Source organism: Agromyces luteolus (genome assembly GCF_009729855.1).
GTDB lineage: Bacteria > Actinomycetota > Actinomycetes > Actinomycetales > Microbacteriaceae > Agromyces > Agromyces luteolus.
In genome coordinates this window covers 1-55,484 of sequence record NZ_WODA01000023.1, presented here as the reverse complement: position 1 = coordinate 55,484, position 55,484 = coordinate 1, and the positions used below count along the sequence as shown (strand labels likewise).

The window sequence follows — 55,484 nt, the reverse complement described above, 5'->3', positions numbered from 1 at the left end:
GCGCTACAGCTCGCTGCTCCTGCACGACGTGATCGAGCCCATCGCGGAGCACGAGCAGGACGGCATCCGGCATCCGATCGTGTGGGCCCGTGAAATCGGACCGTCGCGACTCGTCTACGACGCGCTCGGCCACGACGTGCGATCGTACGACTCGCCCGAGCACCGCGCGCTCATCGCGAACGCCATCGACTGGCTGCGCCACGTGCCGGCGCCCACGGCGGCACGGCCTCCGGCGACGGGCGCCGCGTGAGCCGCCGCATCGTCGTCGCCCCGGACTCGTTCAAGGGCACGGCGACCGCCGTCGAGGCCGCCGACGCGCTCGCGCGCGGCTGGCGTTCGGTCGCCCCCGACGACGAGCTCGTGCTGAGGCCCATGGCCGACGGCGGCGAGGGCACGCTCGACGCGTTCGCGGCCTCGGTCGCGGGAGCCGAGCGCGTGCCCGTCACCGTGCGGGGTCCCGACGACGAGCCGGTGGATGCCGCGTGGCTGCGGCTGCCCGACGGCGGCGCGCTCGTCGAGCTCGCCCTCACGAGCGGCATCACGCTGTGCGACCCGCTCCGCCCGCTCGACGCGCACACGATCGGGTTCGGCCAGGCGATCGCTGCGGCGCTCGACGGTGGTGCGACCCGCGTGCTGCTCGCGATCGGGGGCAGCTCGTCGACCGACGGCGGGGCGGGGGCGCTCGCCGCGCTCGGCGGGCGGTTCCTCGATGCGGACGGCTGGCCGGTCCCCGCCGGCAACCGCGGGCTCGGCGCGATCGTGCGGGTCGACCTGTCGGGCCTGCGCGAACGACCCGCCGGCGGTGCCGCGATCCTCAGCGACGTCACCAACCCGCTGTTCGGGCCGTTCGGCGCGGCGGCGATCTTCGCCCCGCAGAAGGGTGCGGCGCCCGAGCTGATCGAGCCCATGGAACGGAACCTCGGCCGGCTCGTGCGGGCGATGCCGGATCGGGCGGCGTTCGGCGACGCGGCCGGGGCGGGCGCGGCCGGCGGCACCGGGTTCGGCCTGCTCGTCTGGGGCGCGCACATGGCCGGCGGGGCGGCCGCGGTGGCCGATGCGATCGGCCTGGCCGACGCGCTCGCGGGCGCGTCGCTCGTGATCACGGGCGAGGGACGCTTCGACGGGCAGTCCGCCGCGGGCAAGGTGCCGAGCGAGGTCGCTGCCCGAGCGGATGCCGCCGGCGTGCCCGTCGCGCTCGTGGCGGGTGCGATCGACGCCGACGCGTCGGCCTTCGCGGCATCCGCGTCGCTGACCGACCTCGCCGGCGGCGGGGACGCCGCGATGGCCGACCCGCTGCGCTGGCTCGAGGCGGCGGGGGCGGAGCTCGCGCGAACGCTCGGCTCCTCGGCCCCATGAGTGCGCGATTCCGCGACTGGTGCGCGGGGTCGTCCCTGCGCACTCGTCGCGAAACCGCGCACCCGTGACCGGGGCTCAGCCCTTGTGCAGCCCCGGATGCGGCTTCGGCCGCTCGTCCTCGCGCGTGTAGTCCCCGTGCTCCTCGGACGCCGGATGGGTCTCGGGGTGCTCCGCGGTCGACGTGTAGTCGCCGACCACCGATTCGTCCTCCTCGACGCCGTCGGTGCGCGTGTACTCGCCCTCGACGGTCCGCTTCCGCGGCGCTTCGCCCTCGACCTCGGTGTACTCGCCCTCGACGTCGTCGGGATCGGGTCCGCGGACCTCATCGGATTCGGACATCATCATGGTCCTCCTACCTCGTCGGCGGGGCGTCGTCGGACGGCGACGTCCACCGGCCATGCTACGCGCCGAGGCTCGGAGGAGCCCAGCGGGTTCGGTCGGCGGGTCGCGCAGCGTCAGGCCGTCGCGCGCGCCTGCGCGGCGGCGTACCGCCGACGGATCTCCGGCCTCGTGTCGCCGGGCAGCGGCTCGCCGGCCTCGATCGGCCACGCGGGTCGTTCGCCGGTCAGCACCCACGCGGCCTGCCGCGCCGCGCCGTCGGCGACGTACTCGCCCGGGGCCGGCACCACGACCGGCACGTCGAAGACCTGCGTGGCGGCGACCTGCACCGCCGGGTTCTGGGCCGCCCCGCCGATGAGCAGGATGCGCTGGGCCTCGACCCCCTGCCCGCGGACCGCGTCGAGCCCGTCGGCGAGCCCGCAGAGCAGGCCCTCGACCGCGGCCCGCGCGATCGACGGGCGCGTCGTGTTCCGGAGCGTGAGCCCCGAGAACGAGGCGGTCGCGTCGGGGAGGTTCGGCGTTCGCTCGCCCTCGAAGTACGGCACGAGCACGGCGCCGGATGCGCCGGGGTCGGCCTCGAGCGCCAGGCGGCCGAGTTCGGCGTGGTCGACGCCGAGCACCCCGGCGGTCGCGTCGAGCACCCGCGCGGCGTTCAGCGTCGCGATCAGCGGCAGGAACCGCCCGGTGGCGTCCGCGAATCCCGCCACGGTGCCCGATGCGTCGGCGATGGCGGCATCCGTCACGGCGAACACCGTGCCGCTCGTGCCGATCGACACGACGACGTCGCCGGATGCGGCGTCGAGCCCGAGCGCGGCGCCGGCGTTGTCGCCCGCGCCGGGACCGACGAGGATGCCGTCGGGCGTCCGGCCCGCCGCCTCGCCCGGTCCGAGCACGCGCGGGAGGATCGCGTCGTGCCCGAGCGCGCGCACCAGCAGGTCGCGGTCGTAGCCGCCCTCGCCCCAGTACGCGGTGCCGCTCGCGTCGGAGCGGTCGGTCGCGAGCTCCTCGAGCACCGGCCCGAGCGGCGACTCGTCGGCCGGCCCGAAGCCGCGCAGGCGCCAGGTGAGCCAGTCGTGGGGGAGCGCCACGGCGGCGACGCGCGCCGCGTTCTCCGGCTCGGCGTCGCGCAGCCAGCGCAGCTTCGTCGCGGTGAACGAGGCGACGGGCACGACGCCGGTGCGGCGGGCGTATGCGTCGGCCCCGACCTCGTCGATCAGGTCGCGCGCCGCCTGCGCCGAGCGCGTGTCGTTCCAGAGCAGGGCGGGGCGGATGACGCGGCCGTCCGCGTCGAGGACGACCATGCCGTGCTGCTGGCCCGCGATCGAGATCGCCTCGACGCCGTCGAACCCGCCCGCGTCGGCGAACGCCGTCAGCAGGGCACCCCACCACGCGGCGGGGTCGACCTCGGTACCGTCCGGGTGGGCGGCGCGGCCGGAGCGCACGAGCGCACCGGTCGCGGCATCCCGGATCACGACCTTGCACGACTGCGTCGACGAGTCGACGCCGGCGACGAGCGTCATTGCGTTCTCCTTGGAAGGTTGCCGTTGGTCGAGTAGCGCGGAGCGCGTATCGAGACCGCGTGCGTGGTCTCGATACGCTCCTCCGTCGCTACTCGACCACCGGAGTTGTGGACGGGCCGGTCAGCGCGCGCCGAGCAGGTGCTCGGTCGCGAGCTGCTGCAGGCGGACGAATCCGAAGCCCTTCCCGCCGAGGTAGGCCGACGGGTCGAAGTCCTCGTACGCCGAGCGGTCGGCGAGGAAGTCGTCGTAGGTCTCGCCGTCCCCGAGGGTCGGCTGCGCAAGCTCGTCGACGCGCGCCGCGGCGAGCGCCTCCTGCACCTCGGGGTCGGCGCGGAACGCCGCCGCCCGCTCCTTGAGCAGCAGGTAGGTGCGCATGTTCGCCGCGGCCGAGTCCCAGACGCCTGTCTCGTCCTCGGTGCGCGAGGGCTTGTAGTCGAAGTGGCGCGGGCCGTCGTACGCGGGAACGCCGCTGGGGCCGCCGTTCTCGAGCAGGTCGACGAGCGCGAACGCGTTGTGCAGGTCTCCGTGGCCGAACACGAGGTCCTGGTCGTACTTGATGCCGCGCTGGCCGTTGAGGTCGATGTGGAAGAGCTTGCCGTGGTACAGGGCCTGCGCGATGCCCGCGGCGAAGTTGAGACCCGCCATCTGCTCGTGCCCGACCTCGGGGTTGAGGCCGACGAGCTCGGGGCGCTCGAGCGAGTCGATGAACGCGATGGCGTGGCCGAGGGTCGGCAGCAGGATGTCGCCGCGCGGCTCGTTCGGCTTCGGCTCGATGGCGAAGCGGATGTCGTAGCCCTTGTCGGTCACGTAGTCGCCGAGCAGGTTCACGGCCTCGCGGTAGCGCTCGAGCGCCGCGCGGATGTCCTTGGCCGAGTCGTACTCGGCTCCCTCGCGGCCGCCCCACATGACGAAGGTCTTCGCGCCGAGCTCGGCGCCGAGGTCGAGCTGCCGGAACACCTTGCGGAGGGCGAAGCGGCGCACCTGGCGGTCGTTCGAGGTGAACCCGCCGTCCTTGAACACGGGCGCGGAGAAGAGGTTCGTCGTGACCATCGGCACGATGAGGCCGGTGTCGGCGAGCGCGCCCTTCAGCCGGTCGATCTGCGTCTGGCGCTCGGCGTCGGAGGAGCCGAAGGCGAAGAGGTCGTCGTCGTGGAAGGTGAGGCCGTAGGCGCCGAGTTCGGCGAGCTTCTCGACGACGTGCACGACGTCGAGCGCGTTGCGGGTCGGTCCGCCGAACGGGTCGGTGCCGTTGTAGCCCACGGTCCAGAGGCCGAAGGAGAACTTGTCGTCGCGGGTGGGCGCGCTGGCCATGGGTGATCCGCCTTTCAGCGTCATCGATGATTTGTTGGCGAGATAAACATAACCGGATGTCGCGCCGGCGGCAAGTCCGGTTCGGCGCGTCGAGAGCCATTTGTTCCTGAATTCCACAAAACACTTGCGAAACGCTTCGACACCTGCGTAGAGTCCCTCGCAATCAGTCGAAACGCTTCGAGACGATGGAGTCGACATGGCGAAGATCCACGAGGTGGCCCAGGCCGCCGGCGTGTCCATCAGCACCGTGTCGTACGCGCTGAGCGGCAAGCGTTCGATCTCGCCCGACACCCGGCGTCGCATCGAGGAGGCGGCGCGCGAGCTCGACTACCGGCCGAACGCCGGTGCTCGCATGCTCGCCGGCCGCCGCACGCAGATCTTCGCGCTCACCGAGCCGTTCCGGGCCGACACCCACGCGCCCGCGCACATGGCGTTCGTGCTCGCGACCTCCATCGCGGCGCGCAGGTACGAGTACGACATCCTGCTCCTCACCGAGGAGGAGGCGTCGGCCGGCATGCGCAGGGTCGCCTCGAGCGGGCTCGCCGACGGCGTGCTCGTGCTCGACGTCGCTCCCGACGACGAGCGCGTCGACCTGGCCCGGCGCATCGCGCTGCCCACCGTGTTCATCGGCGTGCCCGACGACCACGAGGGCCTCGTCTGCGTCGACCTCGACTTCGAGGCCGCCGCGGCGCTCGCCGTCGACCGGCTGGCCGACCTCGGCCACCGTTCGATCGGATTCGTCGGGCACCCGCCGACCGCGTACGAGAAGTCGAACTTCCCACCGCGCGTGCGGCGGGGGCTCGAGGCCCGGGCCGCCGAGCGGGGGCTGGACTGCACGACCGTCCTGCCCGAGTCCGACGGCCCGCGCCGCGCGCCGGTCCGCGAGGCCGTCCGCGACCTCGTCGAGGCCGGTGCGACCGCGCTCGTGCTGCACTGCGACGACACGAGCCACGCCGTCGCACTCGACGAACTCGCGACGCTCGGCCGTCGCGTGCCCGAGGAGGTGTCGGTCGTCTCCGTGGGGGCGACCTTCGACACCTCCGCCTTCCACCCGCCGATCGACTCCGTCCCGCTCGTGCCGAGCGCGTCGTGCGAGCTCGCGGTCGAGCTCGCCATGCGCATGGTCGACGGCGGCGAGGTCCCGGCGGCCGTCCACCTGATCGCCCCCGAGTACCGGGCGCACGGCTCGACCGCGCCGCCCGGAGGCGCGTCGGACTGACGGACCACCGCGGCCACGCGGCATCCGTTCGCCCGTCATCGAAGCGCTTCGACAACTCGCCCGACCCGACCCGACACCACCACCACCGAATATCCCCGGCACCCGCCACCCCCGCCGGGAACCGCACCACCCACACCAGGAGAGGTAGCAATGAAGCACACCAGAACCCTCGCCGTCGCGGCCTCGGTCGCCGTCGCGGCCCTCGCCCTCAGCGGCTGCTCCGGCAGCGACGCCGGCGGCGACGAGAACACCCTCCGCCTCTGGCACTACGAGGGCGCCGACTCGGCCATGGGCATCGCCTGGGCCGAGGCGATCGAGGTCTTCGAGGAGGAGACCGGCGCCACCGTCGAGTTCGAGGAGAAGAGCTTCGAGCAGATCCGCTCGACCGCCAGCCAGGTCCTGAACTCCGACGAGGCGCCCGACCTCCTCGAGTACAACAAGGGCAACGCGACCGCGGGCCTGCTCTCGAGCGAGGGCCTGCTCACGCCGCTCGACGACGTCGTCGACGAGTACGGCTGGGGCGACCAGCTCGCGCCCGCCCTGCAGACGACGGCGAAGTACGACGAGAACGGCATCATGGGCTCGGGCAGCTGGTACGGCGTGCCGAACTACGGCGAGTTCGTGCAGGTCTACTACAACAAGGACGCGTTCGCCGAGGCGGGCGTCGAGGTGCCGACGACCTTCGCCGAGTTCGAGGACGTGCTCCAGGCCTTCGCCGACCAGGGCACGACGCCGCTCGCCGAATCGGCCGCCGAGTACCCGCTCGGCCAGCTCTGGTACCAGCTCGCCCTCGGCGAGGCCGACCGGCAGTTCGTGAACGACTACCAGCTCTACGAGAACCCGATCGACTGGTCGGGCGACGAGATCTCCTACGCCACCGAGACCGTGAAGGACTGGGTCGACGCGGGCTACATCTCGACGGATGCCTCCGGCCTCAAGGCCGAGGACGCCGGCGTGAGCTTCATCAGCGGCGACGCCCCGATCTTCTACTCGGGCAGCTGGTGGTACGGCCGCTTCGTGAACGAGATCACCGACTTCGAGTGGGGCACGTTCCTCTTCCCCGAGGCCGAGCTCTCGCCCGGTTCCGCGGGCAACATGTGGGTCGTCCCCGAGCGGGCGCAGAACAAGGAGCTCGCGTACGAGTTCATCGACATCACGATGCGCCCCGAGATCCAGGCGCTGCTCGGCAACAACGGCGGCGTGCCCGTCGCCGCCGAGGAGGCCGACATCACCGACGAGAAGTCCCAGGAGCTCATCGCGAACTTCAACGCGCTGAACGAGATGGACGGCATCTCGTTCTACCCCGACTGGCCCACGCCGACGTTCTACGACGAGCTGAACGCCGGGCTCCAGGAGCTCGTGAACGGCACGAAGTCCCCGTCCGAGGTGCAGCAGCAGCTCGGCGAGCAGTACCAGTCGGGCGTCGACGACATCGTCGGCTGACCGGCTCGGATGCCGCGGCGAGTGCGTGCGCCGCGGCATCCGCCCCTCGGGGCCACGCCCCACCCGGGCCGCAGCGCGGCCCGCCCGGACCACCGGAAGGAACCACCCATGTCAGCCCTCGACACCAGGGCCGCGACGACGATCGAGGCGACGGATGCCGCCGGCGGCGGCCGCAGGTCGCGCCGCAGCCCCGCGGGGCCCGAGGACGGCCTCATCCCCGGCGCTCGCCGGAGCACCTACTGGCTCTACCTCGTGCCGGGGCTCGCGCTCCTCGCCGTGATCGTCGTCGTCCCCCTCGTCTGGAACGTCTACCTCACGTTCACGGAGTACCGCGGCATCCGCCCGCCCGAGTGGATCGGCCTCGAGAACTGGGTCGAGCTCATGGGCGACCGCGTCTTCTGGACGAGCTTCGGCAACTCGATCGCGATGATCCTCGCGATGGTCATCGTGCCGACGCTCCTCGGACTCCTGCTCGCCGCGATGCTGTTCGACCTCATCGGGCGCAAGTTCGGCGGGAAGCTCGCGAGCTTCCTGCGCGCGACGTACTACCTGCCCCAGATCCTGCCCGCCGTGATCGCGGCCATCGTGATCGGCTGGATCCTCCGGCCGCAGAACGGCGCGCTCAACCAGGTGCTCGAGGCGATCGGCCTCGGCGACCTCGCCCACAACTGGCTGGGCAGCCCCGATACCGCCCTGCCGAGCCTCATGGTCATCATGGTCTGGGTCCAGCTCGGCTACCCGATCGTCATCTTCATGGCCGCGCTCCAGCGCGTCGACCCCGAGCTGTACGAGGCCGCCGAGCTCGACGGCGCGAACTGGTTCCAGCGGTTCCGCGCGATCACGCTCGGCATGATCCGCCCCGAGATCTTCGTCGTCACCCTGACCTGCACGATCGCGGCGCTCAAGGTGTTCGGCCCGGTCTACGCCCTGACCGGCGGCGGGCCGGGCACGTCGACGATCGTCCCCGCCTACTACGCGTACAGCGAGTTCTTCCAGTCGCAGCAGGTCGGCTACGGCGCGACCATCGCGACCGCGCTCACGGTCGTGATCGCCGCGGTCAGCGTGCTGTTCATCCTCGCCCAGCACCGCATGGAGAAGAAGGAGGCCGAGCGATGAGCGCCATCATCGAGGAGCTCGACCCCGAGCGCCGCGACGTCGAACTGCCGACGGATGCCGCGCCCGAGCCCGACGCGGAGCGCCCGCGCCGAGCCATCCGCTCGCGCCGCCCCGGCGGCCCGAACAAGCGCAAGCCGGGCGACTGGCTCGTGCTCGCCGTCGCGGTCGTGCTCGGCTTCTTCATCGCCGTCCCGTTCCTGCTGATCCTGGTCAACTCGTTCAAGTCGCCGGCCGACTACAACACGTCGGGTCCGCTGACCCTGCCGACCGAGTTCTACTTCGATGGCATCGTCGCGTTCTGGGAACGCGTGAACTTCCCCGAGAAGCTGTGGAACTCGGTCTTCATCTCCGGCCTCGTCGCGGTCTTCGCGGTGCTCATCTCGATGTTCAACGCGTTCGCGCTCGGCATCGGTCGCGTGAAGGGCCGGCTCTGGATCGTCGTGCTCATCCTGCTGGCGAACATGCTGCCGCAGGAGGTGCTGCTCTACCCGCTCTACTTCATGTTCAAGGAGGCGGGGCTGTACGACAGCCAGTGGGCGGTCATCATCATCTTCACCGTCATCCAGTCGGCGTTCGGCACCTACCTGCTCGCGTCCGTCTACTCGACGTTCCCGAGGGAGCTGCTCGAGGCGGCCTCGCTCGACGGCGCCTCGCGCTGGCAGATCCTCTGGCGCGTGGTCTACCCGATCTCGCGGCCGACGCTGTCGGTGCTGCTCATCTTCTTCTTCATCTGGACCTGGAACGAGTTCCTGATCCCGCTGACGTTCCTCGTGTCGAATGCGACGCAGACGGTGCCCGTGGCGATCACGGTGCTCCAGGGCGACCGGCTGATGGACGTCACCACGACGAGCGCGTCGGCCCTGCTCGGGCTCATCCCGACGCTCGTCTTCTTCCTCATCTTCCAGCGCACCCTCACGCGCGGCATCACGGCAGGAGCGGTCAAGTAATGAAGTTCACCGACGGGTTCTGGCACGTCCGCCCCGGCGTCGAGGCGCTGTACGCGCAGGAGGCGCGCGACCTCGCGGTCGAGCGCGGGGCCGACGGCCGCGACGAGCTGGTCGTCTGGGCGCCCACGCGTGTGATCGCCGCACGCGGCGACACGCTCAACCGGCCGATGCTCACGGTCTCGCTCGCGAGCCTCGCCGAGGGCGTCATCCGCGTGCGGGTCGAGCACCACTGCGGAACGCCGCGCGACGTCGGGTTCGACCTGGCGACGGATGACGCGTACCGCGCCGCGATCTCGGTCGACGACGACGGCGGGGTGGTCGACGCGGGTCCACTGCGCGCCCGCATCCGCCGCGGCGCCCCCTGGGAGCTGACGTTCGAGGATGCCGCCGGGTCGCCGCTCACCACGAGCGGCCACAAGTCCGTCGGCTACCTGAAGCTCGCGCCCGGGGCGCCGGTCGCGGCCGAGCCGACGGGCGTGACCGGCATCACGACGACGGGGCTCGCCGAGGCATCCGCCTACCTGCACACCCAGCTCTCGCTCGGCGTCGGCGAGCTGGTCTACGGGCTCGGCGAGCGGTTCGGGCCGCTCGTGAAGAACGGGCAGACGGTCGACATCTGGAACGCCGACGGCGGGACGTCGAGCGAGCAGGCGTACAAGAACGTGCCGTTCTACCTCACGAACCGCGGCTACGGCGTGCTCGTGAACCACGCGGGGCACGTGTCGTTCGAGGTCGGCTCGGAGGCCGTCGAGCAGGTGCAGTTCTCGGTCGCGGGGGAGTGCCTGGAGTACGTCGTCATCGCCGGCCCGACGCCGGCCGAGGTGCTCGATCGGTACACCAGGCTCACCGGCCGCCCCGCGCGCGTGCCCGACTGGTCCTACGGCCTCTGGCTGTCGACGAGCTTCACGACCGACTACGACGAGGCGACCGTCAACGCGTTCATCGACGGCATGGCCGATCGCGACATCCCGCTCGAGGTGTTCCACTTCGACTGCTTCTGGATGCGCGAGTTCCACTGGACCGACTTCCAGTGGGACCCGGCGGTCTTCCCCGACCCCGAGGGCATGCTCGCTCGGCTCCACTCGCGCGGGCTGCGGGTCAGCGCCTGGCTGAACCCCTACATCGCGCAGCGCTCGCAGCTGTTCCGCGAGGGGCTCGAGCGCGGCTACCTCGTTCGACGTGCGGATGGCTCGGTGTGGCAGTGGGACCTCTGGCAGGCCGGCATGGCGCTCGTCGACTTCACGAACCCCGACGCGACGCGCTGGTTCCAGGAGCACCTGCGCGGGCTCATCGCGCAGGGCGTCGACGCCATCAAGACCGACTTCGGCGAGCGGATCCCCATCGACGTGGTCTGGCACGACGGCAGCGACCCCGAGGCGATGCACCACCGCTACACCGACCTCTACAACCGCGCCGTGTTCGAGGTGCTCGAGGCGGAGCGGGGGGCGGGCGAGGCGGTGCTGTTCGCCAGGTCGGCGACGGCCGGCGGCCAGTCGATGCCGGTGCACTGGGGCGGCGACAACTCCTCGACGTTCACCTCGATGGCCGAGAGCCTGCGCGGCGGGCTCTCGCTCGCGCTCAGCGGCTTCGGCTACTGGAGCCACGACATCGGCGGGTTCGAGGGCAGCCCCGACGCGGCGGTGTTCAAGCGCTGGCTCGCGTTCGGCCTGCTCTCGAGCCACTCGCGGCTGCACGGATCGACGAGCTACCGGGTGCCGTGGGCGTTCGACGACGGCGAGGAGGCGCCCGGCCAGTCGGCCGTCGAGGTCGCGCGCACGTTCGCGAAGCTCAAGGCGTCGCTCCGGCCCTACCTGGTCGCGGCCGGCGAGGAGGCGCACCGCATGGGCACGCCGATCATGCGGCCGATGCAGCTGGCGTTCCCCGGCGACCCCGCTGTCGCGTACCTCGACCGGCAGTACCTGCTCGGACCCGACCTGCTCGTTGCGCCGGTGTTCTCGGCGTCGGGCGACGTCGAGTACTACCTGCCGGCGGGCACGTGGACGAACTGGTTCACGCGCGAGCGCGTCGAGGGCGGCGCCTGGCGGCGGGAGCGGCACGGGTTCGACACGGTGCCGCTGTGGATCCGCGGCGGCGCGGTGGTCCCGGTGGTCGACGAGGACGGGACGCCGGACGTCGTGCGCGGCTGAGTGCGCTCCGTAAGTTTCGACGCTAGAATCGAAACATGACAACGGATGCCGCGCCGGAGCGCGTCACGCTCGCCGACATCGCGTCGGAGGCGGGCGTCTCGCTCGCGACGATCTCGAAGGTCCTGAACGGCCGGTCGGATGTCGCGGCCGCGACCCGCGCGCGCGTCGAGCAGGTCCTCGCCGACCGCGGGTACCGGCGTCGGGGCGGCGGCCGGTCGGAGGCGCGCGCCGAACTCCTCGAGCTCGTCTTCCACGAGCTCGACCCGATCTGGTCGATGGAGGTCATCGACGGCGTCGAGTCGGTCGCCAAGCAGCACGGGCTCTCCGTGGTGCTGACGGTGAGCGGCACCCGGCACTCGCCCGACCCCGACTGGGTCGAGGGCGTCATGCGCCGGCGCCCGGTCGGCGTCGTGCTCGTGTTCAGCGACCTGGCGCCCGAGTACCACGAGCAGCTCCACTCGCGGGCCATCCCGTTCGTCATCGTCGACCCGGCGGGCGACCCCTCGCCGGACGTGCCGTCCGTCGGCTCCGCGAACTGGTCGGGCGGGCTCGCCGCGACGCGGCACCTCATCGAGCTCGGCCACCGGCGCATCGCCGCGATCACGGGCCCGGCCGACATGATGTGCTCGCTCGCGCGCATCGACGGCTACCGGTCGGCGATGAACTCCGCCGGGCTCCCGATCGACGAGGACTGGATCCGGTTCGGCGACTTCCACGTCTCCGGAGGGCGCGACCGCGCCCGCGAGCTGCTCGATCGCGACGACCGCCCCACCGCGATCTTCGCCGGCAGCGACATGCAGGCGCTCGGCGTGCTCGAGGCGGCGCGCGAGCGCGGTATCCGCGTGCCCGAGGACCTCTCGGTCGTCGGCTACGACGACATCCCGCTCGCGCGCTGGCTCACACCGAAGCTCACGACCGTCCACCAGCCGCTGCGGCGCATGGGCGAGGAGGCGGCGCGCCTCGCCATCCGCCTCGCCGAGGAGCCGCTCGACCCGGGCGCACCGACGCCGCGCATGGATCTCGCGACGAGCCTGGTCGTGCGCGACAGCACCGCCGTGCCGGCGGCGCCGGCTGCCGCAGGCTGACGCCCCGGCGGGCTAGAGCAGCGAGGGCACCGTCGGCGTCACCGGCACGACGATGACGGAGGGGCCGCGGTGCTGGAGCGCGTGCGCGATGGCCGAGCGCACCGCGTCCTCCGAGTCGGCCTCGACGCCGCGGCATCCGTAGCCCTTCGCGAGCGAGACGATGTCGAGCCCGGGGATGTCGAGGCCCGGCACGCCGGGCGTCTCCTCGAGCTCGGCGAAGGACTTGAGGATCGCGTACTCGCCGTTGCGCGGCACGACGACGATCAGGTGCGCGTCGTGCTGCGCCGCGGTCCAGAGCGCCTGGATCGAGTACTGCAGCGAACCGTCGCCCATCACGGCGAGCACCGGGCGGTTCCGGCCCGTCGTGCGCTCCGCGATCGCGATGCCGACCGAGGCCGGCAGGTTCCAGCCCAGGCTGCCGGAGGCGAACGTGAAGAACGTGTCGGGCACCTCGATGGGCCACGCGGCGTGCAGCTCGGCGAGGTTCGACGGCGACTCCTCGACGAGGACGGTGTCGGGCGGGGTCGCGTCGCGCAGGGTGCGGAACAGCTGGAGCGGGGTGAGCACGCCCTCGGGCGCCGCCTGCTCGGCGTCCGCGGAGACCGGGGTCGGGGCCATCCGGTGCGGCTGCGTCTCGACGGTGCGCATGGGTGCCGGGCGGGCCTCGATGATCTCGGTGAGCGCCTGCATCGTGAGCAGGGGGTCGCCGAGCAGGCTGTCGCCGACCGGGGCCTTCGCGGTCTCAGCCGGGTCGTCGGAGACGTGCAGCAGGTGGAGGCCGTCGGGCAGGTAGTGGCCCGCGACGTACGGGTAGTAGCGGAAGACGGGCGCGCCGATGACGATCGCGACGTCGTGCCCTGCCAGCTTCTCGGCGAGCGGGCCGATCGCGAACGGCAGGCCGCCCGCGTACAGCGGATGGTGCTCGGGGAACGGCGCGCGCTCCGAGGCCGGTGCCGCCCAGACCGTGGCGTTCAGCCGTTCGGCGAGCGTGACCGCCTGGTCCCACCCCTGTTCGCGGGCGATCGAGGCGCCGAGGATCAGGGCCGGATGCGTCGCCGACGACAGGCGCACGGCGAATTCCGCGATGCGCGCAGGGTCGGGCGCGATCCGGTTCGCGACCCGGCGGACGACCGCTGGACCGTCGGCCTCGCGATCCCAGTCGTCCAACGGGATCGAGAGGAAGACGGGACCCTGCGGCGGCTGCGTCGCGACCGCGTAGGCGCGCATGAACGCGGCCGGCACGTCGCCGGCGCGCACCGGTTCGTAGCTCCACTTCACCCACGGCTTGGGCAGCACCGACGGCTCGATGTTCGTGAGCCACGGCTCCATCAGCAGCATGTCGCGCGTCTGGTTGCCCGCCGTCACGATGAGCGGCGTGCGGTTCATGAACGCCGTCAGGATGTTCGACATCCCGTTGCTGAGGCCCGCCGACGTGTGCACGTTGACGAGCGCCGGCACGCGCGTCGCCTGCACGAAGCCGTCGGCCGCACCGACGGCTGCGGCCTCGGCGAGCGTCTGCACGTAGGTGAAGTCCGACGGGAAGTCCTTCAGGAAGGTCTCCTCCGTCGAGCCCGGGTTGCCGAACACGGTCGTCAGGCCCAGATCGCGGAACAGTTGGAACGTCGCTTCTCGCACGGTGACCACGTCGCCTCGCCCCCTCGGCTTTCCCGGCGGTCTCGGCGCACACCCTGCCAGAGCGGTGCGGATGCCGCAACGGCCCCAAGGCCCGCGAGGCCTCCGATCAGCGCGGCTCGACGCGCAGCGTGGTCTCGGTGGCCGGGCTCGTGATCATCGCCTGCGTCGAGCCGCCGCCGCCGTACTTCCCCAGGTAGGCGGCGTCGATCTCGGCGTCCTTGGAGGCGTCCGGCGCGAACGAGACGTCGACCGTCCTGCCGCCCCAGGTGATCGCGCCCTCGTCGTGTCGACGGACGGCTCGATACCACTGGCCGTCGGGTCCCTTGTACGAGCGCAGGTACAGGGCGCCGTCGACCACGACCCCCCAGACGATCGTCGGGGTCCGCAGCGAGCCGTCGGCGCGGCGTCCCGCGACCCGGATCTCGCGGACCCGATCGAGGGAGGCGAGTTCGTCGGTGGTCCAGGTCGGCATGGGCGTCCTCTCTCGTCGTGGCGGATCGCATCCCATCCTCCCGCCGACGAAGCGTGCGGAGGGAGGCACTGCCGGTACCTGTCACGGCAGTGACTCCCGCGCGCGCGTCAGGCGCGGTCGGATGGAGGCACGGCCCGGGCGCGAGGCGCCCGCGGCATCCATCCGAGAAGGAGACGAACCACCCCATGAAGGCCACGTTCATGTACGGCGCCGGCGACGTCCGCGTCGAGACGGTGCCCGACCCCGTGATCCAGCAGCCCACCGACGCCATCGTCCGCGCGGTGCGCGCCTGCGTGTGCGGCAGCGACCTGCACCCGTACCACTCGATGCCGCACGCCGAGCACGGCGCAGCGATGGGGCACGAGCTCATCGCCGTCGTCGAGGAGATCGGCGCCGGGGTCACGACGGTCCGGAAGGGCGACTTCGTCATCGTGCCGTTCGCGTTCAGCGACAACACCTGCCCGTTCTGCCGGGAGGGCGTCCACACCTCGTGCCCGCACGGCGGGTTCTTCGGACCGGCGTCCGGCAGCGGCCTCCAGGCCGAGCTCGCCCGCGTGCCCCAGGCCGACGGCACCCTCGTCGTCGTTCCGGACCTCGACCCGGCGTCGGCGTCCGAGCCGCTGCTCGCCTCGCTCCTGACCCTCTCCGACGTCTACCTCACCGGCTACCACGCCGCGCACATGGGCCGGGTCGCCCCGGGCAGGACCGTCACCGTGATCGGCGACGGCGCGGTCGGCCTCTCGGCCGTGCTCGCCTCGCGCCAGCTCGGGGCGGAGCGGATCATCCTGATGGGCCGCCACGCGTCGCGCACCGACCTCGGGGTCGCGTGGGGCGCCACCGACGTCGTCGCCGAACGCGGCGACGAGGGCATCGCGAAGGTCATGGATCTCACGGGCGGCGAGGGCAGCCATGTCGTCCTCGAGGCCGTCGGCCACATGCCCGCCTACGAGCAGGCCTACGGCGTGGTCCGCGCAGGCGGCGTGATCTCGCGGGTCGGCGTGCCGCAGTACGAGGCGGCGCCGATCGGCTTCGGCTCGCTGTTCGGGAAGAACGCGACCCTGACCGGCGGTCCCGCCCCGGTGCGCGCGTACCTCGAGCCCGCGATCCGGCAGGTGCTCGACGGCGAGATCGACCCGGGGCGCGTCTTCGACCGCACGGTCGGGATCGACGACGTCGCCGCAGGCTACGCCGCCATGGACGCGCGCGAGGCGCTGAAGGTCATGGTCGGGTTCTGAGCCGGATGTCCCGGCTGATCGCCCGCGACGGCACACGATACGAGAGGACCCCGTCATGAGCACCGAGAAGCTCCCGAACCATCCGACCGCCAAGGGCCCCGAGGCGTGGTTCACCGGCGACGTCTCGCCTGCGGGCGAGTGGCACTGGCACGGGGCATCCGCCGAGCAGTTCATGTGCCACCTCGCCCTCTGGGAGGCGCCCGACCCGGAGTCGGGAGAGCCCGAGACCGAGTGGGGCGAGCTGCTCACGGCCGAGGAGTACCCGGGCTGATCGCCCGTCCGGTTCAGGCGGTGGGTGCACCGGCATCCGCCGCCCGGAACTCGGCGGCATGCGTGGCGGCCCACGAGGCGAGCAGCCTGAGCCCGTCGGCCGACGGCGATCCGGCCGGGGCCGTGTACACGTTGAGCACGAGGCCGGGCTCGCTCGGCAGGTCCATCGACTCGTAGTCGAGGTCGAGGTCGCCGATCACGGGGTGGTGCAGGCGCTTGCGCCCGCTGCGGTGGAACTTCACGTCGCGCGACGCCCATCGCTCGCGGAAGAGCTCGCTCTGCGTCGAGAGCTCGCCGACCAGCTTCACGAGCTCGGGGTCGTGCGGGTGCTTCCCCACCTCCATCCGCAGCATCGCGGCGGCGTCGTGCATGACGAGGTCGTGGTCGCGCCAGAACTCGCGCGCGGCGGGGTTGAGGTAGGCGAAGCGGGTCGTGTTGACGGGGCGGTGCGGGTCGTCGAACACGGGTGCGTAGAGCGCCCGGCCGAGCAGGTTCGCGGCGAGGACGTCGTGCCGGCCGTTCCGAACCCAGGCGGGCGCCTCGGTGAACGCGTCGAGCACCTGCTGCACGGCCGGCCGCACGCCGACCCTGGGCTTCGCGGCGCGTCGCGGCGCCGGACCGGCGGCGCGCGCGAGGTCGTACAGGTACTGCCGCTCGGCCTCGTCGAGCTGGAGGGTGCTCGCGAGCGCGTCGAGCACGCTGTCGGACGCTCCGGCGAGGTTGCCGCGCTCGAGGCGCACGTAGTAGTCGACCGACACGCCGGCGAGCATCGCGACCTCCTCGCGGCGGAGGCCCTTCACGCGGCGGTTCCCGCCGTACGCGGGCAGTCCCGCCTGCTCCGGAGTGATGCGAGCGCGGCGCGTGCTCAGGAACTCCCTGATCTCGGCGCGGATGTCACCCATGCCCCCAACGGTAGGCCGGATCGGGCCGGTGAGGGAGGGACTGCGAGTGCCTGCCTCGCGGTGCCACTGACCGCAGCGGCATCCGCGTCGTAGAGTCGAGCCATGGGGGAGAACACACTGCACGCGGTCGCGCGACCGCACCTGAGCGACACCGTCCAGAACTCGGGATGGGCCATTGCGGTCACTGCCGGCGGCGGGAGAGTGCTCGACGTCGAGGTCGTGCACCCGCGGGACATCGGTGAGGACGGCGACGAGGCGGCGATCCGTGACAAGCTCGCGAAGCGCTACGACGTCTCGGGCCTCGAGTTCGAGCGCGGCTTCGAGGAGACCGACGACGGCCTGCGCGAGCCGGTGATCCGGATCACCGGGCTGCGGGAGGCGTCCTAGCCGTCGCCTGACGCAGGTCGCGGTTCCGAGTCGACGGGGCCGACCTGGAGGTCGTCCGCGTCCTCGTCGACGCACACCTCGACGTCCGCCGCCGCCACGATCGGCTCGGATGCGCCCGGGAGCACGAGCGTGACGCCCGTCGCCGCGACGGGGAGCCGGCACGGGTCGTCGCTCGCGCGCGCGTCCGTCCGCGAGATCCGGGCCCAGACGTACGCCCGTTCGCCGGGCTCGACGGTCACGACCTCGCCGGCCCGGCCCTCGGCGTCGGCGGTCGGTGCGCCGTCGAGACCGTAGCCGACCGTCTCGATGGGCCCCGACGCGCCGAGCAGGGCGGTCTCCGTCGGGAACCCGGTGAGCGAGCATGCCGCATCGCCGACGTTGGTGAGCGCGAGGTAGGCGCTCTTCGGCGTCGCCGGGTCGGTTCCCCACTCGACCTTCGCCGTGAAGCGGTCCTGGCAGGCGACGCCGGCGACCGGCGTCGGAGTCAAATCAGGGGATGCGATCGACGGCGTGGGTGATGGGGCCGGTTCGGTCCACGGCATGCATGCGGTGAGCGTCACGCCCGCCCAGGCGACCGCAACGGCCGCCGCGATCGTGGATGCCGCACGTCTCATGTGCCGAATCGTACACACGTAACCGAGTTATACGCACATATGTTCCGATAGACGCCCCCGGCCCACCCGCTCGTGCCCGGGGCCACATACCCCGCCGACCGCGAGATGCCGCGAACTCACGCCCCGCCCGCGACCGGGATCGGGCGGGTGAGCGGCGGCTCCGCCGCGCGCCGCGACGCGACGAGCGCGCGGTGCACGCGCCACGCGGCGAACACGGCGAGCACGCTCACGCCGAGGTGCATCCAGAGGAACCCGTCCACGAGGCCGGCGCCGAGCAGCACCCCGGCGACGAGCGGCCCGGCGGCGGTGAACGCCGTCTGCAGGGCCGCCATCGTGCCGAGCGTCTGCCCGACCATGCCCTTCGGCGCGAGCGACGCCGTCAGCGGGTTCAGCACCGGGCTGTAGATCGTCTCGCCGACCGCGAAGACGCCGTACGTCGTGACGAAGATCGCCGCGGCGAGGCCGGGCGCGAGCTGCGCCGCCGAGAGTCCGAGCCACGCGACCACCCAGATCGCACCGACGCCCATGAGCAGCACGGGCGCGCTGCGCTTGGCGGTGAGGCGCACCATGACGACCTGGATCGCGACGATCACCAGGCAGTTCACGGCCGCCGCGGTGCCGATCACGGTCGGGTCGACGCCGAGCACGGTGATGCCGTACGCGGGCAGCCCCGCCTCGAACTGCGCGTAGAAGCCGAGCGCGAGCGTGATCGTCACGATCGCGGTCCAGCGCAGCGCCGGGGTGGCGAAGATGATGCGCAGGATGCCGCGCGAGCGCGCTTCGACGGCGCGGATCGAGCCCGTGGGGTCGGAGGCGAAGTCGGTCGGCACGACGGCGCCGCGGCCGGCGAGCCAGAGGATGGCGGACGACACGGCGAAGCCCGCCGCGGCCATGAGGAACCCGACGTCGAGCCCGTCGTGCCGGTCGAGGTCGACGAGGAGCCCGGCGATGAACGCGCCAGCGGCCATGCCGAGCGCCTCGCCGGTGAACTTGTAGGCGAACACCTTGCGGCGGTCGTCGCTCGAGGACCACTGCAGTGCGAGCACCTGCTTCGCCGGCGCCGCGGCCGACAGCCCCATGCCGAACACGAGCATGCCCGCGAGGAACGCGCCCGGCTCGTCGGCGACGATGAGCGAGGCCGCGGCCGCGGCGCCGATGAGCTGCGCGGCGACGGCGACCCGCACCGGCGGGAACCGGTCGCTCAGGCGGCCCGCGAGCGGTGCGGCCACGAGCGCGCCCACCGAGAACAGCGAGGCGGCGCCCGCGGCGACGAGTGCGCCCCAGTCCCTCGTCTCCGCGGCATAGGCGTACTGGTAGGGCAGGATCCCGCCCCATCCCAGGGAACCGATGCTCGAGGCGAGGACGAGCAGCATCGCGCGCACGGGCGCACTCCTTTCGCGTGGTCGACCGTCGAACGGTCGATGACGGATGCCGCGGCCGGTCGCCGCGGCGACACCGTCGCCGCAGGTGGCTTCGGTGTCGAATACTTCGATATCGAAATCTTAGCAACCGAAAGAGGTGTGCGAGAATTCCCGCATGGCGAGACGCGGGCCGAGTGCGGCCGAGCAGCACCGCAGGGCGGTCGCGGCCTACGTGGCCGCGGGCGGCGAGGAGTCGGTGCAGCGCGTGATCACCGCGGTGCAGAGCCTCTCGAAGAAGCTCGACCAGTGGTACGCCCGGCAGCTCGCCGACCTCGACGTCACCGCGGGGGAGTGGGCGGTCGTCGCGACGCTCGCGAAGGACGGCGGCGCGCTCACCCCGAGCCAGCTCGCCGACCTCACGAACGTGGCGCCCTCGTCGATGACGCACCGCCTCGACAAGCTCGTCGAGCGCGGGCTCGTCGAGCGCTCGCCCGACGCCGAGAACCGCACGCGGATCCTCGTGAGGCTCACCGACGGCGGGTGGGAGCTGTTCAGCCTCGCGATCCGCAGTTCCGACGTCGTCGAGTCCGACGTGCTGCAGGATCTCGGCGATGCCGAGCGCGGTGAGCTCGCGCGCCTGCTCGAGGTCGTGATCGCGCGGCTCGACGACATCGAGGCCTGAGGACGATCGAGCGACTGCGAGGATCGGGTCAGACGGGGTCGGGCATCGCGCCGCCCGACGCCAGGTGGTCGAGGATCGTCGCGCGCCACTCGGCGAGGTAGTCGGCGCACCCGTCGGCGAACCGCGCCAGATCGGCCGCGGCATCCGTCGTCATCGAGGTGAGGTCGTACGCGACGTGCACGACGCACCCGTCGCTGGTCTCGGTGAACTCAACGGCCACGGTGCCGGCCGTCCACCCCTCCGCGACTCGCGCGTACCGCACGGACGCGGCCGGTTCGCAATCGAGGACGACCCAGGTCGTCGGGCGGCCGTCGTCGTCCTGCGTCTGCCACACCGTGCCGACCTCGAGGTCGTCCGCACCCTCGACGAAGAACCGCGGCACCCAGCCGGGCACCCAGAATTCCTCGCCGCGCGCCGTGAACAGCCGGAACGCCTCCCGTCGCGACAGCGACAACGCGAACGAGCCGTGCAGGACGGCGCGGCTGCCGCCGGCCGTGTGATGATCGCTCGTCACCGCTCGGCCTCCTCCGCGCTCGGGAAGCGCCACCGGTGCGGGCGATCGGCGATCCGATCGCCGCGCAGGCGACGGTCGACGTAGAGCATCACCAGGCCGGCGGCGATGAGCGCGGCGCCGAGCGGTGCGAGCGTGGTTCGAGCGATCGCGAGGACGACCTCGAACACGGCGGTCGCCGCACTCCACTCGGCCGTGTTCACGCCCCACCAGGCCGTGAGAGCGTGCGGCGCGGTCGCGACGAGCAGGCTACCGGCCAAGGTGATGGCGACGCCCCACCAGATCACGGTTCTCGGCATGGACTCCGTGCTCATCGTTCTCCTCGTCGCTCCGTCGCGTGCATCGCCACGCTACCGTGTGCGCACGCGGATCCCGGGCGACGATCGGGCTCGGTCGTGGTCCTGCCCGGGCGCTACTCGCCGACCGGGATCGCGGCGATCGCGTCGACCTCGACCAGGGCGCCCGGCCGTGCCGGGGCGACCATGAGGACGGTCACCGCCGTGCGGTTCGCGCCCCAGACGGCCGCGCTCGCGGCGAAGCCGTCGGCGGGGTCGATGCCGGGCGCGAGGTGGATCGTGAGCTTCGCGACGTGCTCGGGCCCGGTGCCCGCCGCGGCGAGCACGGCGAGCACGTTCCGGAGCGCCTGCTCGGTCTGCGCGCGGAGGCCCTTCAGCAGGGTGCCCGAGGCATCCGTGCCGTTCTGGCCGCCGACGAAGAGCAGTGGACCGGCCGGTGCGATCATGCCCTGGGCGAACGCGGGGCTGGTGGGGAGTTCGTCGGGGTCGACCGGCGTCACGTGGGTGCTCATGCGCGGCTCCTCTCGGGTCGGTTCGAGTGTGCCGCACGCATCCGACATCGCGCCGGCCGATCCCGAGGACCGGCCGGCGCGGAGGTCAGGCGGTCTCCCGCTCGATCGCGACCGCCGGGTGCAGCGCCCGTCGGTGGTCGACGACGCGCACCGGGCCGTCGAGCCGCACGGTGTGCGCAGCCACCAGGTCGCCGCTCGACCGCCCCACCGAGAGCACGACCTCGCCGGGCTCGACGATGCGCTCGCCGGAGCGCGACGTGAACGACGCGAGGTCGGCGGGCACCGTGAACGCGACCTCGACGGCCGCACCCGGTTCGAGCGCGACCCGCGCGAAGCCGACGAGCCGCTGCACCGGCCGCACGACCGACGCGACCGGGTCGTGCAGGTAGAGCTGCACGACCTCGGAGCCGGCGCGGTCGCCGGCGTTGCGCACGCGCAGCCGCACGGTGGCCGCGCCATCCGTCGTGGTCGACGCCTCGTCGCCCGAGAACGACGACCACTCGAACGTCGTGTACCCGAGCCCGTGGCCGAAGGGGAAGGCCGCCGTCGGGTCGACGTTCGAGACGTCGCTCGCCCGCGCGAGCGGCGGCGCGAGGTACGTCGTCGGCTGCGCGCCGGGCGTCGCCGGGATCGACACGGGCAGGCGCCCGCTCGGGTTCACCCGGCCGCTGAGCACGCCCGCGATGGCCCCGGCACCCTCCTCGCCGGCGAAGAACGCCTGCACGATGCCCGCCGACTCGGATGCCGCGCGCCCGAGCGCGTACGGTCGCCCGGCGAGCAGGGTGAGCACCGTTGGCGTCCCGGTGTCGAGCACGGCGTCGACGAGCGCCTGCTGGGCACCCGGCAGCGCGAGCGACTCGGCGTCGCAGCCCTCGCCGCTCGTCCCTCGGCCGAAGAGCCCGGCCCGGTCGCCGAGCGCGAGCACGACGACGTCGGCGGATGCCGCGAGCCCGACCGCCTCGGCGACGCCGTCGGTGTCGCCGCCGTCCACGCTCGTGCCGACCGCGTGCCGGATCTCGCTGCCCGGGAACTCGGCGCGGAGCGCATCGAGCAGGGTCGGGATGCGGATGCCGAGCTCGACGCCCGGGTGCTGGGTCACGACGTGCGTCGGGAACGAGTAGCAGCCGAGCATCGCGTACGGGTCGTCGGCGTTCGGTCCGATCACCGCGATCACGGGAGGTGCCGCGAGCGGCAGCGTGCCGTCGTTCCGGACGAGCACGACGGCGCGCTCGGCGAGCTCGCGCGCGAGCGCGCGGTTGCCGGGCGGGTCGAGGTCGATGCGGCCGCGGAGCCGATCCGCGTGCGCCGTGTCGGCGTCCGCGAGGTCGGCGTCGGCGAGCCCGAGCCCCGCGAGCGCGGGCGGCACGGGCGACCAGGAGGCGTCGAGCAGGCCGAGCTCGGCCTTCTGCCGCAGCACGCGGCGGAGCGCGGTGTCGACGAGCGCGACATCCACCGCGCCCGCCTCGACCGCCGCCCGCAAGGGCTCGCCGAATCCCTTGACCGTGGGCAGCTCGACGTCGATGCCCGCCTCGAGCGCCGCGGCCGCGGCATCCGCCCACGTGTCGGCGACGCCGTGGAGCAGCTTCAGGAACGCGACCGCGAAGTAGTCGGCGACGACCGTGCCGTCGAAGCCCCACGTCTCGCGCAGCAGCTCCGTGAGCAGCCACCGGTCGGCCGCCGACGGCACGCCGTCGAGGTCGGAGTACGAGTTCATGACGCTGCGGGCGCCGCCCTCGCGGACGGCCATCTCGAAGGGCGGCAGCAGCACGTCGCCGAGCTCGCGCGGCCCGATCGAGACGGGCGCGAGGTTTCGCCCGGCCTTCGAGGCCGAGTACCCGACGAAGTGCTTCAGGGTCGCGACGACGCCGGATGCCTCGAGCCCGCGCACGTACGCCGTGCCCACCGTCGCCACGAGGTACGGGTCCTCGCCGATGGTCTCCTCGACGCGGCCCCAGCGCGCGTCGCGGACGACGTCGAGCACGGGTGCGAGGCCCTGGTGCACGCCCACCGAGCGCAGGTCGGCGCCGATGCGGCGCGCCATCCGCTCGACGAGCACCGGGTCGAACGACGCGCCCCACGACAACGGCACCGGGTACGCGGTGGCGCCCCACGCGGCGAATCCCGCGAGGCACTCCTCGTGCGCGACCGCGGGGACGCCGAGGCGGTTCGCGCCGGCGATCCGCCGTTGCATGCGCGCGAGCGAGAGCGCGCCGACCGCCGCGTCGACGGGGGCCGTGCCGAACGGCCGCGTGACCTGGCCGAGCCCCGAGGGGAGCAGCGCGTCGAGGTCGACGTCGTCGTTCAGGTCGTGCTGGTGCGGGGCGACGTCGCCGCCGCCGTCTTCGGACGCGCCGACCCAGACGCCGTAGAGCTGCGCGAGCTTCTCGTCGAGCGTCATCTCGGCCATGAGTGCCGCGACGCGCTCGTCGATCGGACGCGCGGCGTCGCGCCACGCGGCATCCGTCACCGGGGTCTGCGGATCGATGGCGGTCATCCCTTCACCGCCCCCTGCAGGCCGCCGACGATGCGTCGCTCGGCGACGAGGAAGAACGCCAGCGCCGGGATCATCGCGAGCGACGTGTACGCGAGCACCGCCGCCGTGTCCTGCGAGTACTGCGTCGAGAACTGCGTGACGCCGAGCGGAAGCGGCCAGAGCTCCTGCGGGAGCGTGCCCGTCGAGATCACGAGCAGCGGCAGCAGGTAGCCGTTCCAGCTGCCGACGAACGCCAGCACGCCGACCGTGACGAGTCCGGGCATCGACAGCGGCAGGAGGATCCGCCAGAAGAACCCGATGCGGCTCGTGCCGTCGATCGAGGCGGCCTCCTCGAGCTCGTCGGGGATGGCTCGGAGGAACGGCACGAGGATGATGATCGTCGTCGGCAGCGCGAACGCGATCGACGGGATGATCACGCCGAGGTACGAGCCGTGCAGCCCGAGGGTGCGCAGCAGCAGCGTGAGCGGCAGCGCGGCGACCGTGAGCGGGAACATCAGCCCGGCGGTGAAGAGCGTGTAGAGGCCCTGGCGCCCACGGAAGTCGTAGCGTGCGATCACGAACGCGGCCATGATGCCGACGATCACGACGCCCGCGGTGGTGCCGACGGCGAGGATGACGCTCGCGAGCACGTTGCCCCAGAACCGCTCGGAGCCGAGCACGCTCGCCCAGTTCGCGAGGGTCCACGGGTCGGGCAGGCCCGCCGGGTCGGCATTCAGGTCGGCGGTCGTGCGGAACCCGCCGAGGAAGACGTAGAGCACGGGGCCGATCGCGACCGCGGCGACCACGAGCGCGACGAGGTAGACGAACGGCTGGCCCCAGTCGATGCCGCGGCCGGCGGTGCGGCGCGGTGGCAGGTCGTCCGCGGGTCGCCCCGTGGTGATGGAGGTGGTCGCGGTCATGTCAGCGGACTCCTCGGGTGACGGCGCCGGCGAGGTCGCGGCGGAGGGCCAGGCGCTGGTAGATCAGCGCCACGGCGAGCGAGATGAAGAAGAGGATGACGGCGATGGCGCTGCCGTAGCCCGGCTGGCCGGCGAACTGGCCCTGCTGCACCATGTAGGTCGCCATGGTCTCGGTGGCCATGCCGCGCACGGTCGGCGCGACGGTGACCCACACCATGTCGAACAGCTGGAGGGCGCCGATCATCGACAGGAACGCCCAGATCCGGATCGTCGGACCGAGCAGGGGGATCGTGATGTGCCGCTGGATCTGCCACCAGCTCGCGCCGTCGATCGCGGCGGCCTCGGCGAGCTCCTCGGGCACGCCCTGCAGGCCCGCGAGCATGAGGATGATCGCGAAGCCGAGGTACTTCCACGTGAGGATCCAGAACAGGGTCCAGAGCGCGATGCTCGGGTCGGCGAGCCAGTTCTGCTGCAGGAACCCGAGCCCGAGCGACTCGAGCATCGCGTTCACGCCGCCCGAGGGCTGCAGGAGGAGCTTCCACGCGAGGCCCGCGATGACCTCGGCGAGGACGTAGGGGACGAAGATCAGGAGGCGGAGCGCCGTCCGGCCGCGGAGCGGGCGGTTCAGCAGCAGCGCGATGCCGATCGCGAGCGGGCCCTGGATGAGCAGCGACGCGAACAGGATGATGAAGTTGTTGCCGATCGCGCGGACGAACTCGGGGGAGTCGAACGCCCGCTGGTAGTTGGCGAGGCCGATGAACCGGTCGGGCTCGGCGAGCTGCTCCCATCGGAACGCCGGGGGCAGGTTGTAGAGGCTGTAGACCGCGGCGAGGATCACCGGCAGGATCACGAAGCCGAGGAACAGGATCAGGGCGGGGCCCACGAGCAGGACGATCTCGATGCGCTGGCGCGCCGCGCTCGATCGCGGTCGCCGTCGTCCCGGGGTGGGGGCCGGGCCCGCGGTGGTCGCGGGCCCGGCCGGCTGGAGCGTTGCGGTCATCAGAGCGTCGCCGCAGCGTCCTGCATCTTCGTGACGATCTCGTCGGGCGTGCCGGAGCCGCCGAAGAGGTTGACGATGCCGTCGTTCATGGCGTTGCCGACGGTCGTGCCGAAGGCGGTGTCGAGCCAGAGCTGCACGAACGACGAGGCCGCGAGGCCCTCGGCGACGAGCGTCAGGTTCGGGTCCTCGAGCGAGCTCGTCGCGGCGGGGACGGTGGGGATGCCGGCGCCGCTCGCGGCGAACTTCGCCTGGACGTCCTCGCTCATGATGAACTCCAGGAGCTCGGCGCACTCCGGCGGGGCCTCCGCGGAGCAGGCGAAGCCGTCGCCGCCGCCGAGCGCCGCCGTCGGGTCGCCCGCCGCACCCTCGATGCCGGGGAACGGGAACCAGCCGAGGAACTCGGGCACCTGCTGGTCGGGCGTGAGCCCGCCGATGACGCCGGCGTTCCAGTGGCCCATGAGCTCCATGGCCGCCTGGCCGTTCGCGACGAGGCCGGCCGAGCTGCCGGCGCCCTGCTGGGCGGGTGTGCCGAGGAAGCCCTCCTGGAACGGGTCGATGCCGAGGAAGTCCTCGAGCTGCTCGCCCGCCTCGACCCAGCAGTCGTCGCTGAAGTCGAACTCGGTCTCGGCGGCCTGGAGCGTCTCGGGCGAGCAGGAGTGGAGGGCGAACTGGTACCACCAGTGCGCGGCCGGCCACTTGTCGCCCGCGCCGACGGCGATGGGGGTGATGCCCGCCTCGCGGAGCGCGCCGACGTCGTCGATGAGCTCGTCGAGCGTGGTCGGCGGCGCGTCGATGCCGGCCTGCTCGAAGAGGTCGGTGTTGTACCAGAAGCCCTCGATGCCGAACGTGAACGGGATGCCGTACGTGGCGCCCTCGACCTGCCACGGGTTGACCGTCGCGCCGACGCTGTCGATCGTGTCGGGGATGACGTCGTCGAGCGGCATCAGGTAGCCGTTCTCGACCTGGTCGCGCAGCTCGCCGCCGGGCCAGACCTGGAAGAGGTCGGGCGGGTCGCCCGCGGCGAGGGCGTTGGGGATGAGCGTGCGCTGCAGGTCCTCGTTCTGGTAGCCGGTCTGCTCGACCGTGACGCCGGGGTGCGCCTCCTCGAACTCCGTGGCGACCTCCTCCCAGACCTCGGGGAGTGGGCCGGTCGTGCCGTTGTGCCACCAGGTGAGGGTGACCTCGCCGTCGCCGCCCTCGTCGCCACCGCCGCCGGCGCAGCCGGTGAGCGAGGCGACGGCGAGCCCGGTCGCCGCGGCGAGCGTGACGAGCCGCGTGGTGCTGCGTCTGTTCATCATCGAACCTCTCGAAAATTTCGACCACAACGTCGAAAGTGATCTGGACGTCATGAGGATACGCCGGGATCGATATGCGGTCAAGCGCAACAAATACGGCGATGCGGCATCCGGATCGGCCGCGTCGAACCTAGAGTGGTGCGCGTGATCGACCGCAACGGAAGCACCGGGAGTTTCGACGGGGTGCATCGACGCAACCTCGCGCGGATCCTGGGGCTCGCACATCTCGAGGGCCCGCTCTCCCGAGCGCGCATCACCGCGCTCACGGGACTCAACCGCTCGACCGTCGCCTCGCTCGCCGGCGAGCTCATCGAACTCGGACTCGTCGAGGAGCGCGCGCCCGACCCGACCAACCGCGTCGGTCGCCCGTCGCCCGTCGTCGCCGCCCACCCGGGCGTCGTCGCCGTCGCCGTGAACCCCGAGGTCGACGCCGTCACGCTCGCCGCCGTCGGGCTCGGCGGGCGCATCGACGCCCGCGAGCGCATCGAGGTCGACGACCTGGTGACGCCGGAGCGCACCGCGCTGCTCGTGGCCGACGCCATCCGACGCTGGCGCGAGGGCGACCTCGCGCACGCGCGGTTCGCGGGCGTCGGGCTCGCGGTACCGGGCCTCGTCCGCGCAGCGGACGGACTCGTGCGGTTCGCACCGCACCTCGAGTGGCGCGATGCGCCGGTGCGCGAGTTCGTCGAGGAGGCCACCGGGCTTCCGGCGTCGGTCGGCAACGACGCGAGCCTCGGCGCGCTCGCCGAGCACCTGTTCGGCGCGGGCCGCGGCGTCGACGACCTCGTCTACCTGAACGGCGGCGCGAGCGGCATCGGCGGCGGGCTCGTCGTGCATGGGCGCGCCGTCGGCGGACACAGCGGCTACGCGGGCGAGTTCGGGCAGAACCGGCCGGGCATCGCCGCGCCCGAGGACCGCCGCGCCGATGGCGGCGTGCTCGAGGACGAGGTCGGCCGGGCGCGGCTGCTCGAGGCCCTCGGGCTGCGGTCGGCCGACGAGCCGACGCTGGCGGATGCCATCCGGTCGGCCGTCGACGCCGGCGACCCGGCGATCGCCGCCGAGCTCGACCGCCAGCGCCGGATCCTCGCGACGGCGCTCGCGAACGCCGTGAACGTCCTCAACCCCTCGCTCGTGATCCTCGGCGGGTTCCTCGCGACGCTCGCCGAGCAGGATCCCGACGCCATCCGCGCCGCGGTCGCCGCGCAGGCGATGCCCGCTGCGATGGAGGACGTGGAGGTCGTCGTCGCCGCGCTCGGCGAGGACCGCCTCATGATCGGCGCCGCCGAGCTCGCGTTCGCGAGGCTCCTGGACGACCCGCTCTCCGTCGCCGGCTGACCACCTTCGGGGGCTCGCGGCCGGAACCCGAATGATGTTCGGCTTGCGCCGACCGGGGGTCGCTGCGCTATGATCGAACCTCAGTCGAATCGATTCGAGGCCATGACGGCCGAGATCGCTCCCGGCGGCGCCCCACGGGGCGCCGTTCCTGTTCGCCCGGCGCCCGACGGCGTGCGCCAGCGCAGCCGCCTCCGCACGACCGCACTCCAGCACGCCTCGGGAACCGCCTATGTCCACCGCCTCCATCCCCATCGTCCGACCGGACGACTACTCCGCTCCCCGCCACCCCGGCGACCTGCTCAGCCGCCGCCAGCGGCTCGTCTACGTCCTGGTGCTGGGAGCCCTCACCGCGCTCGGCCCGTTCACGGTCGACCTCTACCTGCCCGCCTTCCCGGCGCTCGAGTCCGAGTTCGGCGTGGGCGCGGCCGCCGTGCAGATCACGCTGACCGGCACCATGATCGGCTTCGGCCTCGGCCAGCTCATCGTCGGCCCGTGGAGCGACAAGGTGGGCCGCCGGCTCCCGCTGATCCTCGCGACGGCGCTGCACATCGCCGCGTCGATCGCGGCCGCGCTCGCGCCCGACATCGCCTGGCTCGCGTTCTTCCGCCTCATGCAGGGCTTCGGCGCCGCCGCGGGCGGCGTGGTCGCGATGGCCATGGTGCGCGACCTGTTCGGCGGCAAGCCGCTCGTGCGCATGCTCTCGCGCCTCGCGCTCGTCAACGGCCTCGCGCCGGTGCTCGCCCCCGTCATCGGCTCGCAGCTGCTCGCGTTCATGGACTGGCGCGGCGTGTTCTGGGTGCTCGCCGGCTACGGCGTCGTCGTGGTGCTCTCGGTCGCGTTCCTGATCGTCGAGACCCTGCCCGAGTCGCGCCGCCACGTCGCCGGCCACTCGTCGATGCGCGAGCGCTACCGCGCGCTCTTCCGCGACCGCATCTACCTCGGCGCCGCGATCATCGGCGGCATGACCTTCACCGGGCTGTTCGCCTACCTGACCACGTCATCGTTCCTGTTCCAGCAGGTGTACGCGTTCAGCCCGCAGGAGTACGGGCTGCTCTTCGCGGTCAACTCGGTCGGCGTCATCATCGGCGTGCAGACCTCGTCGCGCCTGATCCGCGGACCCGTCCCCCCGCAGTACGTGCTCGCGGGCGCGACCGTCGTGCACGCCGCGATGGCGATCGCCATCATCGTGCTCGACTCGTCGGGCGCCGGGTTCTGGGGCACCGCCATCCCGCTGTGGATCTACATCACCGCGTGCGGCTTCAGCTTCCCCGCCGTGCAGGTGCTCGCCCTCGCGCACCACGGCGCGGAGGCCGGCACCGCCGCGTCGCTCCTCGGCGCGCTGAACTTCGGCCTCGCGGGCGTGATCTCGCCGCTCATCGGCCTCTTCGGCGTCGACAGCGCCGTGCCGATGGCCGTGTTCATGCTCGGCGCCGCGGTGGTCGCGATCGCCTCGGTGTGGCTGCTCGTGCGCCCGAGGACGGTCCCCGCGCTCACCGACTGACCGGGACGAGGGGCGGATGCCGCGTGCCGCATGCCGGCCGCGGCATCCGCTCGTCTCCCGGCCCCGGGTGCCGTTCGACGCGGGCTTCGGGCCACGCGGCGGCGGTGCACAGGCGCCCGGCGCCCGCGCGACTAGCGTGTCGACATGAGCGAACCGGACCGGACCGCGCCCGACCTCGACTCGACGGTCGACGCGCGCGGGCCCGTGAGCGCCCCGGACGTCAGCCTCGACCCGGTCACCCGCGAGGAGCGCACCGAGCACGTCGGCCGGTTCGTGCCGTTCGCCGCGGGCATCGCCTCGCTCGTGATCGCCGTGGTGCTCGGCATCGTGATCCTGTTCCGTTCCGAGACGGTCTTCGAGATCGACGAGGAGTGGGCCGAGGACATCTTCACGCTCCGCGGGCCGATCGGCGACCTCTTCGCCTTCGGCATGAACGCCCTCGGCGGCGGGATCATCGGCGTGTTCGTCGTGCCGATCACGATCGCGGTCATCCTGCTCGCCGTCCGACGGCCCTGGGCGGCGCTGTACTTCATCACGGCATCGGCCGTCAGCGCGCTCATCGTGCAACTGCTCAAGAACCTCTTCGGCCGCGCCCGCCCCGAGGACATCATCGTGCTCTCCGACTTCGGCTCCTTCCCGTCCGGGCACGTCGCGAACGCCGCGACGATCGCGGTCACGATCGGCATCATCGTGCCGCGCGCGTGGGTCTGGGTCGCGGGCACCGTGTACACGCTCCTCATGGCGATCAGTCGCACGTACCTCGGCGCCCACTGGATCACCGACACCATCGGCGGCGCGCTCGTCGGGGCCGGAGCCGCCCTCCTCGTCTGGACGGTCTTCGCCCAGCGGATCGAACGCGAACGCCTCGCCCGCGCCGCGGTCATCGCCGAGCGCAACCGCGCGTTCGCCCAGTCGCACGTCACCCCGCCGGCGCGCCCGCGCGCGTAGACGCGGATCCCGATCGCCGGCGCGATCCCGCGGGTCGTCGCGCTGCCGGTCAGCCGCCGCGCCCGCGCGCAGACGGCCCCTCCCCGATCGCCGGCGCGATCTCGCAGGTCGTCGCGCTGCCGGTCGGACCGTCTCGCTTGCAGGGGAGGGAGAAAGGTATCCCGCGGCTACCTTTCTCCCTCGTCTCGACGAGGGACCGTGACCGGGAACGAGCGGGCGGAACGCAACCGGCGGCGGAATCGGGGCCGCGTACCGGTCCGGGGGCCGAGTCTTGGAGCCGGGGCCGAGTTTCGGAGCCGGGGCCAGGCCGCGGAACGCAACCTGGCTTCCGTCTCGGGACCGAGCTTCGGAACCGGGACCGGGCGTCGGTACGGGACTCCACCGGCGCGCGGGCGTCGAGCCGGGTCAGGTGCGACGGGCGGCAGTGGGCGCGCCCGCCTCCTGCTCGACGCGCTGCAGCAGCTCGGCGGCGACGCTCACCGCGATCGCGGCGGGCTCCTTCGAGCGGATCCCGTCGATGCCGATCGGCGTCTCGATGCGGCCGAGCGCGCCTTCGTCGTGACCCGCCGAGGCGAGCTGGGAGCGGAAGCGCGCCCACTTGGAGCGCGACCCGATGAGCCCGATCGACGCGAGGCCCGGCGTTCGCAGGGCGGCGTCGCAGATCGCGAGGTCCTCGGCGTGGTCGTGCGTCATGACCAGCACGTGCGCGCCCGCCGGCAGCTCCGCGAGCGCCGCCTCGGGCACGGGCAGGTGGTGGACCCGGATCGTGGCGACCGCGTCGGCGAGGGGCCCGGAGACGCCGGGTTCGCCGACGCGATCCGTCGAGAGCATCGCCTCGCGCGAGTCGACGAGGTCGAGTTCGATCGGATGCCTCGCGAGGATCCGCGCGAGCTCGAGCCCGACGTGCCCGAGGCCGAAGATCGCGACGGCCGGCACGACCGGCAGGGGTTCCAGCAGCATCGTGACCTCTCCTCCGCAGCACTGCACGCCGTAGTCGACCGCGGCCCGGTCGCTCAGGGTGAGCGTCAGCAGCTCGGGCTCCGCCGCGCCCGCGCCGAGCATCTCGCGCGCCCGCGCGAGCGCGGTCTGCTCGAGGTTGCCGCCGCCGACGGTTCCCACGACCTCGTCGGGCGCGACGACCATCTTCGCGCCGCCGTTCCGCGGCGCGTGGCCGCGCACCATCGCGAGCGTCACGAGCACGGCGGGCGTGCGCGCCGCCCGGAGTCGCTGCACGGCGTCGACCCAGTCCATCGGCACCCGTCCGTCAGCGTTCGGCGGACACGCGCCCGGCGTGCGCGGCGCGGGACGCGGCATCCGTCACGGGCGGCGCAGCCGGTGAGGCCTGACGGCTCGCCTCACGTGCCGCCTCGATCGCCCAGAACACGGCCTCCGGCGTCGACGGCGCCGCGAGCTCGACCGAGTGCCCGGCCGGGCCGAAGGCCGCGACCGCCTCGCGGATCGCCTCGCGCACGCTGAAGGCCAGCATGAGCGGCGGCTCGCCGACGGCCTTCGAGCCGTAGATCGCGCCGTCCTCGTGCGCGCGCTCGAGGAAGTGCACGTTGAGCTCGTCGGGCAGCTCCGAGAAGCTCGGCAGCTTGTAGGTGCTCGCCGACGGCGTGAGCAGGCGCCCGCGACCGGGGCCGTCGGTCTCGTCCCAGCGCAGCTCCTCGAGTGTCAGCCAGCCCACGCCCTGCATGAACGCGCCCTCGACCTGCCCGAGGTCGATGAGCGGCGACAGCGAGTCGCCGACGTCGTGCACGATGTCCACGCGTCGCAGCCGGGTCGCGCCCGTGAAGCCGTCGACCTCGACCTCGCTCGCGGCCACGCCGTAGGCGAAGTACTTGAACGGCGTGCCGGTCATCGTCGCGGGGTCCCAGCCGAGGCCCTCGGTCCGGTAGTAGCCCGCGGCGAAGAGCTGCACGCGCTCGGCGTACGCGGTCGCCGCGAGCTCGCCGAAGAGCACGGATGCCGCGGGGTCGCCGCCGTGCACCCGGCCGTCCTCGAACCGCACCTCGGACTGGTCGACGCCGAGCACGTTCGCGGCCACGGGCCGGAGCCGGGCGATGATCTGGTCGCACGCGTGCTTCACGGCGGCGCCGTTGAGGTCGGCACCCGAGGAGGCCGCGGTCGCCGACGTGTTCGGCACCTTGTCGGTGCGCGTGGGTGCGAGGCGCACCTGCGCGAGCGGCACGCCGAGCGCGGTCGCCGCGACCTGGAGCATCTTGGTGTGCAGGCCCTGCCCGAGCTCGGTGCCGCCGTGGTTGACGAGCACCGAGCCGTCGCGGTAGACGTGCACGAGCGCGCCGGCCTGGTTGTAGGCGGTGAAGGTGAACGAGATGCCGAACTTCACGGGCGTGATCGCGAGGCCGCGCTTGACGTCGGGGTCGACGGCGTTCGCGGCCGCGATCTCGTCGCGGCGCCGCGCGAACCCGGCCTGGTCGAGCACCTGCGACCACGCGGCGCCGAGCCGCTCGGCGTGGCGCACCTCCATGCCGTAGGGCGTCGTCTGCCCGGGCCGGTACAGGTTGCGCTCGCGGAGCTCCGCCGCGTCGATGCCGAGGAGCGGCGCGACGCGGCCCAGGACGTCCTCGATCACGAACATGCCCTGCGGGCCGCCGAAGCCGCGGAACGCGGTCTGCGAGGTGATGTTCGTGCGCGCGATGCGCCCGTGCACCTCGATGTCGGGGATCCAGTAGGCGTTGTCGACGTGGCAGAGCGCGCGCCCGAGCACGGGGTCGGAGAGGTCGAGGCTCCAGCCGCCGTTCGAGGTGAGCGTCGCCTCGAGGCCGAGGATGCGGCCGTCGTCGTCGAAGCCCGCGCGCCACGTGGCGTGGAACGGGTGCCGCTTGCCCGTCATGACCATGTCCTGCGCGCGCGTCAGGCGCAGCCGCACCGGCCGGCCGGTGCGCACCGCGCCGAGCGCCGCGACGGCGGCGAGGCCGTGCGGCTGCATCTCCTTGCCGCCGAACCCGCCGCCGAGGCGGAGCGACTGCACGGTCACCCGGTGGTTCGGCACGCCGAGCACGTGGGCGACGATCTCCTGCGTCTCCGACGGGTGCTGCGTGCTGGACTCGACGAACACCTGCCCCTCGGAGTCCACGTGCGCGAACGACGCGTGCGTCTCGAGGTAGAAGTGCTCCTGTCCGCCGACGACGCTCACGCCCTCGAACACGTGCGGCGCCGAGGCGAGGGCGGATGCCGCGTCGCCGCGCCGCACGGTCGGCGCGATGCCCTGGAACGAACCGGCCGCGATGGCCTCCTCGACGGTCACGATCGAGGGCAGCTCCTCGTAGTCGACGCCGACGGCCTCCGCTCCGAGCCGTGCGGCCTCGGCGGTCTCGCCGAGCACCCAGGCGAGGGCGTGGCCGTGGTACTGCGCCTCGTCGGGGAAGAGCGGCTCGTCGCCCTTCGCACCGCCGTCGTTGACGCCCGGGACGTCGTCGGCGGTGAGCACGTGCACGACGCCCGGCACCTCGAGCGCCGGCGCGACATCGAGCCGCACGCGCGCGTGCGCGTGCGTCGACGTGACCGGCCACGCGGTCAGCACGTCGCGCCGCGTCGCCGTCAGGTCGTCGGTGTAGACGGCGGTGCCCGTGGCGTGCAGCCGGGCGCTCTCGTGCGCGACGGGCGTGCCGGCGACGGCACCGGCGGGACGGTGGCCGAGCTCGCTCATGCGGGCACCCCCTCGCGCACGGTCCGGCGATGCAGCCGCAGCAGCGCCTGCTCGAGCATGGCCGCGCGGTACTCCGCACTGGCCCGGTGGTCCGACATGGGCGTGCCCTCGCCGCCGAGCACGGATGCCGCCTCCCGGACGGCGTCCTCAGTCCACTCGCGCCCGACGAGCGCGGCCTCGGTCGCGCGCGCCCGGATGGGCGTCGCCGCGACGCCGCCGAGCCCGATCCGTGCGGAGGCCACCGTGCCGCGTTCCTCGTCGAGGTCGATCGCGAACGCCACGGCGACGCTCGAGATGTCGTCGTAGCGGCGCTTGGCGACCTTGTGGAACGCCGTGAGGTTGGCCGTCGGCTGCGGGATCCGGATGGTGCGGATGAGCTCGCCCGGGCGCCGGACCGTCTCGCGGTATCCCGTGAAGTACTCGGCGAGGTCGACCTCGCGCTCGCCGTCGGGCGAGGCCAGCACCAGCCTGGCCTCGAGGGCGAGCAGCGCGGGCGGCGCATCGCCGATCGGGGAGGCCGTGCCGAGGTTGCCGCCGAGCGTGGCCCGGTTGCGGATGAGCGGCGACGCGAACTGCGGGAAGAGCGCCGCGAGCAGCGGTGCGCGCCCGCCGAGCCGGTGCTCGATCTCGGTCAGGGTGAGCGCCGCCCCGAGGTCGACGCCGGCGTCGTCCTCGACGAAGGCCCGGAGCTCCGGGAGCCGATCGATCGCGACGACGAGCGGCGCCCGTCGACCCCGGAGGTTCGCCTCGACGCCCCAGTCGGTGCATCCCGCGATCGGGACGGCGTCGGGCTCGACGTGCAGCAGGGCCAGCGCCTCGTCGAGGGACTCGGGGCGCACGAATCGACCGCCCTCGCCCGCGAGGCGCGTCGCCCTGGCGGCGGGTGCCGGTCGGGTGCGGCGTTCCGCGAGCGGATCGTCGGCCCCCGGCGTCGCCTCCATGCCGAGCGCGGCGTCGCGGATGGGCCGGTACCCGGTGCACCGGCAGAGGTTGCCGCTCAACGCGTGGAGGTCGAAGCGCTCGGCCGCGGGCGCCTCGGAGGCGCCGGCGGCGGCGCCGTTGCCGCCGTCGGCGCTGGTGCGAACGGATGCCGCGGCATCCGCCCCGCCCCTCGCCCGGTAGAACTCGGCCGCCATGCTGCACGCGAAGCCGGGCGTGCAGTACCCGCACTGCGACCCGCCCGCCTCCGCGAGGGCGGCCTGCACGGGATGCATCCGCTCGGGGGTGCCGAGGCCCTCGGCCGTCACCACCTCCTGGCCGTCGAGCGCCGCGGCGGGCATCAGGCACGCGTTGACCGCGGTCCATGCGGTGCCGCCGTCGTCGTCGGGCGTGGCGAGCAGCACGGCGCACGCGCCGCACTCGCCCTCGGCGCAGCCCTCCTTCGCGCCGATCAGGCCGAGCGACCTGAGCCAGTCGAGCGCGGTGGTGGAGGCCGCGATGCCCGAGGCATCCCTCGGCCGGCCGTTGACGGTGACGACGATGTCCATGCCTGGCTCCCTCTGTCCGGAGTCTACGCCGCGCGCGGGCCCGGCCTCCGGTCGCGCTCATGCGCGCACGCCGGTTCCGACCCGCGCGCTTCTGCGCGAAGATGAGGTCGAGGCCTGGAGCAACCACCCCGCAAGGGAGCGGAAGGGAGCGCAGCCCATGTCCATCGAGATCCTCCGCGTCGACGGCGTCTCCGACGACGACATCCTGACCGACGACGCGCTCGCGTTCGTCGAGGAACTGCATCACCGGTTCGGCGCCCGGCGACGAGACCTGCTCGCCGCGCGCCGCGGTCGCCGGGAGCGCATCGCGCGGGGCGAGCCGCTCGACTTCCTCGCCGAGACGCGCGAGGTGCGCGAGTCGGACTGGCGGGTGCCGCCGCCGCCCGCCGCGCTCGCCGACCGCCGCGTCGAGATCACCGGCCCCGCGTCGCCGCCGAAGATGGCGATCAACGCGCTGAACTCGGGCGCGCGGGTCTGGCTCGCCGACCTGGAGGACGCGTCGAGCCCGACCTGGGAGAACGTCGTCGGCAGCGTGCGCAACCTGCGCGACGCGGCCCGCGGCACGCTCGCCTGGACCTCGCCCGAGGGAAAGGCGTACGCGCTCCGCGACGACGTCCGCCGCCCGACCGTGGTCACACGCCCGCGCGGCTGGCACCTGCCGGAGAAGCACGTGCTCGTCGACGGCGAGCGGGCGTCCGGGTCGCTGGTGGACTTCGGGCTGCACTTCGCGCACGCCGCGCGCCCGCTCGTCGAGCACGACGCGGGCCCGTACTACTACCTCCCGAAGCTCGAGAGCCACCTCGAGGCGCGTCTCTGGAACGACGTGTTCGCGTTCGCCGAGGAGCGGATGACGCTGCCGACCGGCACGATCCGTGCCACGGTGCTCATCGAGACCATCCCCGCCGCGTTCGAGATGGACGAGATCCTGTACGAGCTCCGCGAGCACGCCTCGGGCCTCAACGCCGGCCGCTGGGACTACCTGTTCAGCATCATCAAGGTGTTCCGCGACGCGGGGCCCGAGTTCATCGTCCCCGACCGCGCGTCGGTGTCGATGACGGCGCCCTTCATGCGCGCCTACACCGAGCTCCTCGTGAAGACCTGTCACCGGCGCGGTGCGGTCGCCATGGGCGGCATGGCCGCGTTCGTGCCGAACCGCGCCGACCCCGAGGCCACGGCCGTCGCGTTCGAGAAGGTGCGCGCCGACAAGACGCGCGAGGCGGGGGACGGGTTCGACGGCTCGTGGGTCGCGCACCCCGACCTCGTACCGGTGTGCCGCGAGGTCTTCGACGAGGTGCTCGGCGATCGGCCGAACCAGCTCGACCGGCAGCGGCCCGAGGTCGAGGTCACGGCCGCCCAGCTCCTCGACGTCGGTGCGACGGGCGGCGCGGTCACCGAGGCGGGCCTGCGCACGAACCTCTCGGTGGGCGTCGCGTACACGGCGGCGTGGCTGGCCGGCAACGGGGCGGTCGCACTCCACAGCCTGATGGAGGATGCCGCGACCGCCGAGATCTCGCGCTCGCAGGTGTGGCAGCAGCTGCGGCACGACGTGGTGCTGGCCGACACCGGCCGCACGATGACGAACGAGCTCGTGCGAACCGTCCTCGACGAGGAGGTGGCGGCGCTCCGCGCGGAGGCGCCGCTCCCGCCGTACGCGGGGCACTACGAGCCCGCCGCCCGCCTCATGGCCGACCTCGTCCTCGACGACCAGTACGTCGACTTCCTCACGCTGCCCGCCTACGAGCTGCTGGACTGACGACGTGCGGACCGCGCTGCCTCGCACGCTGCAGGCGTCGATCGACGACCGGCTCGCCGACACCGATCGGCTGCTGGCGACGGCCGACCCCGGCGACGACGGCTCGCGCCAGCCGGTGCACACGGTCTACGTCCCCGGCGACGCCGTCACCCCCGACCTGCCCGCCGCCTGGGGGAGCGCGGCGCTCGCAGCGGCGGACTCGGCGGGCGGCATCGAGGCGCTCGCGCTCGCCGTCGGCGTGCCGGCCGACGTCGCCGCGTCGGTGGCCCCGCTCGTCGAGCGCAAGCTCGCTCACGAGCCCATCGAGGACCTCCGCGTCGACTTCGAGGACGGCTACGGCGACCGCGGCGACGACGCCGAGGACGCGGACGTGGCGCGGGCCGCCGAGCACGTCGCGTCCGCGATCGAGGCGGGCGCGGCGCCGCCGTTCGTCGGCATCCGGTTCAAGTCGTTCGAGGCGGCGACACGGGCTCGCGGCATCCGCACGCTCGACCTCTTCACCACGGCCCTCGTCGAGCGCGTCGGGCTGCCCGACGGCTTCGCCCTCACGCTCCCGAAGGTCTCGACGCTCGCACAGGTCGAGGCGATGGCGCAGGTCGTCGCCGCGCTCGAACGCGCCCACGGGCTGCCCGACGGGCGACTCCGGTTCGAGGTGCAGGTCGAGACCGCGCAGCTCGTGCTGGGCCCCGAGGGCGACGCCCCGGTCGCCGGCATCCCGCACGCGGGGCGCGGCCGCGTGAGCGGCCTGCACTTCGGCACCTACGACTACACCGCGGCCCTCGGCATCGCCGCGCCGCACCAGTCGCTCGAGCACCCGGCCGCCGACCACGCGAAGGCGGTCATGCAGCTCGCGGTCGCCGGCACCGGCATCCGCCTGTCCGACGGCTCGTCGAACGTGCTGCCGGTCGGCGACCGCGCCGACGAGGCGTGGCGGCTCCATGCCCGGCTGGTGCGTCGCTCGCTCGAGCGCGGGTTCCCGCAGGGCTGGGACCTGCACCCGGCGCAGCTGCCGACCCGGTTCATCGCGACCTACGCGTACTACCGCGACGGCTGGCCCGAGGCGGCCGGGCGACTGCGGCACGTGCACGACCGCACCGCCGGCGCCGTGCTCGACGAGCCCGCGACCGTGCGCGCGCTCGCCGGGTTCGTGCACCGGGGCGTGCGGTGCGGCGCGATCACCGCCGAGGAGGTCGAGCGCGACACCGGGCTCGACGCATCGGCGCTCGCGGCGCTCGCGAGCCCGAGGCGCGCGTCCACGGACGAGGAGGTCCCATGAGCTACTACACCCCGCCGGGCGGCCTGCCCGCGCAGACCGAGCTGCTCACCGACCGCGCGATCGTGACCGAGGCGTACACGGTGATCCCGAAGGGCGTGCTGCGCGACATCGTCACGAGCAACCTGCCCGGGTTCCGGGGCACGCGCTCGTGGATCATCGCACGGCCGATCGCGGGGTTCGCCACGACGTTCGCGCAGCTCATCGTCGAGGTCGCACCGGGCGGGGGAGCCGAGCGTCCCGAGGCCGAGGCCGGCGTCGAAGGGGTCCTGTTCGTGACCTCGGGCGAGCTGACGCTCGACCTCGACGGGGCGCGCCACGCGCTCGGCCCGGGCGGCTACGCGTACCTCGCGGCCGGCGAGACCTGGTCGATCGCGAACGACGGCGACGCGCCCACCTCGTTCCACTGGATCCGCAAGGCGTACGAAGCGGTGCCCGGCATCGCGGCTCCCGCCTCGTTCGTCACGAGCGACGCCGACGTCGCACCCGAGCCGATGCCCGGCACCGACGGCGCCTGGGCGACCACGCGCTTCGTCGACCCCGACGACCTCGCGCACGACCTGCACGTGAACATCGTCACGTTCCAGCCGGGCGGGTCCATCCCGTTCGCCGAGACGCACGTCATGGAGCACGGGCTCTTCGTGCTCGAGGGCAAGGGCGTGTACCGGTTGAACGGCGACTGGGTGGAGGTCGAGGCGGGCGACTTCATGTGGCTCCGGGCGTTCTGCCCGCAGGCCTGCTATGCGGGCGGTCCGGGGCCGTTCCGGTACCTGCTGTACAAGGACGTGAACCGGCAGGTGCGCCTGACCGGTCCGGGCGGCGTGGGCGCGCAGGCGGGCGGCTGAGCATGGGCGAGCGGATGCCGGCCGGCGACGCCTCCTCGATCGCGGGCGCCGAGGCATCCGTCGTCTTCGACCTCGTCTTCGCGGGCGAGCGGGTGCTCGTCGACGGCGCGTTCGCGCCCGCCCAAGTCGCCGTGCTCGACGGGCGCATCGCGCGCATCGCCGAGCCGGGCGCCGCGCTCAGGGCCGCCCACCGAGTACGCCTCGCCGGCGACGAGGTGCTCGTCCCCGGGCTCGTCGACACGCACGTGCACGTCAACGAGCCGGGCCGCACCGACTGGGAGGGGTTCGCGAGCGCCACCCGGGCCGCCGCGGCCGGCGGCGTCACGACGATCATCGACATGCCGCTCAACAGCATCCCCCCGACCACCTCGGTCGCGGCGCTCGCCGTGAAGCGGGCGAGGGCCACCGGGCGGGTGTTCGTCGACGTCGGGTTCTGGGGCGGGATCGTGCCTGGCAACGGCGCCGACCTGCTGCCGCTCGTCGCCGAGGGCGTCTTCGGGTTCAAGTGCTTCCTGATCGATTCGGGCGTCGCGGAGTTCCCGCCCGTCACCGCCGACGAGATGGAGCGGGCGATGGCCGCGATGGCCGCGCTGTCGGTCGACGCCGGCGCCGACCCGCTCGTCATCGTGCACGCCGAGGACGCCGCGGTGATCGGGGCGGCGCCGCACCCGCACAGCCGCGAGTACGCCGACTTCCTCGCGTCGCGGCCCGACGCCGCGGAGGGCGCGGCCGTCGCCGCCGTGATCGATGCGGCCCGCCGCACCGGCGCCCGCGCGCACGTCCTGCACCTCAGCTCCGGCGACCCGCTCGACGCGATCGCCCGGGCGCGGGCCGACGGCGTCCGGCTCACCGTCGAGACGTGCCCGCACTACCTCGTGCTCACCGCCGAGGAGGTGCCCGACGGCGCCACGGCCTTCAAGTGCTGCCCGCCGATCCGCGGCGCGGCGAACCGCGATGCGCTCTGGCGGGCGCTCGAGGCGGGCGTGATCGACACGATCGTCTCCGACCACTCGCCGGCGCCCGCCGCGGTGAAGTCCGCGGGCGACGGGGACTTCGCCGTCGCGTGGGGCGGGATCGCGTCCCTCCAGCTCGGGCTGCCCGTCGTCTGGACCGAGGCGCGCCGCCGCGGCATCCGTCTCGAACGCGTCGTCGAGTGGATGGCGACGGCGCCCGCCCGCCTCGTCGGGCTCGCGGACGCGGGCAAGGGCGAGATCGCGGAGGGCGCGGAGGCCGATCTGGTGATCTTCGCGCCCGACGACGCGTTCACGGTGGATGCCGCCGCGCTGCACCATCGGCACCCCATCACGCCGTACGACGGCCGCGAACTCGTCGGGGTCGTGCGGGCGACGTACCTGGCGGGCCGCGAGGTGGACGGCACGGTGCCGCGCGGACGCCTGCTGCGTCGGGCACCATCGGAGGGTGGGCCGGGCGATGACGCTTGAGGCGTTCAACGGGGCCGACCGCGACGCCGCGATCGGGTTCCTCCGACCCTGCCTCGACGTCGACCGCTGGTGCGGGGAGCTCGTCGACGGCCGCCCGTACGACTCGGTCGACGACCTGCTGGTGCGGGCCGAGGCCGCGGCGGACCCGTTCACGCGCGCCGAGGTCGACGGAGCGCTCGCGCACCACCCGCGCATCGGGGAGCGCCCGACGGGCGCCGGCGCCGAGGCGACGATGTCCCGCGCCGAGCAGTCCGGCGTCGACCCCACCGACGCCGCGGTCGCCGCCGCGCTCGCCGAGGGCAATCGCGCTTACGAGGAGCGGTTCGGCCGCGTGTTCCTCATCCGCGCCGCCGGACGCTCCTCCCGCGAGATCCTCGACGCCCTCACCGTGCGACTCGGGCACACGCCCGACGAGGAGGATCCCGTCGTCGCCGACCAGCTCCGCCAGATCGCCGTCCTCCGACTGAAGGGACTCCTCGCATGAGCAGCCAGGGCGCCGCATCCCAGCGGTCGCGCATCACGACCCACGTGCTCGACTCCACGTCCGGTCGACCCGCCGAGGGCGTCGTCGTCGAGCTCTCCGCACGCGAGGGCGACGGATGGCGCCGGCTCGACGCCGCGGCCACCGACGCCGACGGGCGGGTCTCGCGACTCGGCGCCGACGAGCTGCCGGCAGGCGACTACCGGCTGCGCTTCGACACGGCGGCCTACTTCGCCGCACGCGGCGTGGAGTCGTTCTACCCCGAGGTGGTGCTCACCTTCCACGTGGCCGACGACGGCCGGCACGTGCACGCGCCGCTCCTGCTCAGCCCGTTCGCCTACTCCACCTACCGAGGGAGCTGACCATGTCCGAACCCGCCATCGTCCTCGGCGCGAACCAGTACGGCAAGGCCGAGGTGCGCGTCGTCAAGGTCACGCGCGAGACCGCACGCCATGAGATCGACGACCTCAACGTGACCTCGCAGCTGCGCGGCGACTTCGCTGCCGCCCACCTGGCGGGCGACAACGCGCACGTCGTGCCGACCGACACCCAGAAGAACACGATCTTCGCGTTCGCGCGCGACGGGATCGGCTCGCCCGAGGCGTTCCTGCTGCGGCTGGCCGACCACTTCGTCTCGTCGTTCGAATGGGTCACCGGCGGCCGCTGGGCGGCCGAGCGGTTCGCCTGGCAGCGCATCCTCGCCGGCGGCGCCGAGCACGACCACGCGTTCGTGCGGTCGGGGCACGAGGTGCGCACCGCCGTCGTCGTCGCGGACGGCGACGATCGGCACGTCATCGCCGGTCTCCGGGACCTCACGGTCATGAAGTCCACCGGCTCGGGCTTCGAGGACTACCCGCACGACCGGTACACGACGCTCGCCGAGACCCACGACCGCATCCTGGCGACGGATGTCTCGGCCCGCTGGCGCTACGCACGTGCCGACGTGGACTTCGACGCGCGGTACGCGAGCGTGCGGGCGCTGCTGCTTGAAGCGTTCGCCGAGGGGTACTCGCCGGGGTTGCAGGCCACGCTCTTCGCGATGGGGCGGCGGGTGCTCGAGGCGCACGACGACATCGCCGAGATCCGCTTCTCGATGCCGAACAACCACCACTTCGTGGTCGACCTCTCGCCGTTCGGCCTCGACAACCCGAACGAGGTGTTCCACGCCGCCGACCGGCCCTACGGCCTCATCGAGGCGGCGGTCGTGCGTGAGGGCGTGGCGAGTCCGGCGGCCGCGTGGGAGGGCATCGCCGGGTTCTGCTGAGTCGGCGGGCCATCGCAGCTCAGCACCCGCGCAATTATCCAACTGGACAATTGCGGCGAACCGGGCTACCGTACCCACCATGCGAATCCTCCTCATCGGTGCGGGGGGCGTGGGCGATGCCATCGCCAAGATCGCCGCCCGCCGTGACTTCTACGAGCTCCTCGTCGTGAGCGACTACGACGAATCCCGCGCCCGCCGCACGGTCGACTGGATCGCCGCGAAGCACGGCGATGACGTGGCGGCCCGGTTCGCCACCGCGCAGGTCGATGCGAGCGACCCGGAGGTCGTGGCATCCGTCGCCCGCGAACACGGCGCGACCCACGTGATGAACGCCGTCGAGCCGAAGTTCGTGCCGTCCATCTTCCGCGGCGCGCTCGCCGCCGGCGCCGACTACCTCGACATGGCCATGAGCCTGTCGGAGCCCCACCCGACCGAGCCCTACGCCGAGACCGGCGTGAAGCTCGGCGACGACCAGTTCGCGCAGGCGGCGGACTGGGAGCAGGCCGGCCGGCTCGCGCTCGTCGGCATGGGCGTGGAGCCGGGGCTCTCGGACGTGTTCGCGCGCTACGCCGCCGACCACCTCTTCAGCGAGATCGACGAGCTCGGCACGCGCGACGGCGCGAACCTCGTCGTCCGCGACGAGGCGGGCGACGAGATCTTCGCCCCCTCGTTCTCGATCTGGACCACGATCGAGGAGTGCCTCAACCCGCCCGTCGTGTGGGAGCAGGACCGCGGCTGGTTCACGACCCCGCCGTTCAGCGAGCCCGAGGTGTTCGAGTTCCCCGAGGGCATCGGCCCGGTCGAGTGCGTCAACGTCGAGCACGAGGAGGTCCTCCTCATGCCGCGCTGGGTCGACGCGAAGCGCGTGACCTTCAAGTACGGCCTCGGCGACGAGTTCATCAACGTGCTGAAGACGCTGCACCTGCTCGGGCTCGACTCCACGACGCCGGTCCGCGTGCGGAGTGCGAACGGCCCCGTCGAGGTCGCGCCGCGCGACGTCGTCGCGGCGGCCCTCCCCGACCCCGCCACGATCGGCCCCCGCATGACGGGCAAGACCTGCGCCGGGCTCTGGGTCACGGGCACCGGCACGGATGGCGCGCCGCGCGAGGTGTACCTCTACCACGTGAGCGACAACGAGTGGACGATGCGCGAGTACGAGGCGCAGTGCGTCGTCTGGCAGACCGCGCTCAACCCGGTGGTCGCGCTCGAGCTGCTCGCGACCGGCGCCTGGTCGGGCCGCGGCGTGCTCGGCCCGGAGGCCTTCGACGCGAAGCCGTTCCTCGACCTGATGGCCCGCGCCGAGGCCGACGGCGGCTACGGCCAGCCGTGGGGCATGGAGGACCGCCTGGCCCGCTGATCCGCGCCCGCGGCCTCGCCGCCGCCACGCCGGTCCCGAGCCATCCGATCGAGTGCCGTTTCTGCGGTGGAGTACCGATCGAACCCGGCCTCCACCCCAGAAACGGCACTCCAACGCGCGTGGGACCGAGGGCCGCCGCGCACGACGCCGGCACCCGGTAGGGTCCCCACCATGACGGATGCCGCGACCCTCGCCCGCGCGCACGAGCTCGCCGACGAGGAGGACCGACGCGCGGGCGTCGTCACCCGCGAGGCGCGACCCGAGGAACTCGCAGGGGCGCTCGCGCGCTTCGACGCGACGTGGGGCGTCGGCCGCACGGTCGACCTGGCGTCGCTGAAGGCGATCGCGCACGCGGGCAACACCGTGCTCGTCGCCGTGTCCTCACCGTCGTCGACGGATGCCGCGGCCGCGCCCGCCGACCCGGTCGAGCCGCCGCTCGGTGCCGCGCTCGGGTTCCTCGGCTGGGAGGGCGGCCTGCACGTGCACTCGCACATGAACGCGGTCGACCCCGCCGCACGAGGCCGCGGCATCGGGGTCGCGTTGAAGCTCCGCCAGCGCGCGATCTGCCTCGACCACGGCGTCGACGAGGTCCGCTGGACCTACGACCCGCTCATCCGCCGGAACGCGCGCATGAACCTCGTCCGCCTGGGCGCGGAGGTCGCCGCGTACCGTCCTGACTTCTACGGCGACCTCCGCGACGCGATCTCGGGCGGCGACCGGAGCGACCGGTTCGAGGTGCGCTGGCGGCTGACCTCGCCACGGGTGGCTCGGGCCCTCGAGCGGATGCCGCAGCCGGCCTGGCGCACCCAGGGGGGCCTGCCGCTCGTGGCCGACTTCGAGGCCGTCCGCGCGGCCGACCGCGAGACGGCCGCCGCGCTGCGCGACGCCTCCCGCGAGGCGTTCGCCGCGCTCGCCGACGGCAGGCTGCGGCCCGAACTGGATGCCGCCGGGGACTACGTGTTCACCGCGGACGACCCGGACCGGTCGCCGGGCGACGGCGCGCGCTGACCCGGCGACGGCGAGTTCCCGGCCGCCTGCATCGAATCATGCATGCGGACGGCGAGAAGATGCAGCGAACACGCGATGAGTGCGACGTGCCGGCGGCCTACCGTTCACCGCATGGACCTCGCACTCCTCGCCGGCACCACCTCCACCGTCCTCTTCGCCTCGGCGAGCCTCCCGATGCTCGCGAAGGCGATCCGAACTCACGACGTGCGCTCGTACAGCCTCGTCGCGCTCATCGTCAGCAACACCGCGAACGCCATCCACACGATCTACGTCGCCTCCCTTCCCGCCGGGCCGATCTGGGTGCTCCACGGGTTCTACCTCGTGACCGAGGCGCTCATGATCGTGTTCTACCTGCGGCAGGCCCGTTCCGCCTCCGTGCATCGCAGGTCGCGGGCCGACCGGCCCGGTTCCCACCGGGGCGGCCGCGCGGCGAACCCGGATCCGGCCTGCGTGTGACGACGACGCCCGGGAGTACCATGCAGGCATGCCTGAGGCGCGCCACGGGCTGGACGATGCCCGACGGGCGTACGCGAACCGGGATTGGCAGGCCGCGATCTCCGCCCCCGCCTGGCTCGCCGCGGCCTACGAGCGCGGGGGAGACGCCGGACAGGCCGACCACCTCAGGGCGGAGGCCGCCGCGCTGTTCGAGCGCCTCGGTGCCCGTGCGGACCTCGAGGTCCCGCGGTGGACGGACCGCGACGACGGCCCGCTCACTCCGCGCGAGCGCGAGGTGCTCGAACTCGTCGCCCGCGGTGCGAGCAACCGCGACATCGCGCAGCAGCTCTTCATCAGCGCGGCGACGGTCGGTCGCCACCTCGCGAACATCTACCTCAAGCTCGGCGTCGGCTCTCGAACCGCTGCGGCGGCCTGGTGGCGGGAGGAGCGAGCGGCCGTCCGATGATCCCGGCCGCCCTCAGCCCCGGAGTGCGCCACACTGGACTCGACCGCCACCATCGAACGGAGGCCCGATGACGACCACCACGCCGACGATCGAGGCGATCGAGCTGCACCGGCTCGAGGTGCCGCTCGTCCGCCCCTTCGAGACCTCGTTCGGACGCGAGACGGCTCGCGAGGTGCTGCTCGTCCATGTCCGCACCGACCGGGGCGACGGCTGGGGCGAGTGCGTCGCCGGCCGCGACCCGTTCTACTCGGGCGAGTACGTCGACGGCGCGGCATCCGTCATCGAGCGCTACCTCGCCCCCGCGCTGCTGCGCGCCCCTGCGCCGCACCTCGTCGACGACGGGCACGTGAGCGGCGTGCTCATCGAGGATCCCGCGCACGCGACCGGCATCTGGGTCGACGACCGCGAGCAGCAGGTCGGCCGCGCGGGCGCGGCGGGCACGAGCGGAGGTGCGGCCGCGTCGATCGCGAGCGTGCCGCTCGCGGCATCCGTCGCCCCGACCCTCGCATTCGTCGCGGGGCACCGCATGGCGAAGGCGGGGCTCGAGGCGGCCGTGCTGGACGCCGAGCTGCGTGCGCAGGGGCGCTCGATGGCCGAGTGCTTCGGGGCGGTCCGCGACTGGGTCGACTGCGGGGTGTCGGTCGGCATCGCGCCGACCCTCGAGGAACTGCTCGACGAGGTGACCGGCTACCTCGAGGAGGGGTACCGCCGCATCAAGCTCAAGATCAAGCCCGGCTGGGACCTCGTGCCCGTCGCCGCGGTGCGCGAGCTCATCGGCCGCGAGGCGATGCTGCAGGTCGACGCGAACACCGCGTACACGGCCGACGACATCCCGCTGCTCGCGAGCCTCGACCCGTTCGACCTGCTCCTCATCGAGCAGCCGTTCGCCGAGGAGGACCTCGCGACGCACGTCCGACTCGCGCAGGCGACCGAGACGCCCGTGTGCCTCGACGAGTCGATCCTCGACGTCACGACCGCGGTCGACGCGATCGAGCGCGGAGCGACGAGCATCGTGAACATCAAGCCCGGTCGCATGGGCGGGTTCCTTGAGGCGCTGCGCGTGCACGACGCGTGCGTCGCCCGCGAGGTGCCGGTGTGGTGCGGCGGCATGCTCGAGACGGGCGTCGGGCGCGCGGCGAACGTCGCGATCGCCGCGCTGCCAGGGTTCGTGCTGCCGGGGGACACGTCGGCGTCGGGCCGCTACTTCGCCGAGGACCTCACCGAGCCGTTCGTGCTCGGCTCGGGCGAGCATCGCGGGCGGATGCGGGTGCCGGATGCCCCGGGCACGGGCGTCGCGGTGCGCGAGGAGCTCGTGCGCGACTGGGCGTCCCGGCCCGCGGTGACCATCGGCGGATGATGCTCGGGCCCGGCCGCTCGTCGGACCGCCGGTTCACGAGTTGCCGACGGCCGCCCGTTCCGGCTTGGGTGCGAGCACCGGCAGGGCCAGCCCGCCGAGCGCCGAGCCCAGCCCGCCCCACACCAGGTCGCCGATCGTGTCGCGGTAGTCGACGTAGATCTCGTCGTCGATGAAGTTCTTGCCGAACCACTCGAAGACCTCCCAGATGACCGCGAGACCGAGGCCGAACGCCGTCGTGACCAGGACGGCGGCGAGGACCGGGCGGGGGAGTCGCTGCGGGTCGGCGATGAGCCGGAGGCGCGCGAACAGGAGCACCGCGATCACGGCGGCGAGCCCGTTCATGAGGAAGTGCATCGGGATGTCCCACCAGCGGACGCTCACGTAGAGGTCGGTCACGCTGCTCCAGACGGAGACGAGTGCGATGACGCCGAACGAGAGGTCGAGCGCCGGCCGCACGTGCAGGAGCCGCGGGATCACCATGGCCGCCGAGACGAACGCGAGGCTGACGAGCCCGAGCGGACCCCAGCCGATCCCGGCGATCGGGATGCAGACCAGGGCGATGAGGCGCAGCACGTCGGCCGCGATCTCGCCGGGGCCCTCCGCCCGACGCGTGAGTCCGCTCCAGATGCTCCGCATCACCCTGCCTCCTGACGACGGTCGACCGCCTCGTGGTCGGCGCGGTGCCGCAGCACCGCCTGCACGGGCTCGTGATCGGAGGCCGCGCGGCCCTCGAACCTCGCCGCGTTGATCCCGGCGTGCGTGACCGCGGCGGTGCCGCCGACCAGGATCAGGTCGATCCGGCGACCACCGCGCCGTCGCGGGCCGTAGTTCGAGAACGTGCCCCACTCGGGCGTGAGCCGATCGGCGGCCGCGTCCCAGGCGTCTCGCAGCACGCCGTCGCCCGTGAGCCGGCGGTGCACCGCGGATCGCTCGTCGGCGTTGAAGTCGCCGGTGACCACGATCGCCGCCCCGGGATCGTCGAGGTGGGCGGTGTGCGCGAGCCCGGCGATCATGAGCGCGGACTGCAGGCGCGAGCGACGCGAGAGGTGGTCGAGGTGCGTGTTGAGGACGTGCAGGCGCCTACCGGTCTCGCGGTCGGTGAAGTCGGCGGCGACCACGAGGCGCCGTGTGAGGTTGCCCCAGGAGCGCGAGCCGTGCTCGTCGGGCGTGGCGGAGAGCGCGAGCTGCCGCCATTCGGTGAGTTCGAGCCGCTCGGCGTCGTAGTACACCGGGCACGCCTCGCCGTGACCACCGGGGTCGCGACCGGTGCCCACCCAGCGGTGGCTCCCGCCGAGGGCGGCGCCGACCACCTCGACCTGTTCGCCGAGCGCCTCCTGCACGCCGAGCACGGTCGGCCGTTCGGCCGCGAGGAGGCGGCGGAGCAACGGCTTGCGCGTCGCCCAGCGGTCGGGGCTGCCCGGGCGGTTCCGCGGCATCCGCCGGCGGATGTTGAACGACATCACGTGCAGGTCGGGCGCCTCGACCGGGCCGATGAGCGGCTCGTCCGTCATCATGCGCCCAGCGTACGCCCGGCGGGGGCGGGAGCCGGGCCGTTCAGCCCAGCAGCTCGCGCCGCGCCTCGGGGTAGCCGAGCACGTTCGGCTCGGTCTCCACTGCGGAACGCGAGAGCAGGTCGGTCGGGCACCATCCGGTGACCGCGCCGATCGCCAGGAACGTCGAGCAGATCCCCGCCGGGATCGCGCACCAGAGGTTGTCGAGGTTGGATGCCGCGAACGCGGCGAGGAGCACCGCGATGACGCCGCGGAGCACCCGTTCGCCGCGGCTCACCGCGCACGAGCGCGAGGCGAGCGAGCGGGCGAGGCGGTTCACGCCTGCGCGGCGGCGGCCTGCTGCTCGGCGAGCTGGCGGCGCACGTCGTCCATGTCGAGCGCCTTCGTGCCCTCGATGACCTGCTCGAGCTGGGCGCCGTTCAGCGCGCCCGGCTGCGCGAAGACGATGATGCCCTCGCGGAAGACGACGAGCGTCGGGATGGAGGTGATGCGGAAGCCCGCGGCGAGCGCCTGCTCGGCCTCGGTGTCGACCTTGCCGAAGACGACGTCGGTGTGCTGCTCCGATGCCGACTCGAAGATCGGGGCGAACATGCGGCATGGGCCGCACCACTCCGCCCAGAAGTCGAGGAGCACGATGTCGTTGTCCTTGATGGTGGACTCGATGGTGTCGTGGGTGATGTTCACGGAGGCCATGCGGCGATTCTAGCATGAGATACCCCTAGGGTATTATTCATCGCATGGAGACCACGATTCACCGTTCCCCGGGCGCCACGGCGACCCGATCCGATCGTCCCGCGCGCCCGGCCCGAGGCATCCGCGCGGCCCTCGCCGCCGGGGTCGCGGCCGCCGCGCTCGCCCTCGTCGGCTGCGCCTCGACCGAGCCCATCGACCTCGGCGCCGACACCGTCGTCGTCGACGTGCGCACGCCGGCCGAGTACGCCGCCGGCCACCTCGAGGGCGCCGTCAACCTCGACCTCACCTCGGGGCAGCTCGCCGCGGAGATCCCGGCCCTCGACGCCGAGGGCGACTACGTCGTCTACTGCAAGTCGGGCAACCGCTCCGCCCAGGCCACCGCGCTCATGGAGGGCGCCGGCCTCGACGTCACCGACGCCGGCTCGATGCAGCAGGCGGCGGATGCCACGGGGCTGCCGATCGTGCGGTAGCCGCCGCGTTCGCGCGTCAGACCGCGAGCCCGGCGGCCGTCTCCCCGATGCGCGCGGCCGACTCGGCCCGCTCGGGCCGGCCGTCGAGCTCGAACCACGTCGAAGACAGCGCGCTCCACGCCACGAGCCAGTCGCGCAGCCGCCGGGCCTCGAAGCCCGTCGCCTCCACGGCGACCGCGAACTGACGCGCGAGCCGGCCCGGCATGAGCGCGCGCTCGTGCGACGGGTTGCACAGCAGGTTGCACACGTCGAACTCGGCGTCGCCGACGAGGCCCTTCGGGTCGATCGCGAGCCAGCCGCGCTCGCCGAAGTCGAGCACGTTGCCGTGGTGCAGGTCGCCGTGCAGCACGACGGGCTCGCGGTCGTCGTCGAGCCGGCGCCGCGCGAGATCCGCGCCGGCGCGGTGCAGCGGCCCGAGCCCGTCGGCGTTCGCGAAGAGCTGGCGGAACCAGTCCTCGAGCGGGACGAGCGGTGGCGGATCGGCCAGCCCGAGCACCCGGTCGGTCTCGGCGTGGAGGCGGTCGGCCACCCCGCAGACGATGCGGGTGGCCTCGTCGTCCTCGCCCGCGCGGACCATCGCGACCAGGTCGCGCGGCCCCATCGCCCGCTCGATGAGCAGCGCGCGGTGGTCGCGACGGATGACGCGGACCGCGCCGTGACCGTCGAGCGCGACGAGCAGCGCCGCCCCGCGCGCCTCCTCCGACTCGTGCGCGACCTTGAGGATCGCCGGCACGTCGTCCTCGGTGCGGACGGGGATGAGGCGACTCGTCGTCGTCGTCGCAGGCTCGCCGTCGGGACGGAGCCGCCACCGCCGCAGCCACGCGGCTTCGTCGGCTCTCCCGGGGTCGACCGGACCGAGATCGCTCACCCGCCCAGTATCCCGGCGCGACGCCCGGAGCGCCGTTAGGATCGGGCCCATGTCGGACGACGCGGTGAAGCGGGCACGGGAGGCGGCCGAGGCCGCAGCGGCAGCGGCGGCGGCGCTGCAGGAGCAGGCCGCGGAGGCGATCCGCAAGGCCGAGGAGGCGGCCGCGCTCGCGAAGGCCGCGGCCGAGGCGGCGACGGATGCCGCGTCCGCCCCCGGATCGGACGACGCGCCGGATGGCACGTCGACCGCCCGAACGGCGGCTCCCGCCGAACCGGCCGCGCCCGCGGCATCCGCCCCGCCGACGGCCGACGGGCCGCTCGACGCGGACGAGGTCGACCGCATCCGCGCGGGTTACGCCTTCGAGGGCACCGCGCTCGAGATGGGCGCGCTCGTCAACGGCGAGGCCATGCCCGACGTGCCCGTGCGCATCCCGCTCGCGATGACGAACCGCCACGGCCTCGTCGCCGGTGCGACCGGAACGGGCAAGACCCGCACCATCCAGGTGCTCGCGGAGCAGCTCGCCGCGGCCGGCGTCGCCGTGTTCGCGGCGGACATCAAGGGCGACCTCTCGGGCGTCGCGACGCCCGGCACGAGCAGCGAGAGGCTGCTGAAGCGCACCGACGGCATCGGGCAGGCGTGGGAGGCGGCGAGCTTCCCCACCGAGTTCTTCTCGCTCGGCGGCGTCGGCCGGGGCGTGCCGATCCGCGCGACCATCTCGGGCTTCGGCCCGCTGCTGCTCGGCAAGGTGCTCGGGCTCAACGAGACGCAGGAGTCGAGCCTCGGCCTCGTCTTCCACTACGCGAACAGGAACGGCCTCGCCCTCCTCGACCTCGACGACCTGCGCGCGGTGCTCGCCTACCTCGTGAGCGACGAGGGCAAGGGCGAGCTCGAGGGGCTCGGCGGCCTGTCGAAGGCCACGGTCGGCGTCATCCTGCGCGAGCTCATCACGTTCGCCGACCAGGGTGCCGACGTCTTCTTCGGCGAACCCGAGATCGACACGGCCGAGTTCCTCCGCACCGCCGCCGACGGGCGCGGTGTCATCAGCCTCCTCGAGGTGCCCGGCGTCGCCGACAAGCCCGCGCTGTACTCGACGTTCCTCATGTGGCTGCTCGCCGACCTCTACGCCGGCCTGCCCGAGGTCGGCGACCTCGACCGGCCCAAGCTCGTGTTCTTCTTCGACGAGGCGCACCTGCTCTTCCGCGACGCGTCGAAGGAGTTCCTCGCGCAGGTCGTGCAGACCGTGCGGCTCATCCGCTCGAAGGGCGTCGGCGTCTTCTTCGTCACGCAGACCCCGAAGGACGTGCCGGGCGACGTGCTCGCGCAGCTCGGCTCGCGCGTGCAGCACCAGCTGCGCGCCTTCACGCCGGACGACGCGAAGGCGCTCCGGGCGACCGTCTCCACCTACCCGAACTCGGGATACGACCTCGAGGAGACCCTCACCGTCCTCGGCACGGGGGAGGCGATCGTGACCGTCATGAACGAGAAGGGGGCTCCGAGCCCGGTCGCCTGGACGCGGTTGCGCGCGCCGCAGGCGTCGATGTCGCCGAGCCCGGATGCCGCGATCGACGCCGCCGTCGCGGCATCCGCCCTCATCGCGAAGTACGGCACCGCGATCGACCGCGAGTCCGCCCACGAGCTCCTGACCAGGCGAATGGCGGATGCCGCGGCCGCGGCGGACGCGGCCGACGCCGCCGATGCGAAGGCGAAGGCCGACGCCGAGTACGCGAAGATGCAGGCCAAGATCGAGGCCGACCAGGCGAAGGCCGAGAAGAAGGCGCAGGCCGAGTACGACCGGCTCATGAAGCAGACCTCCTCACGCTCGCGCTCGCGGACCCCGCAGCGGTCGGCGCTCGAGGAGGTGCTCGGCTCGAAGACCACGCAGAAGGTCATTACGCAGGTGCTCACGGGGCTCTTCGGCATGGCGAAGCGCAAGTGAGTCGTCCGGACGCGGTCGCCGGGGAGGCGGTCATCCGCCCCTATCGCGAGGACGATCGGCCCGGCGTCGCGGACGTCTGCCTGCGGACCGCGGCCGCGGGCGGCGACGCGACGGGCGTCTACTCGGACGACGGCCTGATGCCCGAGGTCTACGCGCTCCCGTACGTCGAGTACGCGCCCGACCTCGCCTTCGTCGTCGAGCTCGACGGACGGGTCGCGGGCTACGTCCTCGGCATCGCCGACACCGGCGACTTCATCGACTGGTACGCGCGCGAATGGGCTCCGGGGTTCCGTGAGCGGCACCCGGTCGCGGGGCCGCCGACCGGGCATCGACCCGCCTACACGGAGGCGCAGCTGGTCGCCGACGGCGCCGGTCCCGAGCGCTTGCGGATCCCGGAGCTCGACGACTACCCGGCGCACCTGCACATCGACCTGCTCCCCGAGCTGCAGGGCCGCGGACTCGGTCGACGCCTGATCGACACGCTCCGAGCTGCGCTGGCCGAGCGCGGCGTGGCCGCCCTGCATCTCGGGATCGATCCGGCGAACGTGGGAGCGCGCGCGTTCTACGAGCGGCTGGGCTTCCACGAGCTGCGGTCGAGCCGGCCGGACGCGCCGCGCTTCGGGATCGCGACCCGCTGATCGACGGCTCGGACCGCCCTCGGCGACGAGGCCTCAGGCGCGGAGGCCGCGACCCTCGAACCAGTAGAGCAGGTGCGGGTCGGATTCGCGGAGCTCGGTGAGCGTCACCGGCTCGGTGCGCACCGTCTCCTCGAGGTCGAGGATCCCGGCGATGACGTCGAGCGACCGGTCGTCCCAGAACGTGCCGCGCATGCGGAAGAGGCAGTCCCCGTCATCGTCGACGACGAACAACTGCTGCACGGTCTCGAGCGTGTCGCCCCGATAGGTCTCGATGCGGAGGACGCCCGCCATGTCGCGACGGGCGACGCTGTGGATGCGGCCGAGGAACCCGCGCTCGACGATGCCGTGCGGGCTGACCGCCACCTCGGTGCGCTGGTAGCCGAGGTACGCGGCGACGCCGAGCGCCGCGAGGACGACGACGACCGCGGCGGTGAGGCCGACCGCGGCGCTCCCGAGCGGGGAGACGAGCCAGGCGACGGTGAGGATCACCGGCACCAGCAGGGCGACCAGGGGAAGTCCCACGGCCCTCGTCAAGGAGCGACGGGGCCTCAGGGTGAGCACCCTGAGACCCCCGCCCCCTGCCTGGCCGATGCGGGAGTCCCCTGCGTCCCCGTATCCCGTTCTCATCGCTGCCACAGACATCGGAACCATGATGTTCCCGCGACGGCGACGCCGCCATTCGGCATTAAGGGGGACTTGCGCCCGAGGGGATGACCGTGCTCACCCGAGAACAGGAAGGACCGCGGCGCAGAAGTCGTCGGTGCGCCCGGTCGATTCCTTGACCAGGCCGAGGAACGCGAGGAACGCATCGTCCGATGGATCGGCGACGTCATCGCCGTAGTCGATCAGCAACTCGTACCGCACCTGGCCGGGGTTTCGCGCGATGGCCTTGCCCGACTCGTCCGACACCGTGGTGTTGCCGGTCGCGAGGACGAGGATCGTGAGCGTGCCGTCGCCGTTGTCGGTGATCTTGAGGTCCTTGTCGACCAGGCGGGTGACCTCCGTGACGCTGTCGCCCTCGAGGTTCGAGTAGACGATCGTCTCCCAGGCATTCGCGATCCAGTACGGCGCGGTCCCGGGCTTGCGGGTATTGAACAGGAAGCGCACCTCCTGGACGGCTTCGATCTCGACGACGATGCCGGCGTCGCAGAAGTTCTCGTCGGTCATCGAGAAGCCGTCGACGAAGGTGCCCCGCTCGATGGGACGAGCCGACGCGGGAGGCGCGGCGATGACGGTCGCGGCGAAGGCGACGGCTGCCGCGGCGGCGACGAGGCCGCGGCGGCGGGTCGATCCGGACATGGTTCCCCCTCTCGCGCGACGGTCTGCTGAGCCGACGGGGCGGCAGAACCGCTGCAGCGCGGTGGTGTCGGGCTGCACATATCATGATGGATTCTCACGAACGCGGCGACACCCGTACGGGGGCGGAAAGCGCAGAGCCCCCGGCGCGCGAGAAGCAGCGTCCATGACGCAGATGAGCGCCACACCCTTCGGGCGCGGCGCTCATCTGCTTGGCGGAGGATGGGGGACCCCGTCGGTCGGGCTCCGCCCTCCCTCCTCCTCGAATCGCAGCGTCCATGAAGCAGATGAGCGCCACACCCTTCGGGCGCGGCGCTCATCTGCTTGGCGGAGGATGGGGTGTCTGAGTTCACGACATGTGTCACAGGTGATACGTCGCTCATGTCTCGTGACATAGGT

General features: G+C 72.9%; 55 protein-coding genes (1 of these 55 running past the window's edge). 30 read left to right on the top strand and 25 right to left on the bottom strand.

The window, feature by feature from the left end:
* Together GLX25_RS12130 and GLX25_RS12125 are read left to right on the top strand one after the other, a co-directional pair.
* Nucleotides 1-250: the 3' portion of a ThuA domain-containing protein gene (locus GLX25_RS12130; protein ID WP_155842717.1), read on the top strand. The gene continues 470 nt to the left of window position 1, outside the view; only the last 250 of its 720 coding nucleotides appear in the window; its start codon lies beyond the left edge, outside the window; the stop codon is at nt 248-250.
* Nucleotides 247-1,356, top strand: a complete 1,110-nt coding sequence (locus GLX25_RS12125; RefSeq protein WP_166548770.1) for a glycerate kinase — start codon at nt 247-249, stop codon at nt 1,354-1,356. Before GLX25_RS12130 ends, GLX25_RS12125 begins: the two co-directional genes overlap by 4 nt.
* A gap of 75 nt (nt 1,357-1,431) precedes the next feature.
* Here the strand turns inward: GLX25_RS12125 and GLX25_RS12120 are convergent, their stop codons facing one another.
* From GLX25_RS12120 to xylA, 3 genes are all read right to left on the bottom strand, one after another.
* The gene (locus GLX25_RS12120) at nt 1,432-1,695 is read right to left on the bottom strand and encodes a hypothetical protein (RefSeq protein WP_155842715.1); all 264 of its coding nucleotides are present in this window, start codon (nt 1,693-1,695) and stop codon (nt 1,432-1,434) included.
* A 116-nt stretch (nt 1,696-1,811) separates the two neighbouring features.
* The gene (locus tag GLX25_RS12115) at nt 1,812-3,215 is read right to left on the bottom strand and encodes a xylulokinase (protein WP_155842714.1); all 1,404 of its coding nucleotides are present in this window, start codon (nt 3,213-3,215) and stop codon (nt 1,812-1,814) included.
* A gap of 120 nt (nt 3,216-3,335) precedes the next feature.
* Entirely contained in the window at nt 3,336-4,526 is a 1,191-nt protein-coding gene (xylA, locus tag GLX25_RS12110) for a xylose isomerase (RefSeq protein ID WP_155842713.1), read from the bottom strand.
* A gap of 196 nt (nt 4,527-4,722) precedes the next feature.
* Between xylA and GLX25_RS12105 the strand changes: the two genes are divergently transcribed.
* From GLX25_RS12105 to GLX25_RS12080, 6 genes are all read left to right on the top strand, one after another.
* Complete coding sequence (locus tag GLX25_RS12105; RefSeq protein ID WP_155842712.1) at nt 4,723-5,745, top strand: LacI family DNA-binding transcriptional regulator; 1,023 nt, start codon at nt 4,723-4,725, stop codon at nt 5,743-5,745.
* Nucleotides 5,746-5,895: 150 nt separating this feature from the next.
* On the top strand, nt 5,896-7,188 hold the full coding sequence (locus GLX25_RS12100) for an ABC transporter substrate-binding protein (RefSeq protein WP_155842711.1): 1,293 nt from the start codon (nt 5,896-5,898) through the stop codon (nt 7,186-7,188).
* A 108-nt stretch (nt 7,189-7,296) separates the two neighbouring features.
* Nucleotides 7,297-8,304 carry a carbohydrate ABC transporter permease gene (locus GLX25_RS12095; protein ID WP_155842710.1) on the top strand — a complete coding sequence of 336 codons (1,008 nt, stop codon included), beginning with the start codon at nt 7,297-7,299 and terminating at the stop codon, nt 8,302-8,304.
* Nucleotides 8,301-9,251, top strand: a complete 951-nt coding sequence (locus tag GLX25_RS12090) for a carbohydrate ABC transporter permease (RefSeq protein ID WP_155842709.1) — start codon at nt 8,301-8,303, stop codon at nt 9,249-9,251. Before GLX25_RS12095 ends, GLX25_RS12090 begins: the two co-directional genes overlap by 4 nt.
* Complete coding sequence (yicI, locus tag GLX25_RS12085) at nt 9,251-11,398, top strand: alpha-xylosidase (protein WP_155842708.1); 2,148 nt, start codon at nt 9,251-9,253, stop codon at nt 11,396-11,398. The genes GLX25_RS12090 and yicI overlap by 1 nt, the downstream gene beginning before the upstream one ends.
* Nucleotides 11,399-11,433: 35 nt before the next feature.
* A complete protein-coding gene (locus GLX25_RS12080; RefSeq protein WP_155842707.1) occupies nt 11,434-12,483 on the top strand; it encodes a LacI family DNA-binding transcriptional regulator in 1,050 nt (349 codons plus the stop codon).
* 12 nt (nt 12,484-12,495) lie between these two features.
* Here GLX25_RS12080 and mdlC read toward each other — a convergent pair whose 3' ends face one another.
* Entirely contained in the window at nt 12,496-14,127 is a 1,632-nt protein-coding gene (gene mdlC / locus GLX25_RS12075; protein WP_166548769.1) for a benzoylformate decarboxylase, read from the bottom strand.
* Between the two features lie 97 nt (nt 14,128-14,224).
* Entirely contained in the window at nt 14,225-14,590 is a 366-nt protein-coding gene (locus GLX25_RS12070; RefSeq protein WP_166548768.1) for a DUF2255 family protein, read from the bottom strand.
* Between the two features lie 185 nt (nt 14,591-14,775).
* Between GLX25_RS12070 and GLX25_RS12065 the strand changes: the two genes are divergently transcribed.
* Complete coding sequence (locus GLX25_RS12065; protein WP_205719887.1) at nt 14,776-15,825, top strand: zinc-binding dehydrogenase; 1,050 nt, start codon at nt 14,776-14,778, stop codon at nt 15,823-15,825.
* Nucleotides 15,826-15,880: 55 nt separating this feature from the next.
* The gene (locus GLX25_RS12060; protein WP_155842704.1) at nt 15,881-16,096 is read left to right on the top strand and encodes a cupin domain-containing protein; all 216 of its coding nucleotides are present in this window, start codon (nt 15,881-15,883) and stop codon (nt 16,094-16,096) included.
* A gap of 13 nt (nt 16,097-16,109) precedes the next feature.
* On the opposite strand, the gene GLX25_RS12055 is transcribed toward GLX25_RS12060, so the two are convergent.
* Complete coding sequence (locus GLX25_RS12055; protein WP_155842703.1) at nt 16,110-16,997, bottom strand: helix-turn-helix transcriptional regulator; 888 nt, start codon at nt 16,995-16,997, stop codon at nt 16,110-16,112.
* 102 nt (nt 16,998-17,099) lie between these two features.
* On the opposite strand from GLX25_RS12055, the gene GLX25_RS12050 reads away from it, so the two are divergent.
* The gene (locus GLX25_RS12050) at nt 17,100-17,384 is read left to right on the top strand and encodes a hypothetical protein (RefSeq protein WP_155842702.1); all 285 of its coding nucleotides are present in this window, start codon (nt 17,100-17,102) and stop codon (nt 17,382-17,384) included.
* Here the strand turns inward: GLX25_RS12050 and GLX25_RS12045 are convergent.
* The gene (locus GLX25_RS12045; protein ID WP_155842701.1) at nt 17,381-17,998 is read right to left on the bottom strand and encodes a DUF4232 domain-containing protein; all 618 of its coding nucleotides are present in this window, start codon (nt 17,996-17,998) and stop codon (nt 17,381-17,383) included. The genes GLX25_RS12050 and GLX25_RS12045 overlap by 4 nt on opposite strands.
* 116 nt (nt 17,999-18,114) lie before the next feature.
* Nucleotides 18,115-19,371, bottom strand: a complete 1,257-nt coding sequence (locus tag GLX25_RS12040) for an MFS transporter (protein WP_155842962.1) — start codon at nt 19,369-19,371, stop codon at nt 18,115-18,117.
* 163 nt (nt 19,372-19,534) lie between these two features.
* Between GLX25_RS12040 and GLX25_RS12035 the strand changes: the two genes are divergently transcribed.
* A complete protein-coding gene (locus GLX25_RS12035; protein ID WP_155842700.1) occupies nt 19,535-20,041 on the top strand; it encodes a MarR family winged helix-turn-helix transcriptional regulator in 507 nt (168 codons plus the stop codon).
* 28 nt (nt 20,042-20,069) lie between these two features.
* Here GLX25_RS12035 and GLX25_RS12030 read toward each other — a convergent pair whose 3' ends face one another.
* From GLX25_RS12030 to GLX25_RS12000, 7 genes are all read right to left on the bottom strand, one after another.
* Nucleotides 20,070-20,555, bottom strand: a complete 486-nt coding sequence (locus GLX25_RS12030; protein ID WP_155842699.1) for an SRPBCC family protein — start codon at nt 20,553-20,555, stop codon at nt 20,070-20,072.
* A complete protein-coding gene (locus GLX25_RS12025; RefSeq protein WP_155842698.1) occupies nt 20,552-20,866 on the bottom strand; it encodes a hypothetical protein in 315 nt (104 codons plus the stop codon). The genes GLX25_RS12030 and GLX25_RS12025 overlap by 4 nt, the downstream gene beginning before the upstream one ends.
* 98 nt (nt 20,867-20,964) lie before the next feature.
* A complete protein-coding gene (locus GLX25_RS12020; RefSeq protein ID WP_155842697.1) occupies nt 20,965-21,360 on the bottom strand; it encodes a RidA family protein in 396 nt (131 codons plus the stop codon).
* An 85-nt stretch (nt 21,361-21,445) separates the two neighbouring features.
* Nucleotides 21,446-23,854 (bottom strand): beta-xylosidase/alpha-l-arabinosidase, encoded by a 2,409-nt coding sequence (locus tag GLX25_RS12015; protein WP_155842696.1) that lies wholly within the window; start codon nt 23,852-23,854, stop codon nt 21,446-21,448.
* Entirely contained in the window at nt 23,851-24,753 is a 903-nt protein-coding gene (locus GLX25_RS12010) for a carbohydrate ABC transporter permease (RefSeq protein WP_155842695.1), read from the bottom strand. The genes GLX25_RS12015 and GLX25_RS12010 overlap by 4 nt, the downstream gene beginning before the upstream one ends.
* 1 nt (nt 24,754) lies before the next feature.
* Nucleotides 24,755-25,753 carry a carbohydrate ABC transporter permease gene (locus GLX25_RS12005; RefSeq protein ID WP_155842694.1) on the bottom strand — a complete coding sequence of 333 codons (999 nt, stop codon included), beginning with the start codon at nt 25,751-25,753 and terminating at the stop codon, nt 24,755-24,757.
* The gene (locus GLX25_RS12000) at nt 25,753-27,048 is read right to left on the bottom strand and encodes an ABC transporter substrate-binding protein (RefSeq protein WP_155842693.1); all 1,296 of its coding nucleotides are present in this window, start codon (nt 27,046-27,048) and stop codon (nt 25,753-25,755) included. Before GLX25_RS12000 ends, GLX25_RS12005 begins: the two co-directional genes overlap by 1 nt.
* Nucleotides 27,049-27,192: 144 nt before the next feature.
* Here GLX25_RS12000 and GLX25_RS11990 point away from each other — a divergent pair, with 144 nt between their 5' ends.
* The 3 genes from GLX25_RS11990 (at nt 27,193) to GLX25_RS11980 (ending at nt 30,832) form a co-directional block, all read left to right on the top strand.
* Complete coding sequence (locus tag GLX25_RS11990; protein WP_420837654.1) at nt 27,193-28,383, top strand: ROK family transcriptional regulator; 1,191 nt, start codon at nt 27,193-27,195, stop codon at nt 28,381-28,383.
* A 229-nt stretch (nt 28,384-28,612) separates the two neighbouring features.
* Entirely contained in the window at nt 28,613-29,884 is a 1,272-nt protein-coding gene (locus GLX25_RS11985; RefSeq protein ID WP_155842691.1) for a multidrug effflux MFS transporter, read from the top strand.
* A 144-nt stretch (nt 29,885-30,028) separates the two neighbouring features.
* Nucleotides 30,029-30,832, top strand: coding sequence for a phosphatase PAP2 family protein (locus GLX25_RS11980; protein ID WP_155842690.1), 804 nt, complete (start codon nt 30,029-30,031; stop codon nt 30,830-30,832).
* A 405-nt stretch (nt 30,833-31,237) separates the two neighbouring features.
* Here GLX25_RS11980 and xdhC read toward each other — a convergent pair whose 3' ends face one another.
* From xdhC to GLX25_RS11965, 3 genes are read right to left on the bottom strand one after another with little or no spacing between them, the layout of a single operon-like run.
* The gene (gene xdhC, locus GLX25_RS11975) at nt 31,238-32,083 is read right to left on the bottom strand and encodes a xanthine dehydrogenase accessory protein XdhC (RefSeq protein ID WP_155842689.1); all 846 of its coding nucleotides are present in this window, start codon (nt 32,081-32,083) and stop codon (nt 31,238-31,240) included.
* 13 nt (nt 32,084-32,096) lie between these two features.
* Complete coding sequence (gene xdhB, locus GLX25_RS11970) at nt 32,097-34,505, bottom strand: xanthine dehydrogenase molybdopterin binding subunit (RefSeq protein ID WP_155842688.1); 2,409 nt, start codon at nt 34,503-34,505, stop codon at nt 32,097-32,099.
* Entirely contained in the window at nt 34,502-35,992 is a 1,491-nt protein-coding gene (locus GLX25_RS11965) for a xanthine dehydrogenase small subunit (RefSeq protein ID WP_155842687.1), read from the bottom strand. The genes xdhB and GLX25_RS11965 overlap by 4 nt, the downstream gene beginning before the upstream one ends.
* A gap of 157 nt (nt 35,993-36,149) precedes the next feature.
* Here GLX25_RS11965 and aceB point away from each other — a divergent pair, with 157 nt between their 5' ends.
* The 12 genes from aceB to menC all read left to right on the top strand — a co-directional run bounded on the left by aceB (nt 36,150) and on the right by menC (nt 47,673).
* Nucleotides 36,150-37,745, top strand: a complete 1,596-nt coding sequence (aceB, locus tag GLX25_RS11960) for a malate synthase A (protein WP_155842686.1) — start codon at nt 36,150-36,152, stop codon at nt 37,743-37,745.
* 4 nt (nt 37,746-37,749) lie between these two features.
* Complete coding sequence (locus tag GLX25_RS11955) at nt 37,750-39,021, top strand: DUF6986 family protein (RefSeq protein ID WP_271192583.1); 1,272 nt, start codon at nt 37,750-37,752, stop codon at nt 39,019-39,021.
* Complete coding sequence (locus GLX25_RS11950) at nt 39,018-39,863, top strand: bifunctional allantoicase/(S)-ureidoglycine aminohydrolase (protein ID WP_155842685.1); 846 nt, start codon at nt 39,018-39,020, stop codon at nt 39,861-39,863. The genes GLX25_RS11955 and GLX25_RS11950 overlap by 4 nt, the downstream gene beginning before the upstream one ends.
* Before the next feature lie 14 nt (nt 39,864-39,877).
* Nucleotides 39,878-41,305: an allantoinase AllB gene (allB, locus tag GLX25_RS11945; protein ID WP_155842959.1), complete on the top strand. Its 1,428-nt coding sequence runs from the start codon at nt 39,878-39,880 to the stop codon at nt 41,303-41,305.
* Nucleotides 41,295-41,789, top strand: a complete 495-nt coding sequence (uraD, locus tag GLX25_RS11940) for a 2-oxo-4-hydroxy-4-carboxy-5-ureidoimidazoline decarboxylase (RefSeq protein ID WP_155842684.1) — start codon at nt 41,295-41,297, stop codon at nt 41,787-41,789. The genes allB and uraD overlap by 11 nt, the downstream gene beginning before the upstream one ends.
* Nucleotides 41,786-42,148, top strand: coding sequence for a hydroxyisourate hydrolase (gene uraH / locus GLX25_RS11935; protein WP_155842683.1), 363 nt, complete (start codon nt 41,786-41,788; stop codon nt 42,146-42,148). Before uraD ends, uraH begins: the two co-directional genes overlap by 4 nt.
* Nucleotides 42,149-42,150: 2 nt before the next feature.
* The gene (pucL, locus tag GLX25_RS11930) at nt 42,151-43,050 is read left to right on the top strand and encodes a factor-independent urate hydroxylase (protein WP_155842682.1); all 900 of its coding nucleotides are present in this window, start codon (nt 42,151-42,153) and stop codon (nt 43,048-43,050) included.
* Nucleotides 43,051-43,129: 79 nt separating this feature from the next.
* Nucleotides 43,130-44,407, top strand: coding sequence for a saccharopine dehydrogenase family protein (locus GLX25_RS11925; RefSeq protein WP_155842681.1), 1,278 nt, complete (start codon nt 43,130-43,132; stop codon nt 44,405-44,407).
* 171 nt (nt 44,408-44,578) lie between these two features.
* Nucleotides 44,579-45,415: a hypothetical protein gene (locus GLX25_RS11920; RefSeq protein ID WP_155842680.1), complete on the top strand. Its 837-nt coding sequence runs from the start codon at nt 44,579-44,581 to the stop codon at nt 45,413-45,415.
* Nucleotides 45,416-45,526: 111 nt separating this feature from the next.
* Complete coding sequence (locus GLX25_RS11915; protein ID WP_155842679.1) at nt 45,527-45,871, top strand: hypothetical protein; 345 nt, start codon at nt 45,527-45,529, stop codon at nt 45,869-45,871.
* Between the two features lie 28 nt (nt 45,872-45,899).
* Nucleotides 45,900-46,316 (top strand): helix-turn-helix transcriptional regulator, encoded by a 417-nt coding sequence (locus GLX25_RS19395; RefSeq protein WP_155842678.1) that lies wholly within the window; start codon nt 45,900-45,902, stop codon nt 46,314-46,316.
* A 67-nt stretch (nt 46,317-46,383) separates the two neighbouring features.
* Nucleotides 46,384-47,673, top strand: coding sequence for an o-succinylbenzoate synthase (menC, locus tag GLX25_RS18880; RefSeq protein WP_240898334.1), 1,290 nt, complete (start codon nt 46,384-46,386; stop codon nt 47,671-47,673).
* Nucleotides 47,674-47,706: 33 nt separating this feature from the next.
* Here menC and GLX25_RS11900 read toward each other — a convergent pair whose 3' ends face one another.
* From GLX25_RS11900 to trxA, 4 genes are read right to left on the bottom strand one after another with little or no spacing between them, the layout of a single operon-like run.
* Nucleotides 47,707-48,309, bottom strand: a complete 603-nt coding sequence (locus GLX25_RS11900; RefSeq protein ID WP_155842677.1) for a DUF2238 domain-containing protein — start codon at nt 48,307-48,309, stop codon at nt 47,707-47,709.
* Nucleotides 48,309-49,187: an endonuclease/exonuclease/phosphatase family protein gene (locus GLX25_RS11895; protein ID WP_240898333.1), complete on the bottom strand. Its 879-nt coding sequence runs from the start codon at nt 49,185-49,187 to the stop codon at nt 48,309-48,311. The genes GLX25_RS11900 and GLX25_RS11895 overlap by 1 nt, the downstream gene beginning before the upstream one ends.
* Before the next feature lie 40 nt (nt 49,188-49,227).
* Complete coding sequence (locus tag GLX25_RS18875; RefSeq protein ID WP_155842676.1) at nt 49,228-49,503, bottom strand: YgaP family membrane protein; 276 nt, start codon at nt 49,501-49,503, stop codon at nt 49,228-49,230.
* Nucleotides 49,500-49,877, bottom strand: coding sequence for a thioredoxin (trxA, locus tag GLX25_RS11885; RefSeq protein ID WP_155842675.1), 378 nt, complete (start codon nt 49,875-49,877; stop codon nt 49,500-49,502). Before trxA ends, GLX25_RS18875 begins: the two co-directional genes overlap by 4 nt.
* Nucleotides 49,878-49,921: 44 nt before the next feature.
* Between trxA and GLX25_RS11880 the strand changes: the two genes are divergently transcribed.
* A complete protein-coding gene (locus tag GLX25_RS11880; protein ID WP_155842674.1) occupies nt 49,922-50,347 on the top strand; it encodes a rhodanese-like domain-containing protein in 426 nt (141 codons plus the stop codon).
* A 16-nt stretch (nt 50,348-50,363) separates the two neighbouring features.
* On the opposite strand, the gene GLX25_RS11875 is transcribed toward GLX25_RS11880, so the two are convergent.
* The gene (locus GLX25_RS11875; RefSeq protein WP_271192582.1) at nt 50,364-51,215 is read right to left on the bottom strand and encodes an aminoglycoside phosphotransferase family protein; all 852 of its coding nucleotides are present in this window, start codon (nt 51,213-51,215) and stop codon (nt 50,364-50,366) included.
* Nucleotides 51,216-51,264: 49 nt separating this feature from the next.
* Here GLX25_RS11875 and GLX25_RS11870 point away from each other — a divergent pair, with 49 nt between their 5' ends.
* Both GLX25_RS11870 and GLX25_RS11865 read left to right on the top strand, forming a co-directional pair.
* Nucleotides 51,265-53,151: a helicase HerA-like domain-containing protein gene (locus GLX25_RS11870; RefSeq protein ID WP_155842672.1), complete on the top strand. Its 1,887-nt coding sequence runs from the start codon at nt 51,265-51,267 to the stop codon at nt 53,149-53,151.
* Nucleotides 53,148-53,789: a GNAT family N-acetyltransferase gene (locus GLX25_RS11865; RefSeq protein WP_166548766.1), complete on the top strand. Its 642-nt coding sequence runs from the start codon at nt 53,148-53,150 to the stop codon at nt 53,787-53,789. The genes GLX25_RS11870 and GLX25_RS11865 overlap by 4 nt, the downstream gene beginning before the upstream one ends.
* 33 nt (nt 53,790-53,822) lie before the next feature.
* On the opposite strand, the gene GLX25_RS11860 is transcribed toward GLX25_RS11865, so the two are convergent.
* Entirely contained in the window at nt 53,823-54,311 is a 489-nt protein-coding gene (locus GLX25_RS11860; RefSeq protein ID WP_155842671.1) for a hypothetical protein, read from the bottom strand.
* Nucleotides 54,312-54,509: 198 nt separating this feature from the next.
* Nucleotides 54,510-55,088 carry a hypothetical protein gene (locus GLX25_RS11855; protein WP_155842670.1) on the bottom strand — a complete coding sequence of 193 codons (579 nt, stop codon included), beginning with the start codon at nt 55,086-55,088 and terminating at the stop codon, nt 54,510-54,512.
* Nucleotides 55,089-55,484: the final 396 nt, after the last annotated feature.

Excerpts from the sequence above, each read along its gene's own strand:
- GLX25_RS11915 (WP_155842679.1), top strand. The coding sequence starts at position 45,527 with ATGGACCTCGCACTCCTCGCCGGCACCACCTCCACCGTCCTCTTCGCC.
- GLX25_RS11870 (WP_155842672.1), top strand. The coding sequence starts at position 51,265 with ATGTCGGACGACGCGGTGAAGCGGGCACGGGAGGCGGCCGAGGCCGCA.
- pucL (WP_155842682.1), top strand. The coding sequence starts at position 42,151 with ATGTCCGAACCCGCCATCGTCCTCGGCGCGAACCAGTACGGCAAGGCC.
- GLX25_RS12070 (WP_166548768.1), bottom strand. The coding sequence starts at position 14,590 with ATGCCGACCTGGACCACCGACGAACTCGCCTCCCTCGATCGGGTCCGC.
- GLX25_RS11985 (WP_155842691.1), top strand. The coding sequence starts at position 28,613 with ATGTCCACCGCCTCCATCCCCATCGTCCGACCGGACGACTACTCCGCT.
- GLX25_RS12045 (WP_155842701.1), bottom strand. The coding sequence starts at position 17,998 with ATGAGACGTGCGGCATCCACGATCGCGGCGGCCGTTGCGGTCGCCTGG.
- GLX25_RS12055 (WP_155842703.1), bottom strand. The coding sequence starts at position 16,997 with ATGGGTGACATCCGCGCCGAGATCAGGGAGTTCCTGAGCACGCGCCGC.
- GLX25_RS19395 (WP_155842678.1), top strand. The coding sequence starts at position 45,900 with ATGCCTGAGGCGCGCCACGGGCTGGACGATGCCCGACGGGCGTACGCG.
- GLX25_RS12080 (WP_155842707.1), top strand. The coding sequence starts at position 11,434 with ATGACAACGGATGCCGCGCCGGAGCGCGTCACGCTCGCCGACATCGCG.
- GLX25_RS11855 (WP_155842670.1), bottom strand. The coding sequence starts at position 55,088 with ATGTCCGGATCGACCCGCCGCCGCGGCCTCGTCGCCGCCGCGGCAGCC.
- GLX25_RS12040 (WP_155842962.1), bottom strand. The coding sequence starts at position 19,371 with ATGCTGCTCGTCCTCGCCTCGAGCATCGGTTCCCTGGGATGGGGCGGG.
- uraD (WP_155842684.1), top strand. The coding sequence starts at position 41,295 with ATGACGCTTGAGGCGTTCAACGGGGCCGACCGCGACGCCGCGATCGGG.
- GLX25_RS11920 (WP_155842680.1), top strand. The coding sequence starts at position 44,579 with ATGACGGATGCCGCGACCCTCGCCCGCGCGCACGAGCTCGCCGACGAG.
- GLX25_RS11950 (WP_155842685.1), top strand. The coding sequence starts at position 39,018 with ATGAGCTACTACACCCCGCCGGGCGGCCTGCCCGCGCAGACCGAGCTG.
- trxA (WP_155842675.1), bottom strand. The coding sequence starts at position 49,877 with ATGGCCTCCGTGAACATCACCCACGACACCATCGAGTCCACCATCAAG.
- GLX25_RS12025 (WP_155842698.1), bottom strand. The coding sequence starts at position 20,866 with ATGAGCACGGAGTCCATGCCGAGAACCGTGATCTGGTGGGGCGTCGCC.
- GLX25_RS11980 (WP_155842690.1), top strand. The coding sequence starts at position 30,029 with ATGAGCGAACCGGACCGGACCGCGCCCGACCTCGACTCGACGGTCGAC.
- GLX25_RS12100 (WP_155842711.1), top strand. The coding sequence starts at position 5,896 with ATGAAGCACACCAGAACCCTCGCCGTCGCGGCCTCGGTCGCCGTCGCG.
- GLX25_RS12090 (WP_155842709.1), top strand. The coding sequence starts at position 8,301 with ATGAGCGCCATCATCGAGGAGCTCGACCCCGAGCGCCGCGACGTCGAA.
- GLX25_RS11900 (WP_155842677.1), bottom strand. The coding sequence starts at position 48,309 with ATGCGGAGCATCTGGAGCGGACTCACGCGTCGGGCGGAGGGCCCCGGC.
- xdhB (WP_155842688.1), bottom strand. The coding sequence starts at position 34,505 with ATGAGCGAGCTCGGCCACCGTCCCGCCGGTGCCGTCGCCGGCACGCCC.
- GLX25_RS11880 (WP_155842674.1), top strand. The coding sequence starts at position 49,922 with ATGGAGACCACGATTCACCGTTCCCCGGGCGCCACGGCGACCCGATCC.
- GLX25_RS12015 (WP_155842696.1), bottom strand. The coding sequence starts at position 23,854 with ATGACCGCCATCGATCCGCAGACCCCGGTGACGGATGCCGCGTGGCGC.
- xylA (WP_155842713.1), bottom strand. The coding sequence starts at position 4,526 with ATGGCCAGCGCGCCCACCCGCGACGACAAGTTCTCCTTCGGCCTCTGG.
- GLX25_RS11925 (WP_155842681.1), top strand. The coding sequence starts at position 43,130 with ATGCGAATCCTCCTCATCGGTGCGGGGGGCGTGGGCGATGCCATCGCC.
- xdhC (WP_155842689.1), bottom strand. The coding sequence starts at position 32,083 with ATGGACTGGGTCGACGCCGTGCAGCGACTCCGGGCGGCGCGCACGCCC.
- GLX25_RS12120 (WP_155842715.1), bottom strand. The coding sequence starts at position 1,695 with ATGTCCGAATCCGATGAGGTCCGCGGACCCGATCCCGACGACGTCGAG.
- allB (WP_155842959.1), top strand. The coding sequence starts at position 39,878 with ATGCCGGCCGGCGACGCCTCCTCGATCGCGGGCGCCGAGGCATCCGTC.
- aceB (WP_155842686.1), top strand. The coding sequence starts at position 36,150 with ATGTCCATCGAGATCCTCCGCGTCGACGGCGTCTCCGACGACGACATC.
- menC (WP_240898334.1), top strand. The coding sequence starts at position 46,384 with ATGACGACCACCACGCCGACGATCGAGGCGATCGAGCTGCACCGGCTC.
- yicI (WP_155842708.1), top strand. The coding sequence starts at position 9,251 with ATGAAGTTCACCGACGGGTTCTGGCACGTCCGCCCCGGCGTCGAGGCG.
- GLX25_RS12060 (WP_155842704.1), top strand. The coding sequence starts at position 15,881 with ATGAGCACCGAGAAGCTCCCGAACCATCCGACCGCCAAGGGCCCCGAG.
- uraH (WP_155842683.1), top strand. The coding sequence starts at position 41,786 with ATGAGCAGCCAGGGCGCCGCATCCCAGCGGTCGCGCATCACGACCCAC.
- GLX25_RS12050 (WP_155842702.1), top strand. The coding sequence starts at position 17,100 with ATGGGGGAGAACACACTGCACGCGGTCGCGCGACCGCACCTGAGCGAC.
- GLX25_RS12105 (WP_155842712.1), top strand. The coding sequence starts at position 4,723 with ATGGCGAAGATCCACGAGGTGGCCCAGGCCGCCGGCGTGTCCATCAGC.
- GLX25_RS12005 (WP_155842694.1), bottom strand. The coding sequence starts at position 25,753 with ATGACCGCAACGCTCCAGCCGGCCGGGCCCGCGACCACCGCGGGCCCG.
- GLX25_RS12035 (WP_155842700.1), top strand. The coding sequence starts at position 19,535 with ATGGCGAGACGCGGGCCGAGTGCGGCCGAGCAGCACCGCAGGGCGGTC.
- GLX25_RS12115 (WP_155842714.1), bottom strand. The coding sequence starts at position 3,215 with ATGACGCTCGTCGCCGGCGTCGACTCGTCGACGCAGTCGTGCAAGGTC.
- GLX25_RS11895 (WP_240898333.1), bottom strand. The coding sequence starts at position 49,187 with ATGATGACGGACGAGCCGCTCATCGGCCCGGTCGAGGCGCCCGACCTG.
- GLX25_RS11965 (WP_155842687.1), bottom strand. The coding sequence starts at position 35,992 with ATGGACATCGTCGTCACCGTCAACGGCCGGCCGAGGGATGCCTCGGGC.
- GLX25_RS12020 (WP_155842697.1), bottom strand. The coding sequence starts at position 21,360 with ATGAGCACCCACGTGACGCCGGTCGACCCCGACGAACTCCCCACCAGC.
- GLX25_RS12095 (WP_155842710.1), top strand. The coding sequence starts at position 7,297 with ATGTCAGCCCTCGACACCAGGGCCGCGACGACGATCGAGGCGACGGAT.
- GLX25_RS12000 (WP_155842693.1), bottom strand. The coding sequence starts at position 27,048 with ATGAACAGACGCAGCACCACGCGGCTCGTCACGCTCGCCGCGGCGACC.
- GLX25_RS12010 (WP_155842695.1), bottom strand. The coding sequence starts at position 24,753 with ATGACCGCGACCACCTCCATCACCACGGGGCGACCCGCGGACGACCTG.
- GLX25_RS12065 (WP_205719887.1), top strand. The coding sequence starts at position 14,776 with ATGAAGGCCACGTTCATGTACGGCGCCGGCGACGTCCGCGTCGAGACG.